Source organism: Streptomyces sp. NPDC059003 (assembly GCF_042740445.1).
Taxonomy (GTDB): Bacteria; Actinomycetota; Actinomycetes; order Streptomycetales; family Streptomycetaceae; genus Streptomyces.
Genome location: NZ_JBHYJH010000084.1, coordinates 1 through 42,266, shown reverse-complemented (window position 1 = coordinate 42,266; position 42,266 = coordinate 1). Strand labels below are relative to the sequence as shown.

Below are 42,266 nucleotides of genomic sequence, written 5' to 3'. Positions count from 1 at the left end.
GGGGGTCTGGGGGCGGAGCCCCCAGTTCGGGAAGGGGCGGGTCTGGGGCGCCACCGCGACGGACCGGCGCCCTAGAACGGATACCAGCGAACCCCCGCATCCCCCTCCCGCAACGACCCCACCCTCCGGCGGAATTCGGCCAACGCCTGGGGATTCCCGGGAGCATGCTGCGCAACCCACGCGCAGCTCGCCGTCTCCCGAGCCCCCCGCAACACCTCACACCCCTCCCACTCCCGCACATCCCACCCGTACCCCCGCACGAACTCGTCATAGGCCTCGCCCCCGAGCCCGTACCGATCGTGGGAGAGCGCCATGACGACCAGATCGTGCTCGCGCAGATCGGAGGAGAAGGTCTCCAGGTCCACCAGCACGGGCCCGTCAGGGCCGACGAGGACGTTCCGGGGCAGCGCGTCCCCGTGGATGGGCCCCGGCGCGAGCCGGGGAACGAGCGCGGCCGCGGCGGCGGCGAAGCCGTCACGCCGCTCCCGGAGATAGTCCGCGTCAGCGGGATCGATCGCGTCGCCGGCCAGCCGCAGCCACCGCTCGACACCCCCGAGCAGCTCACGCCGCGGCAGCGGGAAGGAAGGGGCGGGAAGGGCGTGCACGAGCCGCAGCAGTTCGGCCAAGTCGCCGGGCCGCGTGGGCCGCGCGGCCTGGGGGAGCCGGTGCCAGAGGGTCACCGGATGACCGGCGACGAACCACGGCTTGGGCTCGGCGGCCCGCACGGCCGGCACCCCGGACGTCCGCAGCCACTCGGCGACGGCGAGCTCACGGCGGGCCCGGTCGAGGAGTTCCGGCGCCGCCCGCCCCACCTTCACGACGAGCTCGCCCACGGCGAACACCGCGTTCTCGCCCAGGGCGAGCAGCTCCGCGCCGTCCCCCGCGAGCCCCGCCGCGTCCAGGACCTCGCGCGCCCGTGCCTCGTCCATCGATTGCCTCCCGCACCCTGTGCCGCATCCGGCGGCCGGTCCTCCCGCCGCGCGGCAAGTGTCGCATTCGCACAGGCCAGCCGGACTTTCGGCGTGCGCGGCCGCTTGACGTACCGCTGCCGCGTCAGCACGATGACGGAGGCCGCCTGGGCGGCCAAACCCCAATCAGCCGCCCAAAGGAGCCGATTTCGTGACATTGGCGACCGCGTCGAAGCGGTCCGGCGAACCCGGCAGACCCGGCGGGCGCCGGGGCCGGGCGCCCGGCCGGGTGAGGGACCAAGGCGCCTGGTTCCTGGTCCTGCCCGCGCTCCTGCCGATCCTGGTCCTCAGCGTCGGCCCGCTGCTCTACGGCATCGCGCTCGCCTTCACCGACTCCCAGTCGGGCCGCACCGAGCCCACCGAGTGGATCGGGCTCCTCAACTTCCAGGACCTGCGCCACGACACGCTCTTCTGGGACTCGTTCCGCATCGGTCTGCTCTGGGCGGTCGGGGTGACGGTGCCGCAGTTCCTGCTGGCGCTCGGGCTCGCGCTCCTGCTGAATCAGAATCTGCGCTTCCGGTGGCTGGCGCGGTCGCTCGCGATCATCCCGTGGGCGATGCCGGAGGTCGTCGTCGGCATCATGTGGCGGCTCGTGTACAACCCAGATGCGGGGATTCTGAACGAGACCCTGCGCGATCTGGGCCTGGGCGACGGCCGCGACTGGTTGACGGGCATCGGCACGGCGCTGCCCGCCGTCATCGTCGTCGGCGTCTGGGCGGGCATGCCGCAGACCACGGTGGCGCTGCTCGCCGGGCTCCAGAACGTGCCGCGGGAGCTGCACGAGGCCGCCGAGATGGACGGCGCGGGCGCCTGGCGCCGCTTCTGGACCGTGACCTGGCCCGCCTTGCGCCCGATCGCCCTCGCGATCACGGCGCTCAACTTCATCTGGAACTTCAACTCCTTCGCCCTGGTCTACGTCCTGACCAACGGCGGTCCGGGCGGCCGGACCAGGCTCCCCATGCTGTTCGCGTACGAAGAGGCGTTCCGCTACGGCCAGTTCGGCTACGCGGCGGCGATGGGCTGCGTCATGGTCGCCGTGATCTCGGTGCTGCTCGCCGTGTATCTCGCCGGCCGACTGAGGGGAGCCGACGAGCGATGACCTCACGGACCAGCAGGGTGGCGCGCGGGGGGCAGTACCTGGCGCTGCTCGCGTACCTCGTCTTCCTCGCGTTCCCGTTCCTGTGGCTGATCTCCACGTCCTTCAAACCGGCGCGCGAGCTCGGCAGCCTGCACCCCACCTGGATCCCCGAGGATCCGACGCTCGCCAACTACCGCCAGGCGTTCGACGAGCAGCCGCTTCTGGAGGCCGCGGGCAACTCCCTGGTCGCGGCGCTGAGCGCGGCCCTGATCGCCGTCGTCATCGCGACCCCCATGGCGTACGTCATGGCGCGCCACCGCACCCTGCTCGCGCGGGCGGCGACCGGCTGGGTCGTGGTCAGCCAGGCCTTCCCGTTCGTCCTGGTGATCATCCCGCTGTTCCTCGTCCTGAAGAACCTGCGCCTGATCGACTCGCTGCCGGGCCTGATCATGGTGTACGTGGTGTGGGCGCTGCCGTTCGCGCTGTGGATGCTCGTCGGATACGTGCGTGCGGTGCCGGCCGAGCTGGAGGAGGCCGCGGCCGTGGACGGAGCGGGCAGGCTGCGCACCCTGGTCTCGGTGACCGCGCCGCTGCTCGCGCCGGGCATCGTGGCGACGGCCCTGTTCGCGTTCATCACCGCGTGGAACGAGTTCTTCTTCGCGCTCGTGCTGCTCAAGACCCCGGAGAAACAGACGTTGCCGGTCGTCCTCACGCACTTCCTCGGCGCGGAGGGCGTGGCCGACCTCGGCCCGCTCGCCGCCGCGGCGTTCCTCGCGACGCTCCCCTCACTCGTGATCTTCGCGCTCATCCAGAAGCGGATCACGGGCGGCATGCTGGCCGGGGCGGTGAAGTGATGTCCCGCGTACGGGTACTGGGAGCCGTGGCCGCCGCGCTCACCCTGCTGCTCGCGGGCTGCTCCGACGGCGGCGACGACTCCGGCGGCCGGGTCACCCTGCGCTTCCAGTCCCTGGCCTGGCAGCAGGAGTCGGTCGCGGCCAACAAGGAGCTGGTGCAGGAGTGGAACGCCACGCACCCGGACGTCAAGGTCGAGTACGTACAAGGGAGTTGGACCAGCGTCCACGACCAGCTCCTGACCTCGTTCGAGGGCGGCGAGGCGCCGGACATCATCCATGACGCGTCCGACGACCTCGCGGACTTCGCGTACGGCGGCTATCTCGCGGACCTCGGCGAGCTGCTGCCGCGGCGCCTGCGGGCGGACATCCCGCGGTCCAGCTGGGACACCGCGACCTTCGGCGGCAAGGTCTACGGCGTGCCGTTCCTCCAGGAGCCGCGGGTGCTGATCGCCAACGCCTCGTGGCTGAAGAAGTCCGGGGTGCGGATCCCGACCCCGGACAAGCCGTGGAGCTGGGCGGAGTTCCGCTCGGTCACGAGGGAACTGGGCGACGGCAAGGGCAGGTTCGGCGTCGCCTGGCCGCTGAAGGAGCCGGTGTCGGCGACGCTCAACCTGTCGCTCTCGGCGGGCGGCAAGCTGTTCCACCGGCGCGCCGACGGCAAGGCCGAGATCCGCTTCGAGGACGCCGACGCGGTGGTGCCGCGCACCGTCCACGACCAGGTCAACGTGGACGACAGCGCGTCAGGGGCGACGCTCGGCATGGGCGGCTCGGACACGCTGCCCGGCTTCTTCGGCGGCAAGTACGCGATGGTGCCGCTCGGGTTCTCGTACCGGCAGCAGATCGTGCAGCAGGCGCCGAAGGGCTTCGACTGGCAGGTCCTGCCCGCGCCCGCGGGCGCGGACGGGCTCGCCCAGGGGGTGAGCCCGCAGACCCTGTCCGTCGCCGAGGACAGCCCGCACAAGAAGGAGGCGGCCGCGTTCATCGACTTCTTCCTGCGGCCCGCCAACATGGTGCGGCTCGCGCGCGGTGACTGGATGCTGCCCACCGGCACCCAGGCGCTCAAGGACCCGGCGCTGCGCACGAAGAAGGACGACTGGGATACGGGCACGGCCCTCGCCCGGCACCTCCGCCCGGCGCCCGCCCAGTCTGTGCGCGGCTACCCGGAGTGGATGGACAAGATCGCCACCCCGGCGCTCCAGGAGTACTACAGCGGCGCGATCGGCCTGGACGAGCTGAGGAAACGCCTCGTCAAGGACGGGAACCTGGTGCTCAAGCGCTACCAGCGCTGACCGCCCTCACACGCCGACCGACTCCTCCATCTCCTCCTCCTCCTCGGCGGCCGCCGTCACCGCAGGGGCGGCGGCCACCGCGGCCCGCCGCCGCTCCACAAGACCGGCCACCGCCGTGAGCAGCACGCCCACCGCCAGCCACGCCACCAGGGTCACGACGGCCCGCCCGACGTCGTGCCCGTCGAAGTACAGGTGCGCCCGGACGCCCTCGACGAAGCCCGCGCCGTTCCAGAAGGAGTGCAGCGAGCCGTAGAAGCCGTTCTGGAGCTCGGGCCGGAAGAGGCCGCCGGAGCTGGTGAAGTTGAGCATCACGAAGAGGACCATCATCGCGAGCGTCGTCCACCGCTTCAGGAACGTGTGCAGACCGACGCCGATGAGCAGGATCCCCGCCGAGTACAGCCAGGACATCGCCCACACGCCCCACAGGCCGTGGTGCGCGAGGTGGAAGACGGGCCCGGCGAGCGCCGCGCCGATCAGGCTCACGGCGAACGAGACGCCGACGGCGAGCCCCGCCCGCGCCCGCATCCGCAGGGCGGCCCCTGCGGCGCCGAGCGCCGCGACGGAGGCGTACGAGCCGATGCTCACCGCGACGAGCAGGAAGAACAGGCCCTGCCCCGTGGGGTCGTCGGAGACCGGCGGCGCCACGTTGGTGACCTTCAGGGGCGTGCCCTGCTGGGCCGCGACCGGCGTGAAGACCTTCTCGGCGGCGAGCGCGCTCATGTCGGAGCCCGCGGAGGCCACGAGGAGTTCGGGGGTCTTGGGGTCCGGGAGGTAGGCGCCGGATATGTCGAGGGACTTCAGCTCGTGCACGGCCGCGGCGCGCGAGGGCAGGGTCCGTACGTCGAGGGCGTCGCCCGCCTTGTCCTGCACGGCCTCGGCGACGTCATGGGCGCGGGCGTCGGTGCCGACGACGGCGACCGGCATGTCGTGCGGCTCGGGGGTGACGAACGCGCTCATGTAGGCCAGGCCCATGCCCAGGCACATCAGCAGCGGGGTCACCAGATGGACGAGTACGTGGCCCAGGGGACCGCGGACGTGACCGCGGAGTCCGCGTGCTGGTGCCGGGGTGGCGGTGGCCGTCATCGAAGCCTCTCCAGATGGTTGGCATATACAACTCTCACTCAATGTTGTACTGTACAACCATTGGTCGGGGAGGGGAAACGAGGAGGAGTCGCCGTGGCCGAGCGGGTGCCGGACCGGGACGAGTCGATCGAGATCATCCAGCGCGAGATGACCGCCTTCGCGCGGCGGGCGCGCGCCACCGCCGCACGCATGCACCCCGAGCTCTCGCTGGTGTCCTTCACGCTCCTGAGTCACCTGGAGTATCAGCAGGGCTGCCGGGCCACGGACCTCGCCGCGCACTACACGCTCGACAAGTCGACCATCAGCAGACAGGTCGTGACCCTCGAGAAGGCGGGCCTCGTCGAGCGCCGCCTGGACCCGGACGACCACCGGGTGCACGTGCTGCACCTGACCGAGCGGGGCGCCGGGGTCCTCGCGCAGGTCACGGACAGCCGCCGGGTGGCCTTCCGGGAGCGGCTTGCCGACTGGGACGGGCCGGATCTGGAGCGGTTCGCGGACTACCTGCTGCGGTACAACGCGGGGGCGGCCGAGGGTCCGGCGGAGACGCCCGGGCAGGGGTGAACCGGGAGGCGTAAAAGAACTTGCACGAGACGTTTCGTCTCGCCTAGGGTCGGGGCATGACCACACGCGAGCGTGCCCACATCGCCATGTTCTCCATCGCCGCCCACGGGCACGTGAACCCGAGCCTCGAAGTGATCCGGGAGCTCGTCGCCCGCGGCCACCGCGTCACGTACGCGATCCCGGGCGCCTTCGCGGACAAGGTCGCCGAGACCGGCGCGGAGCCGGTGCTCTACCGCACCACGCTCCCCGGCCCGGACGCCGACCCCGAGGCCTGGGGCACGACCCTCCTCGACAACGTCGAGCCGTTCCTGAACGACGCGATCCAGGCCCTGCCGCAGCTGGCCGCGGCGTACGAGGGTGACGAGCCCGACATCGTCCTGCACGACATCACCTCGTACCCGGCCCGGGTCCTCGCCCGCCGCTGGGGCGTCCCCGAGGTCTCCCTCTCGCCGAACCTGGTGGCCTGGGAGGGGTACGAGGAAGAGGTCGCCGAGCCGATGTGGGCGGAGCCGAAGCGCACCGAGCGCGGGCAGGCGTACTACGCCCTCTTCGCGTCCTGGCTGAAGGAGAACGGGATCGACCAGCACCCCGACCCCTTCGTCGGCCGCCCGCCGCGCTCCCTCGTCCTGATCCCCAAGGCGCTCCAGCCGAACGCCGACCGGGTCGACGAGAGCGTGCACACCTTCGTCGGCGCCTGCCAGGGCGACCGGGCCGCGCAGGGCGACTGGGAGCGCCCGGCGGACGCGGACAAGGTGCTCCTGGTGTCGCTCGGCTCGTCGTTCACCAAGCAGCCCGGCTTCTACCGCGAGTGCGTCAAGGCCTTCGGTGACCTGCCGGGCTGGCACGTGGTGCTCCAGGTCGGCAAGCACGTCGACGCGGGTGAGCTCGGTGACGTACCCGCGAACATCGAGGTGTGCAACTGGGTGCCGCAGCTGGCGATCCTGAAGCAGGCCGACGCCTTCATCACGCACGCGGGCGCGGGCGGCAGCCAGGAGGGCCTCGCCACCGGGACGCCGATGGTCGCCGTGCCGCAGGCCGTCGACCAGTTCGGCAACGCCGACGTGCTCCAGGCGCTCGGTGTCGCCCGCCACGTGCCGATGGAGGAGGCGGACGCCCGGACGCTGCGCGCGGCGGTGCTCGCGCTCGTCGACGACCCCGAAGTGGCGCGCAGGCTCGCGGAGGTGCGGGACGGCATGGCGGGGGAGGGCGGTACGCGGCGGGCGGCCGACCTCATCGAGGAGGAGATTGCGCGGGCGCGGCGTGCCCGAGGCGTGAAGGTGGGGTGTGCGGACACATGACCGTTTGGTGGTACTTCAAGGTGAGTTGGGGGTTTCTGGGCAGGATCCCGGGGTCCGCCGACGCGGCCTGACGTAACACTCTGTGAGGCCATTCGGTAACGGCCGGGTCATTGGGTAACGCTCGGATAACGCGCGGGCGTCCTGGGTGCCCTATCGACTCGGCCCACTGGTGGGACCCTTACCCCCGGCCAAAGGTTGCCCCCGGAGCTTCTTGTACCTGCCCTTAAGCGCTTTCTAGCGTGAGGTGAACTCCAGCCGAACGCCAGGAAGTTGTGTCATGTCCCAAGAGACCTTGCGAGAGCAGCCCACACCGCCGCGGAAGCCCGCAGGGCCCGCGGCCCCGCGGGAGATACCGCCCCTCGCCGAGGTGCGCCGCATCACCCAGAAGAAGCGCGACGCGTGGTGGACGGTGCTGCTCGTGGACCCCGTCGCCACGCCGCTCGTCCGCCAGACCGCGCTGCGCACGCGCATCACGCCCAACCAGATCACCTGGGGCGCCTTCCTGCTCGGGCTCGGCTCCTCGGTGTGCTTCGCGTTCGGCGACTGGGGCTGGCTGGTGCTCGGCGCGGTGATCTACCACCTGAGCTTCATCCTTGACTGCATGGACGGCAAGGTCGCGCGCCTGACCGGCACCGGCTCGGTGTTCGGCGCGTGGCTCGACTTCGTCTTCGACCGCATCCGCGTGATGGTGTGCGGGGTCGCGCTGATGGGCGGTCAGTACGCCCGCACGGACGACGTGACCTACATCTGGCTCGCCCTCGCCGTCGTCGGCCTCGACACGCTGCGCTACATCAACTCGCTGGAGATCTTCAAGATCCGGCACGCTATGCGCAAGCAGATCAAGGCCCGCATGAAGGCCGCCCGGCGCGCCGAGAACCAGGCCGAGCTCGCCTTCATGGAGGACCTGCTGCGGGACAACCCGGAAGCGGACGTGGAGCGGGACCTGGCCAAGGCCGCGGAGGGCGCGGAGCGGGCGACGGACGGCACGGTGTACGCGCAGGGCGGTGCTGAGTACGCGGCGGACGGCACTGGCGCGGGCGGCGACGCCTCGTACGCAGCCCCGGGCAGCGCCGAGAACGCCCCGGGCGGCACCGAGCACGCCCCGGGCGGTACGCGCCGCGCTCCCCAAGTCGTCGACCTGCACCAGGAGTTCCGCAGCCGCTTCCCCGCGTACCTGCGGGCGCGCTCCTTCCTGCTGCGGCACCGCATCCGTACGCACCTCGTGAGCGGCGTCGAGTTCCAGATGGGCGTCTTCATCATCGGCCCGCTCATCGACGCGGTCATCCCGGCGACCATCGTCTCCGGCGCGCTGCTTCTCGTCTTCGAGCTGGCCATCGTCTACAAGCTGCTGCTGTCCACGCGGGACTTCACACGGACGATCGACTCCTTCGAGGAGCGGAAGGCCGCGGCGGTGGCGTAGGCACTCCGTCGCCGCCCGAGGCCCCCGGCCCGCTCCCTCGGTCCGCGGTGTCGAGCGTCACCCCGACGGAAGCGGTGACGATGACGGCCGTCGCGACCCACTGGGCCGGTGTGAGGCGCTCACCGAGGACGAGCAGGCCGAGCAGCGCGGCCATGGCCGGCTCGAGGCTCACCAGGACGCCGAAGGCGCGGGGCGGGATGCGCCGCAGCGCCTGGAGCTCCAGGGAGTTGGCCACGACCGTGCTGAGCACCGCCACGGCGAGCCCCGCCGCGAGCACCCGCACATCGAGGAAGGCCCCGGGCTGCACGACGAGGGCGTACGGGATCGTGAGCAGCGCCGCCCACGCGCTCGCCAGGGCAAGGGCGCCGCCACCCGTGGTGCGGGCGCCCACCCGGGCGCTGAGCAGGATGTACGCCGCCCAGCAGGCCGCCGAGCCGAGGGCGAGGGCGATGCCCGCGCCGGACAGGGCGCCGCCCGGACGGTAGTTGATGAGGACGACACCGCCCGCGGCGAGCAGCGCCCACAGCACGTGCCGGGCACGGCGCGCGCCCAGCAGGGAGACCAGCAGCGCGCCGAGCGACTGCAAGGTGACCGCGAGGCCCAGGGGGAGCCGGTCGAAGGCCTCGTAGATGGTGACGCTCGCCCCGGCGAGCGCGGTGCCCAGGCCGAGCACCAGGAACACCGACGACCGGCCGGACGGCGGCCGCGGCCGCCACAGCGCCCACAGCACACCCGCGCCGAAGGCGAACCTCAACGCCGTGACGACCACGGGCGCGGCCATGACGAACGCGAGTTTGGCCACGGCCTGACTGCCCTGCATCGCGAGGGCGCTGCAGACGACCATGCAGCTCCCCGCGGCGCCGGGCGTCAGGCGCCCCGGACCGCGCCGGACGTTCCCCCGCAGCACCGCTCCGTTCCCCCCGTCGGCCTCATCGGCTCAGCTGTCGTGCGGACCGGAGCCGGTGGGCGGGCCGCGCAGCGTGATCACCACCGAACCCACCGTCAGCTGCCTGGCCTGCAACGAGCCGCAGGCGCAGCGGGTCCAGACGGTGACGCCCTCGCCGACGCGGTGCCGGGAGAGCGTCTGCACCGGCTTCTCGTCCGGCCAGCCGCAATACGGGCACGTAGACAAGGCAGACATGGCACGAGTCTCGGTGCCCCGAACCGTACGAGTCCAGGTTCGATTTCTGCACGGCACCGTGCACACGGCCTTCATGGTGCGCGCCGCCTTCATGATGGAGCGGTGATTGATTTACGCCGACTCGCCGTGCTGCGCGCGATCGCCCACTACGGCACCGTCACCGCCGCCGCCGAGGCGCTCCACCTGTCGCCGTCCGCGGCCTCGCAGCAAGTGCGCAGGCTCAGCCGGGATCTGGGCCTGCCGCTCCTGGAGCCGCACGGGCGCCGCGTGCGCCTCGCCCCGGCGGCCCGGGTCCTGCTGCGCCACGCCGACCGCATGGAGCACTACTGGCAGCGGGCCGAGGCGGGACTGCACGCCACGGCGAGCGCGGCGCCGCGGGGAGTGCTTCGCCTCGCGGGCTTCCCCACCGCCGTCTCCGTGCTGCTCGCCCCCCTCGCGGCGCGGCTGATGGGGGAGTGGCCCGACCTGACGGTCCAGGTGCGCGAGTCGGAGCCACGGGACTGCTTCGACCTGCTCTTCTCCGGCGACGCCGACCTCGCGATCGTCGAGGCGACCGCGGACAACCCGCCGTTCGGCGACGGCCGTTTCGAGCAGCAGCCCCTGCTCGACGACCCCTTCGACCTGCTCACGCCCGGCGGCCACCCGCTGGCGGACCGCACCGCGGTGACGCTCCAGGACCTGGTGCACGAGCCCTGGATCGTGGGGACACCCGGCAGCTCGGCGCGCCACGTGGTCCTCGCCGCCTGCAACAGCGCGGGCTTCACCCCCGACATCGTCCACCAGGCCATCGAGTGGACCGTGGTCGCCGCGCTCGTGGCCCACGGTCTGGGCATCGCGCTCGTGCCGCACGCGGCCCAGCTGCCCCCGCGCCTCGACCTGGTGCGCACGCCGCTGACCGGCACGGCCCAGCCGTCCCGCCGGTTCCTCAGCGTCATACGGAGCGGCAGTCGGCACCACCCCGCGATCGCCGCGGCGCTGGCCCGGCTCGACACCCTGGTCGCCGGACAGGGGCGGCCCGTCGCTGGCCGAAACCCGACCGCCCCTGAGCCCCTTCCTTGACAGCGATCTGCAGACAAGTGTTCCCATGAAATGCGTTGGCGTCGGTGACTGTTCGGTCTTCAACTCTCGTGTGAGGCAAGGGAGTTGCCAGAGACGCCAAGGCAACCAATGGGGCTTGCATGGGGAACTCGGCAACGGCCGGCGAGGCGGACTTACGCGCATCCATACGTGAACTCTTCGCCACGCCCTTCGTCCATGAAGAACTGACGCGGGTATGGGCGGCGGACGCCGGTGAGTGCCCGCACCCATCATCGATCTACCGGGCGCTCGGCGAGCGCGGCTGGCTCGCCCCGCACTGGCCGCACCGCTACGGCGGCCTCGACTTCAGCGCGTACGCCTCGGCGACGATCGCCGAGGAGCTCGCCCTGCACGGGATTCCCGACAGCGTGCGGGTGAACACGATCGACAACGCCGGGGCCACCCTGCTCATGGCGGGCACGGCCGAGCAGTGCGGCCGGTACCTGCCGGGGATGGCCCGGGGCGCCACGGTCTTCTCCGTGCTCTATACGGAGCCCGACGTCGGCAGCGACCTCGGCGGGATGGCGTCGCGGGCCGCCGCGGTGCCCGGCGGGTGGCGCCTGAACGGCACCAAGGCCTGGAACGCGCGGACGTCGCTCGCCGAATACGGCATCCTGGCCGCGCGCGTCGAAGGCGGCAGCGGAAACGGCAGCGGGAACGGGAACGGCAGCGGGAACGGCAGCGGGATCGGCAGGGTCAGCGGAAACAGCTACGGCAGCGGTGGCGGTGGCGACGGCGCCAGGTTCGCCGACATCGGCCTGTTCATCGTGCCGCTCGACGACCCCGGTGTGCGCGTCGAGCCGATCGACACCATCAATCACGAGCGGCTCTTCCGGGTGCGGCTGCGCGACGTGCGGTTGCCGGGCGACGCCCTGGTGGGGCGCCCCGGGCAGGGCTGGTCGCTGCTCACCACCGCGCTCGGCCTCGAACGCACCGGCATCAACTTCGCGGGCCGCGCCAGGCGCTGGTTCGACCAGCTGTCGGCGGGGCTCCGGGCGCGCGGCCGCCTCGACGAGGCCTGCCGCCAGCACGGCCTGCGCCGCCTGGACGCCGAGATCCAGGCCGCCCGCCTGCTGTCCTGGCGGGCCGTGCGGGACGTCGACCAGGGGCGCCCGAACGCCGCCGCGGCCGCGGGAGCCAAGTGGTGGGCCAGTGAACTCGCCCAGAAGGTGGCGCGGTTGGCCTGGGAGCTCCTCGGCCCCGCACCGGATCCACCGGACAGCGACGCGCACTTCCCCGATCTGGCCCTCGCCGTGCGCGAGGCGCCGGGCCTCACCCTCGCGGCCGGTACGTCCGAGGTGCTGCTGACCACGGTCGCCACGGAGCTGCTGGACGGCGGCGACCCCTGGGAGGAGTTCTGACATGCCCGTTCCCACCGTATGGAGGCAGCAGCTCGCGCGGGACTTCGCCGACACCTGGTCCTCGGGCGCCGAGGGCACGGACGGCGCGGCCGGTGCCGACGGGGAGACCGGTGCCGACGGCGAGCCGGCGGTGGTCCGGGCGCGGCGCGTCATGGCCCGCGACGGCTGGAACGGCCTCTGCGTGCCCGTCGGCCAGGGCGGCATGGGCCTGGGGTGGTACGAGGCCGGGCTGCTCGCCGCGGAGCTGGGGCGGGCGCTGCAACCCGGCGACGTACTCGACACCGTGCTTGCCGCGCCCTGGTTCGCCACCACGCTCCCCGAATCCCTGAAGCCGCTTCTCGAAGGCGAGTTGACGGCCGGAATCCCCGTATCGCCCCGGTCCACAGGGCGTGGCGTCGCGTGCTTCACCGAACGGCTCCCCGACGTCGTACTCCTGGCAGGACCACCGGACGGACCGGCCGACGGTCCAGCTCACGGACCGGCCGACGGACCGGCCGACGGACCGCCTGACGGACCGCCGACCGGAGTCCGCGCCCTCCCCACCGAAGAGCTGTGGGCGAAGGCGCGCACCACCCCGGGCGGAAGGATGGTCGAGGTGCGGCTGCGCGCGGACCCGCCCCAAGGGCCCTGGCTGCCCGCGGGACCGCTGTGGGCCGCGGCGGCGCTGCTGCGGAGCGCCTACCTCCTCGGCCTCGGCCGCACCGCGGTCCGGTCCGCCGTGGACCGGGCCGGACAGCGGCGGCAGTTCGGGAAGCTCATCGGCACGTACCAGGCCGTCGGCTTCCCCCTCGCCGCGCAGCGCGCACGCCTGGAGGGGCTGCGCCTGGAGGTCCACGCCCAACTGCTGCGCCTCGACAGCGTGGCGACGGGCGCCACCGGGACCACGGCGGCACGGACCGCGGACGTCCAGGCCGCCGCCGACGCCCTCCAGGAAGCCGTCCGGCCACTGGTGCGGGAGTGCGTCGACCATGCCCTGCACGTGTCCGGCGCGTCCGGGCTCGCGGGCCGGGCCCTCTCGGCGAGGTGCTACCAGCGCCTCTTGGTGGAGGAGGCGCGCGGCGGGCCCGTGAGCGCGGCGGGGCACGGCCCTGTGGAGTGGTCCGCCGCCACGAGCGCCGAGCCCCGCTCCCTGTGGGAGCCCGGCCCCGCCACGGACGGAGCCGTCGCGCTCCAGCAGCACCGGGAGCTCCTGGACAAGAGGGTGCCCGCGGCGGTGAACGACACGGCGGCCTCGTACCCCCAAGGCGACGGCCTGCACCACCTCTTCGAGCGGGCCGCCGCGCGCCACCCGGACCGCACGGCGCTGCGGTCCGCGTCGACCGTCCTGACGTACCGGGAACTGGAGGCTCGGGCCAACCGGCTCGCGCACGTGCTGCGCGCGCACGGAACCGGCGCGAACGGAACCGGCGCGAACTCCCCGGTCGCGATCTGCATGGAGCGCGGCCCCGACGCGATCGTCGCCACGCTGGCCGTGCTCAAGGCCTCCGGCGCCTGCCTGTTCCTCGACCCGGAGCATCCGCCCGAGCGCTCGGCGTTCGTGCTGCGCGACAGCGGCGCGGTCGCGGTGCTCACCCAGGAAGGGCTGCGCGCGCGGCTCGGCGAGGTCTCCGTGCCGGTGCTGCCCGTCGACGGCCTGCGCCCGCTGGTCGACCGGCAGCCTTCCGACCGGCTGCCGCCGCGGGCCGGGCCCCGCGACCTCGCGTACCTCGTCTACACCTCCGGATCCACCGGCACGCCCAAGGGCGTCGAGGTCGAGCACAGGAACCTCGTCAACCGGATGCACTGGGACGCGGGCACGTTCCCGCTGGGCCCGCGGGACGCGGTGCTCCAGCAGACCGCGCTCGGCTTCGACGCCTCCATCTGGGAGATCTTCGCGCCCCTGATGTCGGGCGCGAGCCTGGTGCTCGCACCCCCGCGGGCGGCGGCCGATCCGCGCGCCCTCCTGGAGACGATGGTGGAGACGGGAGTGACCGCCTTCACCTGCGTGCCCTCCGTCCTCGACCTGCTCCTGGACGAGAAGGAGCCGGGCCTCGCCGACGTGCGCGGCCTGCGGCACATCTTCTGCGGCGGCGAGACGCTCCCGCCGAGCCTCGTCGGGCGCCTGCACCGCTCGGGAACCCACGCCGTCCTGCACAACCTCTACGGACCCACCGAGTGCGCCATCGACGTCACCCACTGGCGCTGCGGCCCGCGGGACGCCCGGGCGGCGGTGCCCATCGGCAGGCCGCTCGGGAACGTCCGCATCCACGTGCTCGACGAGGCGGGGGCGCCCGTCCCGGTCGGCTTCCAGGGGGAGCTGTACGTCGCGGGTGCCGGGGTCGCCCGCGGCTACCGGCACCGGCCCGCCCTGACCGCCGAGCGCTTCCTGCCCGACCCGTTCACGGCCGAGCCCGGGGCGCGGATGTACCGGACGGGTGACATGGTGCGGCTGCGCCCGGACGGCGCCCTCGACTTCCTGGGCCGCCACGACGACCAGGTCAAGGTACGCGGCCACCGGATCGAGCTGGGCGAGATCCGCGACGCGCTGGAACGGCGGCCCGAGGTGCGCAGGGCGGTGGTCCGGGCGGCCGCGGGGCGCATCGACGCGTATGTGGTCCCGGCCGGGGCCGACGCTCCCGACGCGGGCCTGCTCCGGGACCAGCTGCGTCGGACGCTGCCGCACTACATGGTGCCCACGGGTATCGCCTTCCTCACCGCCGTGCCGCTGACCCCCAACGGCAAGGTCGACCACGAGGCGCTGCCCACCCCGCCCCGCTACCCGGGCGACGGCAGCCACGGCCATGAGGACGGAGATCGGACCGGTCAACTCTTTGCCCTGGAGGGGGAGTTGGCGCTACTGGCCGCCCGGGTCCTCGGGGTGGAGCACGTCGGCCCCGCCGAGGATTTCTTCGCCGCCGGGGGGAGCTCGCTGCACGCGGCGCGCTACGTCACCCGGGTGCGGGACGAGCTCGGGGTGCGCGTCGACCTGGAGACCTTCCTCGCCGCGCCCACGGTCGAAGGGCTCGCCCAAGCGCTGGGCGACGGTGGCGGCGGCCATGCTGACGGCGGGGATGGCCCGGAGCGGGGCCGTCGTGCGTGAGGCCGCCGCCGCCCGCCGGGCCCGCCTCGTCTGCCTGCCGCACGCGGGCGGCGCCGCCGGAATCTACCGCTCGTGGTCGGCGGCCCTGGCACCGGACATCGAGGTCGTCCCCGTCGAACTCGCGGGCCGCGACGGCAGGGTGCGGGAGCCGCCGCTGTGGGACATGGACGCCCTGGTGGCCGACGTGGCGCAGCGGCTCGCCGGCCTCGACGACGGCCAGGACCCGGTCCCGTACGCCCTGTTCGGGCACAGCCTCGGCGCGATCGTCGCGTACGAGACGGCGCGGGAGATGCAGCGCCGGGGCCGGGCGCCCGCGATCGTCATCGCGTCCGGCAGCGAACCGCCCCACCGCGTGGCCGAGAACTCACGGGACCGCCATCTGCTCCCGGACGACGCGTTCCTGCGCGAGGTCCTCCGCCTCGGCGGCACGTCCGCGGACGTCCTGCGCGAGCCCGAACTGCTGCGCGTCGTGCTGCCGCGGCTGCGCGCGGACTACAGCGTCGCCGAGACCTACGTGCACCGGCGGGGCGCGCTCCTCACCTGCCCCCTCGCCGTGTACGTGGGCGACGCCGACCCCACCGTCCGGCACGACCTCCTGACGGACTGGGCGCAGGTGTCGTCCGGGCACGGGCAGCCGGTCGCCTCGCGGCGCTTCCCGGGCGGCCACTTCTATCTGGACGACGCGCGGGCCGACGTACTGCCGACGATCGGCAAGGACCTGGACACCGCACTCCGAGTGCGAAGGGAGGCACCGTGAGCCCGTCGCGAAGCGCCCATCCCCTGGCACCGCTCACCGCCGACGAGATGCGCCGCGCCGTGTCGATCCTCAAGGAACGGCCGGGCGTCACCGCGGACTTCCGGTTCGCGATGATCGCGCTGCGCGAACCGGACAAGCGGCGGCTCCTCGACCGCAGCCGGGACGACCCGCCGCCCCGCGAGGTCTTCATGGTCCTGCGCGACAGGAAGGAGCGCCGCACCTACGAGGCCGTCGTCTCCCTCACCGCGGGCGAGGTGACGCGCTGGGAGCACATCGAGGGCGCGCGGACCGCCATCACGGACGAGGAGTTCACCCGGTGCGGCGAGGCCGTGCGCGCGGACCCCCGCTGGCAGCGGGCGATGCGCCGACGCGGCGTGGCGGACCTCTCCCTGGCGATGATCGACGCCTGGCCCTACGACACGACGGGAGAACCGGCCGACGCCGGAACGGAACCCGGCACCTCAGCGGAACCCAACACCCCCGCGGAACCGGCCAGGCGCCTCGCCTGCCCCCTGACCTTCGTCCGCGCGCACCCCCACGACAACGGCTACGCGCGCCCCGTGGAGAACCTCGTGGCGCTCGTCGACCTCGACTCCATGGAGGTGCTCGACGTCACCGACCGCGAGGCGGTGCCGCTGCCGCCGCTGTCGGGGAACTACGACCCGGACGTGCACCTTCCCGCCCCGGCGGGCAACTGGCCCGCCGACGTGCGCCCGCGCGAGGACCTGCGGCCCATCGCGATCACCCAGCCGGAAGGCCCGAGCTTCGAGGTGGACGGGTACGCCGTCCGCTGGCAGAAGTGGCGGTTCCGGATCGGCTTCACCGTCCGCGAGGGCCTGGTGTTGCACCAGGTCGGGTACGAGGACAAGGGGCGGGTCCGCCCCATCCTGCACCGGGCCGCGCTGGCCGAGATCTACACGCCGTACGGCGATCCGGGGTTCGGCCACCGGTACAAGAAGGCCTTCGACGAGGGCGAGTACGGGGCCGGTTTCATGGTGAACTCCCTGGAGCCGGGGTGCGACTGCCTGGGGGAGATCCACTACTTCGACGCGACGGCCCACGACCAGGACGGGAACCCCCTCGCCCTGAAGAACGCCATCTGCATGCACGAGGAGGACGTCGGCATCGCCTGGAAGCACACCGACTTCCGCACGGGACGGGTGGTGACGAGGCGTCAGCGCCGCCTGGTCGTCTCCTCCTTCGCCGTCCTCGGCAACTACCAGTACGGCTACTTCTGGTACCTCTACCTCGACGGCACCATCAGGTTCGAGGTGAAGCTCACCGGCATGATCTCCACCGGGGCCTTCACCGGCGACCGGCCCGTCTCGGGAGCCGTCGTCGCGCCCGGCCTCTACGGACCGCACCACCAGCACTTCTTCAGCATGCGGCTCGACATGGGCGTCGACGGCGAGCTCAACTCGGTGTACGAGGTCGACTCGGTCCCCCTCCCGGCGGGACGGGACAATCCGCTCGGCAACGGCTGGCGGACGGAGGCGAAGCTCCTCGCCTCGGAGAAGGAAGCGCAGCAGCGGACCGCGCACGCGGCGGCGGGCCGGTTCTGGAACGTGGTGAACCCCCGGGTGCGCAACGGACTCGGGGAGCCGGTCGGCTACAAGCTCGTGCCGGAGTCCGGCCTCCTGCCCCTGCAGCCGACGGAGACGGAGCAGTGGCACCGGGCGCGGTTCATCTACGGGCACCTGTGGGTGACCGCGTACGACCCGCGGCAGCTGTACGCGGCGGGCGACTACCCGTACCAGAGCCGCGGCGGCGCGGGCCTGCCCGCCTACGTCAGCGAGGACCGGCCGCTGAGCGAGGCGGACGTGGTGCTCTGGCACACCTTCGGCGAGCACCACGTCGTACGCCCCGAGGACTGGCCGGCGATGCCCGTGGTGAGCACCGGCTTCGCGCTGCGGCCCAACGGATTCTTCGACGCCAACCCCGCACTGGACCTGCCCGCCCCGGCGCCGCACTGTCACGCGAGGGCAGAGGAGACGACGTGATGACCACGGATCTGACCGACCGCTATCCCACCCGCCTTCCCCAGAGGGAGGCGAGCCGCCCGCGGACCGACCCCGTCGTCTGGGGGTCGGCGGGCGACGGCCCGCTGGCCGGGCGCGACCTCGCGGCGTACGACAGGGACGGCTTCCACGCGTGGCCGGGCCTGCTGACGCCCGCGGAGGTCACCGCGCTCACCCGGGAGATCGCCACCCTGGCCGCCGACCCGCGGTTGCGGGACGACAACAGGACCGTGTTCGAGGAGGGCTCCGGGCAGGTGCGCTCGGTCTTCGAGGTGCACCGCGTCAGCGAGACGTTCGACCGCCTGGTGCGCGATGCCCGGCTCCTCGGCCTGGCCCGCCAGATCCTCGGCTCGGACGTCTACGTCCACCAGAGCCGGGTCAACTACAAGCCGGGGTTCGGCGGCGGCCCGTTCCACTGGCACTCCGACTTCGAGACCTGGCACGCCGAGGACGGCATGCCCGCGCCCCGGGCCCTGAGCGTCTCCATCGCCCTGGCCGAGAACCTGCCCTTCAACGGCAGCCTCATGATCATCCCGGGCTCGCACCACACCTTCGTGCCCTGCGTCGGCGAGACCCCGCGCGACCACTACCTCAACTCCCTGCGTACGCACGGCTTCGCCGTGGGAATGCCGGACGAGGCGGCGGTGGCGGAACTGGCGCGGAACCCGGGCATCGAACAGTTCACCGGCGCCGCCGGCAGCGCCGTCGTCTTCGACTCCAACTGCATGCACGGCTCGAACGGCAACATCACGCCGTACCCCCGCTCCAACGTCTTCATCGTCTACAACAGCGTCCACAACACCCTGACCGAACCGTTCGCGGCCCCGACACCCCGCCCGACCTTCATCGCCGCCAGGGATTTCACACCGCTCCATCCCAGCCCGTCCGGCGTTTGAGGACGAGGCGCGAAGCGCCGGATAGAAGGGGGTCCTAGGGGGCGGAGCCCCCTAGTTTCGGGAAGGGGCGGGCTTGGGGAGAGCCCCCGGCAGGGCCACACCCCCACCCCCGGCCTCCTCATGCCCAAGATCAGGCAGCCGGCGCAGCCACCGCGGCACCACCCAGTTCCGCTCCCCGAGCAACGCCATGACCGCAGGCAGCAACACCCCCCGGATCACGGTCGCGTCGATGAGCACCGCGGCCGCGAGCCCGACCCCCATCTGCTTCATGGACTGCATGGACAACGTGCCGAAGATGGCGAACACGGCGACCATGATGACCGCGGCGCTGGTGACGACCCCCGCCGTCGTGACGACCCCGTGCGCGATCGCGTCGTTCGTCGTACGCCCCTGCATCCGCGCCTCCCGGATCCGGGACACCACGAACACGTGGTAGTCCATCGACAGGCCGAAGAGGATCACGAACAGGAACAGCGGCAGCCACGCCACGATCGCGCCCACGCCCTCCGCGCCGACGAGCGACGCGCCCCAGCCGTGCTGGAAGACCATGACGAGGATGCCGTAGGCGGCGCCGACGGACAGGAGGTTGAGCAGGATCGAGGTCACGGCGATGGCGAGGGAGCGGAAGGACAGCAGCATCAGGAGGAACGCGAAGGCGACGACGAAGCCGAAGACGGGCGGCGCAGACGAGCGCAGCTGCGCGTTGAAGTCCTTGGAGGCGGCGACCTGCCCGGTCACGGGCGCCTCGACGCCGTCGACCTCGCCGAACGTCGCGGGCCGCACCTCGTCGCGGATGAGCGCGAGGCTCTTCTCGGCCCGCCCCTGGTCGGAGCCGCCGACCAGCGGCACGGAGAGCACGGCCACGTTCTGCTTGCGGTGCAGGGTCAGCTCGACGGGACCCTTGGTGGCGCCCGAACCGACGGCCCGGGTGCGGAAGTCCGCGATGGCCCGGGTGGCGGCGGGCGCGTCGATGTCGTCGGCCTTGACGACGACCTGGGCCGGTTCGGCCCCGCCGGGGAACGCCTCGTTCACGCGCTCGTACGTCGCCACGATGGGCAGCGAGTCGCCGAACTCCTGGTCCAGGGTGAGGTTCTGGGTCTTCATGCCGAGCGACGGCAGGGCGATCGCGGCGAGCGCGCCCGTGGCGACGACCGTCGCGAGCAGCGGGCGCCGCAGGACCCCGCCGACCACCGCGCCCCACAGCCTGCTCCCGTCCGCGGCGGGCCGCCCGGCGCGGGCCCGGCGGCGCAGGAACGGAAGCCGGCCCTTCTCGACGCGCTCGCCGAGCAGCGAGAGCAGCGCGGGCAGGACCGTCACCGAACCGACCATGGCCACGGCGACGACCATCAGGGACGCGAGGCCCATCGCCTCGAACTCGGTGATGCCGGTGAAGAGCATTCCGGCCATCGCCACGCACACCGTGATGCCGGAGACGACGACGGCCCGGCCGCTGGTGGCCGCGGCGATGCGCAGTGCGGTCCGCGGGTCGCGGCCCTTGGCCCGCTCCTCGCGCTCCCTGCGCAGATAGAACAGGCAGTAGTCGACGCCGACGGCGAGGCCCACCAGGAGCATGACGGAGTTCGCGGCGTCGGTCATCGGCTGCACATGGCTGACGACCGCCATCAGGCCCATCGTCGCGACGATCGCGGACATGGCGAGCAACACGGGAAGCAGCGCCGCGACGAGCGCGCCGAACGCGATGAGCAGGATGCCGAACGCGACGGGCAGCGCGGAGTACTCCGCCTGCTGGAAGTCCTTGCCGAAGGCGTCTTCGAAGGTCTTCTCCATGCTGGCGCCGCCGATCTCCTCGATCCGCAGGCCCGTGTCCTCGTGCCGGTCCGCCACCTTCCCGACGGCCTTCAGGACTGGCTCGATCCGGTCGCTCGCGGTGTCCCCGTCGCCCCGCACATCGAACTGGACGAGCGCGCTCCGTCCGTCCTTGGAGATGGTCTTCGAGGTGTACGGCGACGTCACGGCCGTGGCCTCACCGGTGCCTTGGACCGCCGCCATGACGTCGTCGACGGCGGCCCGGAAGCGGGCGTCGGCGGCGCGCGGCCCGCCGTCGCCCTTGGCCTGCACGAGCACCGTCTCGCCTGCGGGCTCCTCGATGCCCGCGTCGTCGAGGATGCGCTGCGCCTGGTTGATCTCGCCCTTCAGGTCGGTGTCGGGCGCGTCCGTGCGGCCCACCGCCGAGCCGACGCCCATGGCGAGGACGACGAACAGGACCCAGATGCCCACCGCCGCCCACCGGTGCCGTGCGCTCCAGCCGCCGGCCCGTGCGGCGAACCCCCGCACCCGTGTGTCCGCTGTATCCGCGTTCCCCATGACGGGACAGCCCCCTTGTGTGCCGCGGCGGCCCCGCGCCGCCGCCCTCCGCTTCGAAGCTAGGGGCGTGGGCGGCGGACATCGTCGTGCTGGCCGGTGAGCCGTCCGGCGGCCTCCTCCTCCCTCTGGCTGAAACAAGCCCCTTACATCTATGGGGACTTGAGGGCCCACGTCTCAGGGTCGATCCGAACGGGTTTGTGACGGGGTGCGCCCGAAGTGTCGAGGGGGTCCTGTTTTGTTATTACAGAACCTTGTTGAACAAGTCACAGCTGGATGAAGGGGTTGATCTGCGCGCGTCATTCAGACAAGGTTTCGTCCCAACGCCCGGAGATCTTCAGTTCTTACGGAGCGACCGGGCCCAAGCAGCGCAGCTTGAAAATCCCCACATCCCCCCACAACACACCACGAGGAGACCCCTCTTCATGGCAGCTCACAAGCGTGCTCGCACGATGAAGCTCACCGCGGCGATAGCCACCGCCGCCACCGCGGTGGGAGTGACCGTCTTCGCCGGCACCACGTTCGCCGGCGCCTCGACCCCCGCCGAGGGCAAGGTCTACGGCACAGGCGCCAAGGGCGCCGTCGACGGCAGCTACATCGTCCTGCTCGACGAGAAGGCCAGCAAGGACGCCAAGTCCGACCTCGCCGAGGAGTACGGCGGCTCGCTCGCCCGCAACTACTCCTCGGCCGTCAACGGCTTCTCCGCCGAGAACCTGAGCGAGACCGAGGCCAAGCGCCTCGCCGCCGACCCGGCCGTCGGCAAGGTCGTCCAGAACAAGAAGTTCTCCATCAAGGCCACCCAGGACAACCCGCCGTCGTGGGGCCTGGACCGCGTCGACCAGGCCGACACGGCGGGCGACAAGAAGTACACGTACCCGGACAAGGCCGGTGAGGGCGCGACCGCGTACGTCATCGACACCGGTGTGCGCGTCAGCCACAAGGACTTCGGCGGCCGCGCGGTCTCCGGCTTCGACGCAGTCGACAACGACGACAACGCCGACGACGGCAACGGCCACGGCACGCACGTCGCGGGCACCATCGCCGGCGAGGCGCACGGCATCGCCAAGAAGGCGAAGATCGTCGCCGTCCGCGTCCTGGACGACCAGGGCTCCGGCACCACCGAGCAGGTCGTCGCGGGCATCGACTGGGTCACCAAGAACCACCAGGGCCCCTCCGTCGCCAACATGAGCCTGGGCGGCGGCGCCGACGAGGCCCTGGACGAGGCCGTCCGCAAGTCCATCGCCTCCGGCGTCACCTTCGCGGTGGCCGCGGGCAACGAGTCGAGCGACGCGAGCCAGAGCTCCCCGGCCCGCGTCAAGGAGGCCATCACCGTCGCCTCCTCCACGAAGGACGACAAGCAGTCGGACTTCTCCAACTTCGGCTCCGTCGTGGACATCTACGCCCCGGGCTCGGACATCACGTCCGACTGGAACACCGGTGACGACGCCACCAAGACGATCTCCGGCACGTCCATGGCGACCCCGCACGTCGTCGGCGCCGCGGCCCTGTACGTCGCCGCGCACCCGGACGCCAAGCCCGCGGACGTCGCCAAGGCCCTGACCGACGGCGCCACCGCGGACAAGATCTCCAACCCGAGCGAGGGCACGCCCAACAAGCTCCTCAAGGTCGTCGAGTAGGTCCACCACCGATGACCGGTGCCGGGCTCGCCGCACACCCGTGCGGCGGGCCCGGCGATGACCGGCGGCCGTCGTGCCCACCCCCACGGGGCACGGCGGCCGCCTTATCGTGTCCGCATGGCGACGAAGATCTACGCCGCGCTGCTGCGCGGCGTGAACGTGGGCGGCAGCAGAAAAGTGCCGATGGCCCGGCTGCGGGCACTCCTCGAAGAACGCGGGTTCAGCGGCGTACAAACGTATCTGCAGAGCGGGAACGTCGTGTTCGGCGCCGACCACGGGGACGAAGAGAGCCTCGCGGGCGAGCTGGGGAAGGACCTGGAGCAGGAGTTCGGGTTCACCGTGGACCTGCTGGTGCGCGACGGCGGCTATCTCCGGGCCGTGGCCGACGCCTGCCCGTTCCCCGCGGCCGACCTCGAGGCCAAGCAGCTGCACGTCACGTACTTCTCGGCGCACGTCGACGCCGCCCGCTTCGCCGCCCTCGACCAAGCGGCGTTCCTGCCGGAGGAGTTCCGCCTCGGCGACCGCTGCCTGTATCTGTACGCCCCCGACGGCCTCGGGCGCTCCAAGCTCGGCGAGGCCCTCGGCCGTCCCGCGCTCACCAAGGGCCTCGTCGCCACCAGCCGCAACTGGAACACCGTCACCAAGCTCGTGGAGCTGACCGGGGGAGCCGACCGATGACCGACCGCTCGCCCGCCGTCGAGGCCGCCATCGAGCACGAGCTGCGCCTGCTCGACCCGGAGGTACGGGCCTCGCCCGAGCTCTTCGGGTCACTGCTGCACCCCGAGTTCACCGAGTTCGGCGCGTCCGGCGCCCGCTGGGACCGCGCGTCGATCGTCCAGGTCCTCACCGCCCGCCCCGAGCCCGGCGGCCGCCCCGTCACGACGTCCCGCATGCGCGGCGTCCAGCTCGCCGACGACCTGGTGCACCTGACGTTCGACACCGAGAGCAACGGCCGCCTGGTGCACCGCAGTTCACTGTGGCGGCGCACCGGCGACGGCTGGCTGCTCTGGTTCCACCAGGGCACGCCCTTCACGCGGCCCGAGGAAGGGTGACGGCGCGGTCCCCGCCGTACGTGGTGTGCGAGACGATCTCGGCCGGGACCGTCAGACGCGGGTCGGCGAAGAGCCGCCGCAGCGCCTCCGGGCGCCCGGCGCCGGGCGCGTGCCCGGCCGCCGAGGTGGCCGCGGCCACGGCGTCGAGCAGCTGGAGCTCGTCGTCCGTGACCTCCGCATCGTCCTTCTCCATCACGCCCCAGCCGTCCCACGGCAGCGGCTCCACGCCGTTCAGGGCCGCGAGATCGGCCACCACGTCGGCCCGTACGAGCGACATCCCCCTGATCTCGGGAACGGTGCACACGAGGAACGTGTCCGGGTCCGCCCGCCCGTCCCGGCACGCGCGCCACGCGTCACCCGCGACCAGGAACTGATCGCGCGGCACGTCCATCGGGTCGAAGGCGATCTTGTCGTAGAGCCCGCCGCCGACGAGCTGCGGGTCCACCAGGACCCAGCCGCGCCCGGCCGTCCAGTACTCGGTCACCCAGTGGTTGTCGTTCTGCCCCGGCACGAAGTACGCGGCATAGCCGCCCCGGATCCGCGCCGGGGTGCCGGTGGCCCGGAGCAGCGTGCACAGCAGCAGCGCGAAGTCCCGGCAGGTGGCGACGAGCCGGGCGGCGGGCTCGCGGGCCTCGGTGAGCGGCGTGCCGCCGCGCTCGCGCAGGATGCGCAGGATCTCGCCCGCGTACCGCGACTCGGCGTCCTCGCGCAGCCGCTCGTCGGGCAGCGCGTAGCCGAACCGGCCGCCCTCCTCGCGGTGCAGGAGCACGCCGCGTACGACGGCGGCGAGCGCGGCGGGGTCGCGGGGGAGCGGGTCGGGGCCGAGCAGCGCGTCGAGGTGGGGGCCCGGGGCGGTGTACGGGGTCTGCGTCACGTAGGAGTCGGTGTCGGGGTCGGTGTCGTGGGCGGTGCCGTAGTCGGTGTTCATGCGCGGGAGCCTGGGGTCTGCCCCTGGGGCAAGGTCCAGATCAAGGCCCGGATCAAGGCCCGGATCAACGTCCGGATCAACGTCCGGATCCCGGAAGGGATCTTGACGCTCCGCCGCACCGGTGTGCGAGGCTCACCCGCATGCGCTACCTCATCATCGGAGCGGGGGCCGTCGGCGGCAGCATCGGCGGGCGCCTCGCGGAAGCCGGTCACGACGTCGTGCTCGTCGCGCGCGGCGCGCACCACGCGGCGCTGCGGGAGCGCGGCCTGACGCTCACGACGCCCGACGGAACCCGCACCCACCGCGTGCCCGTCGTCCAGGGACCGGACGAGCTCGGCGAGTTGCACCGCGACGACGTGCTGTTCCTCGCCGTGAAGACGCAGGACGCGGAGGCGGCGCTCGACGCGTGGGGCGCGCGGCCCGTCGCGGGCGGCACCACGGCCGCCGAGTCGCTTCCGCTGGTGTGCGCGCAGAACGGCGTCGAGAGCGAGCGCCTCGCCCTGCGCCGCTTCGCCCGCGTGTACGGCATGTGCGTGTGGCTGCCCTCGACGTACGTCGAGCCGGGCGCCGTCTCCGCCGCCGGTGCCCCCTACACGGGCATGCTGCACCTGGGCCGGTACCCGGCGGGCGCCGACGACACGGCCCGGCGGATCGCCGCCGACCTGGAGTCGGGCGCGCTGCTCGCGCCGGTCGTCGAGGACGTGATGCGGTGGAAGTACGGCAAGCTGCTCGGCAACCTCGCCAACTCGATCGAGGCGCTGACCGGGCCCGTGCGCGACGACGCGGCCGTCGCCCTGTACCGGCGGGCGCGGGCCGAGGGCGAGGCCGTGCTCGCCGCCGCCGGGATCGAGGCGGTGACCGAGCGGGAGCAGCAGGAGATTCGCGGCGACCGGGTCACCCTGAAGCCGCTCGACGGGTCCGTGCGCGGCGGCGGCTCCTCCTGGCAGAGCCTCACCCGCGGCACCGGCAGCATCGAGGCCGACTACCTCAACGGCGAGATCGCGCTCCTGGGCCGCCTGCACGGCGTCCCGACACCGGTGAACACCCTGCTGCAACGGCTCGCGAACGCCTTCGCCCAGGAGCACAGGGCGGCGGGCTCGATGCCGGTGGCCGACCTGGTCGCGCTCGTGGAGAAGGCGGTGGCCGCGGAGCATCACTGAGCGGCATCGGGCGGCGAAGTGGCCCAAGGATGCGGCGGAGAATTGCACCAAAGCCCCAGGCCACCGCTGGCTAGGGTTTCGGCCATGACCACCACAGAGACCAGCGCGGCGGCCCCCGCCCCCTCCACCACCGCCCCCACCCGCGTCGACTTCTACTTCGACCCTGCCTGCCCCTTCGCGTGGATCACGTCCCGCTGGCTCCTGGAGGTCGAGCACCACCGCGACCTCGACCTGCGCTTCCACGTCATGAGCCTGTATCTGCACAACATCGGCAACGAACTGCCCACGTGGTACCGGGAGCTCGTCGACAAGTCGCTCGGCGTCGTCCGGGTCGTGGCCGCCGCGGCCGAACGGCACGGCGACGAGGTCCTGCGCGACCTGTACACGGCCCTCGGCACCCGCATCCACCAGGACAAGAACGACGACTTCCGCGAGGTCGTCCGCGCGGCCCTCGCGGAGACGGGACTGCCCGCGGACCTCGCGGACGCCTCGTACTACACCGCGTACGACGAGGCGCTGCGCCGCAGCCACGAGGCGGGCGCGGAGCCGGAGTCCGGTGCCTACGTCGGCACGCCCACGATCCACGTCGACGGCACCGTCTGGTTCGGTCCCGTCCTGCGGGCGATCCCGCGCGGTGCGGAGGCGGCACGCCTTTTCGACAGCTTCCGGGTGCTCGCGGGCCACCCCGACCTGTTCGAGCTGAAGCGGACCCGCACCGGCGGGCTCGACCTCAGCTGAGCTCCAGGGCCGGGGCACGCGACGTGAACTGGAGCGTCGTCCCGCCGTCGTCCTCGCGGACCTCGCGCGTCCGGGTGTACCCGAGCCGCTTCAGGACCGTGACCGACGGCGTGTTCTGGGAGTCGACGGTGGCGTGCACCTCGGTCAGGCCGAGGGTGTGGTGGCCGTAGTCGGTCAGGAGCAGCGCGAGCTCCGTGCCGAGGCCGAGGCCCCAGCTGTCCCGCGACAGGCCGTACACGATCTCGTGGCCGTCCAGCCACGGCTCGGGCGACGGCTTGATCTCGGCGTGCCCCGCGTACCGGCCGCCGTGCCGCACCGCCCACACGGGGAAGCGCCGCTCCGCGTACACGATGCTGAAGAGGCGGCGGAACAGGGCCCGGTCGTCCTCGGCGCCGCGCATGCCGTCGCCGAACCAGCGGCCCACGGCCTCGTCCTGGAACAGCGCCACGAAGTGGGCCTCGTCGGCGGCGACGTACGGGGTGAGCAGCAGACGCTCCGACCGCAGCTCGGGGGCGGGCGGCGGGGCCTCGGGGGCGGGGCGGCTCGGCTCGGAGGTCACCCGCGTGACGCTAGACGCGGCCCGCGAAGGCCCGCAAGCGGATTCCGGCCGAAGATCGCCCGGTCGGGGCAGGTCCCCCGGAGGGCTCCGCGGCGAGGCGACGGCAGGAGTCGAACCGCTCGAGCAGCACCCGCGCGACGTACACGGAGTCCCCCAGCACACCCCCCACCACATCGGCCCCCGCCGCACCCCGGACCACCCGGTCGGGCAGCAGCCCCGGAGCCAGGAAATAGGGAGCGACGGCCACCCGCCGTACCCCGGGCACCGCCCGCAAGGAGTGGACCGCCCCCTCCGTAGGGGGCAGTCCCGCGGAGGCGAACGCAGGCCGCACGGCGCACCAACCGGTACGCCGCCACTCCCGCGCGATGTCAGCGATCACTGCGATCGCCTCCGGGTCGGTGGAGCCCGCCGACGCGAGGACGACCCCGGTCGTGGCTCGGTCGGCGGGGTCGAGCCCCGCTTCGTACAGGCGCTGTTCGAGCGCGGCGAGCAGCAGCGGCGAGGGGCCGAGCACCCCCGCCTGGCGGACCCTGAGGCCCGGCGGCGCCGTGCGCAGCACCGCCGGGATGTCCGCCTTGGCGTGGAAGGCGCGGGTGAGCAGCAGCGGAAGCGCCACCACGTCCCGTACGCCCTCGTCGGCGAGCGACTCCAACACCTCGGGGACGGAAGGGGAGTTGAAGTCCAGGAATCCCGTCTCCACCCGCGTGCGCGGACGGAGCCCGCGCACGCGGCGCACCAGGGACCGCACGGTCGCCGCGTGCCGTGGGTCGCGGCTGCCGTGGGCGATGACGAGGAGGACCGGTTCGCGCATCGGGATCACTTCACCAGGAGGCCGCGGCTGCGCAGCACCCAGCGTTCGAGCGGGCTGAAGATCAGCAGGTCGATGGCGATGCCGACGATCAGGATGAGCAGGATGGCGAGGAAGACCTGCGACATGCTGCTGTTCGTGCGGCCCGCCTCGAGGAGCTGGCCGAGGCCCATGCCGAGGTCGGGGGACTGGGCGATGATCTCGGCCGCCATCAGGGACCGCCAGGAGAACGCCCAGCCCTGCTTCAGGCCCGCGAGATAGCCCGGCAGGGCCGCCGGCATCACGATGTGCCAGGTGCCGCGCAACCCGGTCGCGCCGAGCGTGCGGCCCGCCCGCAGGAACAGCGGCGGCACCTGGTCCACGCCCGAGACCAGCCCGTTGGCGATGGACGGCACGGCGCCGAGCAGGATCACCGCGTACATCATCTTGTCGTTGAGGCCGAGCCAGATCACGGCGGGCGGCACCCACGCCACGGACGGCAGCGACTGGAGGCCCGACAGGATCGGGCCGATCGCCGCCCGCACGAAGCGGATCCGCGCCACGACCAGGCCGAGCGGCGTGCCGATGGCGAGGGCCATCAGGAAGCCGAACATGCCGCGCGACACGGACGTCCAGATGTACTCCAGGAGGGTGCCCTGCCGCCAGGAGTTCTCGACCTCCTGCCACACGGCGTCCGGCGACGGCAGCTTGTAGCTGTCGGTCACCTTCGCCCAGACGAGGATCTGCCAGACCACCAGGACGAGCACGATCGCCGTCAGCGGCGGCAGGACCTTCTGGACCAGGGTCTCGCGCAGCGGGATGCGGCGCGCCTGCACGGTGTCCAGGGCGTCGAGCCCCGCTTCGAGGCCCGCGAGGTCCTGGGTGTCGTCCTCGCGGCCCTCCTGCTTGCGGCCCTCCTGAGGCTTCCGGTCCTCCAGGGCGTCGCGGGTCTCCGCGGGGCCGCGGGGCCCCGGAGGCGTGCCGCCCTCCGGTGGGTCTCCCTCGCCCAGGGCGGGTGTCGACGTCTCAGTGCTGCCCATGTCGGCGGATCTCCCCACGCAGTTCTTCAGTGATCTCGACGGACAGCTCCGCCACGGCCGTGTCCTCGATGCGGCGCGGCTGCTCGATGTCCACGACCCACTCGCGCGCCACCCGCCCCGGCCGGGACGAGAGCAGCACCACGCGCTGCGCGAGGCGCACCGCCTCGCGCACGTTGTGCGTCACGAAGAGGACCGAGACCCGCGTCTCGCGCCAGATGCGGGTCAGCTCGTCGTGCAGGACGTCCCGGGTGATCGCGTCGAGCGCCGCGAACGGCTCGTCCATCAGGAGCAGCTTGCTGTCCTGGGCGAGCGCCCGGGCGAGCGCGACGCGCTGGCGCATGCCGCCGGACAGCTCGTGCACCCGCTTGCCGTACGCGCCCGAGAGCCGGACGAGGGTCAGCAACTCCTCGGCCCGCTCGCGGCGTTCGGCCTTCGGTACGCCGCGCAGCTTGAGGGCGAGCTCGATGTTCTTGCCCGCGGTCAGCCACGGGAAGAGCGCGTGCTCCTGGAACATCAGGGCCGGACGCCCGTCCGTGCTGATGTCGCCCGCGGTGGGCCGGTCGAGGCCGGCCACGAGGTTGAGCAGCGTCGACTTGCCGCAGCCCGACGCTCCCAGGAGGGTGACGAACTCCCCCTGCGCGACATCGAGCGTGATGTCGTCGAGGACGAGCTGCCGCCCCGCCGGAGTGGCGAAGGACTTCGATACGTGCTCGATGCGTGCGGCACGGCCGAGCGTGCCCACACCGCCGTCGGCGGCCTTGGCGAGCGTCGTGGCCATGGTCGTCACCTCCTGGGATCGATCCGTGAACTGGCTTGTCGTCTCGCCTACTTGACGCCGAGTCCGGCGTCGGCGGCCGCGGGCTCGCCCGCCGCCTTCAGGACCTTGTTGAGCGGCCCCAGGTCGTAGATGCCGTTCAGGTCCGGCTTCTCCAGGAGGCCCGCCTTGACCGCGTGCTCGGCCTCGGTGTTGAGCGTGGCGGCCAGCGGGTCGTTGGTGAACTGGATGGACTTCCACGCCGGGTCGATGACCTTCGGGGGCAGCGCCTTGCCGGACAGCTGCTTCAGCTTGGCGTTGGCGGCGGCCTTGGCCTTCTCCGGGTTGTCCTTGATGAACTGGTTCGTCTTGACCGCGCCGCGCAGGACGGCCTCGACGACCTTCGGGTGCTCGGTGAGGAACTGCTGCGACACGATGATGTTCGTGATCACGAACTTCTTGTCGGGCCACAGGTCGGCCTCGTCGAGGACGACCTTGCCGCCCTCGGCGACCAGCTTCGACGCGGTCGGCTCCGGCACCCAGGCGCCGTCGACGGAGCCGGACTTGTAGGCGTCCGGGGTGATCTTGTTGTCGGTACGGACGACCGACACATCGCCCTTGCCGCTCTCCGCGTCGACCTTCCAGCCCTTCTCGGCGATCCAGTTGAGCAGGGCCACGTCCTGGGTGTTGCCGAGCTGGGGCGTCGCGATCTTCTTGCCCTTGACGTCGTCGAGGGACTTGATCTTCTTCGGGTTCACCACGAGCTTCACGCCGCCGGACGCGGAGCCGCCGATGATGCGCAGGTTCTTGCCCTGGGACTTGGTGTAGCCGTTGATGGCCGGGGACGGGCCGATCCAGCTGATGTCCACGGACTTCGAGTTCAGCGCCTCGATCGCCGAGGGGCCCGCGTTGAACTGCGCGTACTCCGCCTTGGTGGCCCCCAGCTCCTTCTGGAACAGGCCCTCCTGGTCGCCGACGAGCGCCGTGCCGTGGGTCAGGTTCGGGAAGTACCCGATCTTGACCGTGTCCAGGCCCTCGATCTTCTTGGCGTCCGCCGCGATCTTCGCCTTGCCGTTGTCGTCCTTGTCGGAGTCCGAGCCGTATCCGCAGGCGGACAGCGTGAGCGCGAGCAGGGGGAGCGCGGCGAGGGCGGCGAGACGGCCGCGGCGCGCGGGGCCGTGGGGAGCGGTGGTGCGGGGGATGCGGATGTCAGGCACGGGAGGTGTTCCTCTCGTTGGCCCGGCACGCGCGCTGTTCAGGGCGCGGCGGGGAGAGTGTCGGCGGGTCTTCGTTTACGTCGGAAGGGACGGCGGGGGGTGTGGGCGCGCGAGCGGTGCGCGTACGTCATCGCACACATCGGTCGACACCGCCCGAGCCCGCGCCACGGGCGCCGCTGCCCACGCGGCCGCCCTCCTTCGCGAAGGTGGAGAAGACATCCAGGGGACGCATGGCTAGAAGTCCCACCCTTCGTCGTCGGCGGCCGACGCGGGCGCCTCGGCCTTGGCGAAGGCCTCGCCCGCCATTCCGGCGGTGAGGGTGGTGCCGTCGGCGGGGTCGATGAGGAGGAAGGAGCCGGTGCGGCGGGAGTCGGCGTAGGCGTCGAGGGCGAGTGGTTCGGCGGTGCGGATGAGGACGCGGCCGATGTCGTTGGCGGCCAGGTGTCCGGGGTTGGGGTGCTGGGAGAGGTCGTCCAGGGTGAGGCGGGAGGGGATCTGCTTCACGATCGCCTTGACCGTGCGGGTGGTGTGCTTGAGCAGCACCCGCTGGCCCACGGTCAGCGGCCGGTCGGCGACGTGGCAGACGGTGGCGGCGATGTCCTGGCTGGTCGGCGGCGTATCGGTGCTCGGGACGAGCAGGTCGCCCCGCGAGATGTCGAGGTCGTCGGCCAGGCGCACGGTGACGGACTGCGGGGTCCAGGCGATGTCGACGGGCTCGCCGAGCAGGTCGATGCCCGCGATGGTGGAGGTGCGCCCGGAGGGCAGGACGGTGACCTGCTCGCCGACGCGGAAGGTCCCGGCGGCGATCTGTCCGGCGTAACCGCGGTAGTCGGGGTGCTCCGGCGTCTGCGGGCGGATGACGACCTGGACGGGCAGGCGGGCGTGGCAGGCGGTCAGGTCGTGGCTGACCGGGACGGTCTCCAGGTGTTCCAGGACGGTGGGTCCGGCGTACCAGTCCATGTGGGCGGAGGGTTCGACCACGTTGTCGCCGGCCAGGGCGGAGATGGGGATGGCGGTGACTTCGGGGATGCCGAGCTCGGTGGCGTAGGCGGTGAACTCCTCGGCGATCCGCGCGAAGACGGGCTCGGCGTATGCGACGAGGTCCATCTTGTTGACGGCCAGGACCACGTGCGGGACACGCAGCAGGGCCGCGAGGGCGGCGTGGCGGCGGGTCTGTTCGACCACGCCGTTGCGGGCGTCGATGAGGATGACGGTGAGTTCGGCGGTGGAGGCGCCGGTGACCATGTTGCGGGTGTACTGCACATGGCCGGGGGTGTCGGCCAGGATGAACCGGCGCCGCGCGGTGGCGAAGTAGCGGTAGGCGACATCGATGGTGATGCCCTGCTCGCGCTCGGCGCGCAGCCCGTCGGTCAGCAGCGCCAGGTCCGGCCCCTCGGCCCCGCGTGAGCGCGAGGCGTGCTCGACGGCCTCCAGCTGGTCGGCCAGGACCGACTTGGAGTCGTGCAGGAGCCGCCCGACGAGGGTGGACTTGCCGTCGTCGACGGAGCCCGCGGTGGCGAACCGCAGCAGGGTGGTGGCCGAGAGCTCCTCGGTCGTGATCGTGCTCATGGCTAGAAGTACCCTTCGCGCTTGCGGTCTTCCATCGCGGCCTCGGACAGCTTGTCGTCCGCGCGGGTGGCGCCGCGCTCGGTGAGGCGGGAGGCGGCGATCTCGGCGATCACGGCCTCCAGGGTCACCGCGTCGGAATCCACCGCACCGGTGCAGGACATGTCGCCGACCGTGCGGTAGCGCACCAGCCGCCTCTCCACCCGCTCACCGTCTTTGGGCCCGCCCCACTCGCCGGCGGTCAGCCACATCCCGGCGCGCTGGAAGACCCGGCGCTCGTGGGCGAAGTAGATCCCCGGCAGCTCGATCTTCTCCCGGGCGATGTACTGCCACACATCCAGCTCGGTCCAGTTCGACAGCGGGAACACCCGCACGTGCTCGCCCGGGGCGTGGCGGCCGTTGTAGAGGTTCCACAGCTCGGGGCGCTGGCGGCGCGGATCCCACTGCGAGAACTCATCACGCAGCGAGAACACCCGCTCCTTGGCCCGCGCCTTCTCCTCATCGCGGCGCCCGCCGCCGAAGACCGCATCGAAGCGCTCACTCTGGATCTTCTCCGTGAGCGGCACCGTCTGCAGCGGGTTGCGGGTGCCGTCGGGGCGCTCGCGCAGCACACCCCGGTCGATGTAGTCCTGCACCGAGGCGACATGCAGCCGCAGCCCGTGCTCGGCCACCACACGGTCACGGTAGGCGAGCACCTCGGGGAAGTTGTGGCCGGTGTCCACGTGCAGCAGCGCGAAGGGCACCGGGGCCGGAGTGAAGGCCTTCAGCGCCAGGTGCAGCATCACGATGGAGTCCTTGCCGCCGGAGAACAGGATCACCGGCCGCTCGAACTCCCCCGCCACCTCACGGAAGATGTGCACCGCCTCCGACTCCAACGCATCCAGGTGCGACAGCGCGTACGGCTTCTCGGTGCCCTCGTCGGCGACCCCGGTCGAGCCCGTCATGCCAGACCCCTCTCACTGAGCAGCGCGTACACCGCCGCTGCGGACTCCCGCACGGTCTGGTCCTGGGACTCGATGCGCAGGTCGGGCGACTCCGGCTCCTCGTACGGGTCGTCGACGCCGGTGAGCCCGGAGATCTCGCCCGCGGCCTGGCGCGCGTACAGGCCCTTCACATCGCGTACGGAGCACACCTCGACCGGCGTGGCCACGTGCACCTCCAGATAGGGCGTGCCGCCCGTCTGATGGCGCTTGCGGACGGCCTCGCGGCTGTCGGCGAACGGGGCGATGACGGGGACGAGCGCCAACACGCCGTTGCGGGCGAGCAGTTCGGCGACGAAGCCGATGCGCTGCACATTGGTGTCGCGGTCCGCGCGGCTGAAGCCGAGGCCCGCCGAGAGGAACTCGCGGATCTCGTCGCCGTCGAGCACCTCGACGCGGCGGCCCTCGCCGCGCAGCGTCCGTGCCAGCTCGTTCGCGATGGTGGTCTTGCCCGCGCTGGGCAGGCCCGTGAGCCAGACGGTGGCTCCGGTCGTCACGTGCTTCTCCTGGGGGTCGTCGGTCGCGGCGGCCATCAGCCGTGGATCCCGCACTCGGTCTTGGCGCGCCCGGCCCAGCGGCCGGCGCGGGCGTCCTCGCCTTCGAGGAGGCGACGGGTGCAGGGGGCGCAGCCCACCGAGCCGTAGCCGTCCATGAGCAGCGGGTTGGTGAGCACGCCGTGCTCGGCGACGTACGCGTCCACGTCGTCCTGCGTCCAGCGGGCGATGGGGGAGACCTTCACCTTGCGGCGCTTCTCGTCCCAGCTGACGACCGGGGTGCCCGCGCGGGTCTCCGACTCGTCGCGGCGCAGCCCCGTCGCCCACGCCACGTACGGGGCCAGGCCCTCTTCGAGCGGCTTGACCTTGCGCAGGGCGCAGCACAGGTCGGGGTCGCGGTCGTGCAGCCTCGGGCCGTGCTCGGCGTCCTGTTCGGCGACGGTCCGGCGGGGCGTGAGCGTGATGACGTTGACGTCCATCACGGCGGCCACGGCGTCGCGGGTGCCGATGGTCTCGGGGAAGTGGTAGCCGGTGTCGAGGAACACGACGTCCACGCCGGGCAGGGCGCGCGAGGCGAGGTGGGCGACGACCGCGTCCTCCATGGAGGAGGTCACGCAGAAGCGCTTGCCGAAGGTGGCCGCGGCCCAGGTGACGATCTCCAGGGCGGAGGCGTCCTCCAGGTCGCGCCCGGCCCGCTCCGCGAGCTCCTTCAACTCCTCGTCCGTACGCGGCTGTTGAGCAGTCGTCATATCTGATCCCCTCCACCGTCGGTGCGCTGAAGCCCCCGGGTGAGAAGCCCGAGGAACTTCAACTGGAAGGCACGGTTGCACGCCGCGCATTCCCATGCGCCGTGGCCCTGCTCACTTGGACGCAGGTCCTCGTCGCCGCAGTAGGGGCAGTAGAAGGGGGCGGCGCGCTCGCTCACGAGAGGGCCTCCTCGGAGGCGCGGGCCGCCCAGGTGGCGAACCGCTCGCCGTCCGCACGCTCCGCCTGGAAGCGCTTGAGGACCCGCTCCACGTAGTCCGGCAGCTCGGCGGACGTGACCTTCAGGCCGCGCACCTTGCGGCCGAACCCGGCTTCGAGGCCGAGCGCGCCGCCGAGGTGCACCTGGAAGCCCTCGACCTGGTTGCCGTGCTCGTCGAGGACGAGCTGGCCCTTGAGGCCGATGTCGGCGACCTGGATGCGGGCGCAGGCGTTGGGGCAGCCGTTGATGTTGATGGTGATGGGCTCGTCGAAGTCCGGGATGCGGCGCTCCAGTTCGTCGATGAGCGAGGCGCCGCGCGCCTTCGTCTCGACGATCGCGAGCTTGCAGAACTCGATGCCGGTGCAGGCCATCGTGCCGCGCCGGAACGACGAGGGGCGCACCGTCAGATCCAGCGCCTCCAGGCCCTCCACCAGGGACTCGACCTGGTCCTCCGCGACGTCGAGCACGATCATCTTCTGCTCGACGGTGGTGCGCAGGCGGCCCGAGCCGTGCGCGGCGGCCAGGTCGGCGATCTTCGTGAGGACGGTGCCGTCGACCCGGCCGACGCGCGGGGCGAAGCCGACGTAGAACCGGCCGTCCCGCTGCCGGTGCACGCCGACGTGGTCGCGCCAGCGCTGGACCGGCTGGTCGGGGGCGGGCCCGTCGATCAGCTTGCGCAGCAGGTACTCGTCCTCCAGGACCTGGCGGAACTTCGCCACGCCCCAGTCGGCGACGAGGAACTTGAGCCGGGCCCGGGTGCGCAGGCGGCGGTAGCCGTAGTCGCGGAAGATCGAGATGACGCCCTCGTAGACGTCCGGCACGTCCTCCAGGGGCACCCAGGCGCCGAGCCGCTGGCCGATCTTGGGGTTGGTGGAGAGGCCGCCGCCGACCCACAGGTCGAAGCCGGGGCCGCGCTCGGGGTGGTGCACGCCGACGAACGCGATGTCGTTGATCTCGTGCGCCACGTCGAGCAGCGGCGAGCCGGAGATCGCGGACTTGAACTTGCGGGGCAGGTTCGAGAACGCCGGGTTGCCGACGATGCGGCGGTGGATCTCGTCGACGGCGGGCGTGCCGTCGATGATCTCGTCCTCGGCGATCCCGGCGACGGGCGAGCCGAGGATGACGCGCGGGGTGTCCCCGCACGCCTCGGTCGTGGACAGGCCCACGCCTTCGAGGCGGCGCCAGATCTCCGGCATGTCCTCGATGCGGATCCAGTGGTACTGGATGTTCTGCCGGTCGGTGATGTCGGCGGTGCCGCGCGCGAACTCCTGCGAGATCTCGCCGATGACGCGCAGCTGCTCGGTGGTCAGGCGCCCGCCGTCGATCCGGACCCGCAGCATGAAGTACTCGTCGTCGAGCTCCTCCGGCTCCAGGATCGCGGTCTTGCCGCCGTCGATCCCGGGCTTGCGCTGGGTGTAGAGCCCCCACCAGCGCATCCGGCCGCGGAGGTCGTTCGGGTCGATCGAGTCGAAGCCGCGCTTGGCGTAGATCGTCTCAATACGTGTCCGCACATTGAGACCGTCATCGTCCTTCTTGAACTGTTCGTTGCCGTTCAGTGGCGTGAAGTGGCCCACGGCCCACTGGCCCTCGCCGCGGTGGCGGCTCACCTTGCGCCGGGGCGCGCGGGGCGCGGCGGGCGCGGGACTATCGGGGTTGGCAGCCATGGAATACGTCCTTCACAGCAGGCTGAGAGCGGCTCTGACCTGCGCACTCGCGCAGAAGGCGCGGCGGTGCGCGGGGAGGGGTCAGTCAAGGAGAAAAGCGGCGGTGCTGGGTCTCTCAGCTCGCCGGACAGATGGCGCTGGACACGCGGACGAGGTCGACGTGACGTCGACTCACCAAGGCGATTCCGGCGCGAGACATGGGGGAAGCGTGGCACGGGCCTTTCGGCCTAGTCCACCGTCGTCCGTACTGTGGACATAACTGTCCCGGATGATGAGATCCGGGGGCTCCGCCCCCGGACCCCCTTCTTTCCGGCCTCCGGCCTCGTCCTCAAACGCCGGACGGGCTGGATATCCCGCCGGTCCGGCCACTCAGGTGCCGGGCAGGTGGTGAAGGGTGGGCGGGTGGGAGAAAAAAGCCCGTCCGGCGTTTGAGGACGAGCGCGCAGCGCGATTAACGGTGCGCCCCCGGCCACGGGCCGGGCGTGGGCTGCTCGGGCTCCTGCGTGACCTTCGTGTCGAAGAGCTTGAAGCCGCGGCGCGTGTAGTTGTCCATCGCGTGTTCGCCGTCGAGGCTGCAGGTGTGCAGCCAGACCCGCTTCGTGGGGGTGCGGTCCGGCCACCGTTCCGCGAGGTCCCACGCCCGCGCGGCCCCGTACGACAGGAGGTGGCCGCCGATGCGGCGGCCGCGGAAGGCCGGGATGAGGCCGAAGTAGACGATCTCGACGACGCCGTCGTCCTGCGGGTCCAGCTCCACGTATCCCGCGGGCGTCCCCTTCTCGTAGGCGACCCAGGTCTCCACGCCCGGCCGGGACAGGTGCTCCTGCCACTGCTCGTAGGTGAGGGCGAGCCGGTCGATCCAGTGGATGTCGCCGCCGACCGCGGCGTAGAGGAAGCGGCTGAACTCGGGCGAGGGCACTTCGGCCCGCACGATCCGGACGTCGCCGTCGGGCGCGGCGGCCGGGAGCAGGTCGGTGGGAGCGGTCTGCTCCAGGGACCAGGTGGTGACAGTGATGCTCATGGTGGACAGAGAATCACGGGCGGACAGGGGCAGTCACCGTCGGCCGGATGACTCGTGTCACTCCGCGGGGCGACGTCAAGGCACCGCGCCTGCCCTGGCGCGCGTCACCGCCGGGGCCGAGGAGTGCGGGAGCAGCCGGGCCGGGTCGTCCGGCAGGACCAGGTCGACCTCCGCGTCCTCGTGGAAGCGGTAGGGCCGGTGGGCGAGCAGGCCGCCGAGGTAGCGGCGTACGCGGGACAGCTCCGCGCGGACCGTCACCGTGCGCGCGGGGTCGCCGAACAGGTCGTCGGCGAGGCCCGCCGCGGTGCGCCCCGCGCGGTGCACGCCGAGGAGATAGAGGAGCTCGGCGTGGCGCGGGGACAGCTCGTGGCTCCAGCAGCCCGTGGTGCCGGTGACCGCGACCGACCACCGGTGCGAGGCGCTGACGTCCACCACGACCCGCGTCGTGACGCCACGGCCCGCCCCCTCCTCGCCCTCCACGCGCAGCAGCCAGCCGCCGGACAGCGGCGCCACCGCGCACATGCCGAGCGCGGGCAGCCAGGTCCTGCCCTCCGCGAGGGACTTGGGCAGCGGTATCCGGTCCACGGGCGGCATGCCCGTGACCGCCGCCGTCCAGCCGTGCGCGTCCACCGCCACCGCCCGCCCGCCGAGCCGCGCCAGGAGCGGCGCCGCCACCGAGCGCAGCCGGTCGAGCGAGGTCAGATGCCGCTCGCGCAGGCGGGCCTCGGCGAGCTTGGCGACCGAGCAGACAAGCGCGAACGTCGCCGGGTGCATCGTCTCCAGCGGGCCGCTGATGTCCACGACGCCGAGCAGCTGCCCGTCGCGCGGGTCGGTGATCGGCGCCCCGGTGCAGGTCCAGTGGTGGTGCGAGCGCACGAAGTGCTCGGCGGAGAAGACCTGCACGGGCCGCCGGGCGACCAGGCCGGTGCCGATGCCGTTCGTGCCGACCACGTTCTCCCGCCAGTCGGCGCCGACCTCGAAGCCGTGCCCGTCGGCCATCTTCAGGACCGACTTGTTGCCCTCGCGCCACAGCAGCCGGCCGTCGGCGTCCGCGACGACCATGATGTGCTGCGCCGCGTCCGCGACGGAGAGCAGCCCCTCGCGCAGCACCGGCATGAGGTCCCGCAACGGCGACACCTGCCGTCGCCGCTCGACCTCGTCCGTGCTCAACACGCCCGTGCGGACGTCGTGTTCGGGGTCGACGCCGTGCGCCAGCATCCGCTCCCACGACGCGGCGATCACCGGTCTCGGCCCGACGCGGGGGCGCTGTCCGGCGATCCTGGCGTCCCGCGCCTCCCGCAGCAGGCGCAGGGCCTGCGCGGCGTTGACGGCGGTGAGCCGCTCCAGGTCGAGCGTCGCGTGCGTGTCCATCACCGGTTCCTCCCGCTCCCCGGGCAGGCCGACTCGGGGGATGTATTCATCGTGCCTCTCCGGGCGCGCCGAAGGACACGCTTCGGCCAGGTCGTTGAAGGCCGAAGTTGCAACCCCCTGCAACTCTGGCGAACAGTCGTGCGGTGTCTGAAGCTTGGCGTGCGCCGCCGCGTGCGGCGCCCGTCCCGACGGGGCCTGAACATCGGGGGTGGTGCCGTGTCGGCGCAGCACCACCCCCGTGACAGCACCCGTCGGGTCAGTCTTTTCCCGGTCTCTTCCGGCGGTCCGGCCGGACGGCCCATCTACAGGTGCACGGCGGCCCGGTCCACCACGGCCCCCAGGTCCAGGCTGTGCGGCAGCGTGCCGAACGCCGCGCCCCAGTCCCCGCCGAGCCGCGAGGCGCAGAACGCGTCGGCGACCTCGGCGGGCGCGTACCGCACGAGCAGCGAACCCTGAAGCACCAGGGCCATGCGCTCCACGAGCCGCCGCGCCCGCGCCTCGATGCCCTCCAGGTCGGCGAGCTCGGTGAGCAGGCCCTTGATCGCGCCGTCGAGGCGGTGGTCGGCGCCGCGGGCCGAGCCCACCTCCTCCAGGAAGGCGTTCAGCGCCTGCGGCTCCCGTTGCAGCGCGCGCAGCACATCGAGCGCCTGGACGTTGCCCGAGCCCTCCCAGATCGAGTTCAGCGGCGACTCGCGGAGCAGGCGCGGCATCCCGGACTCCTCGACGTACCCGTTGCCGCCCAGGCACTCCAGGGCCTCCGCCGCGACGGGCGTGGCCCGCTTGGTCACCCAGTACTTCGCCGCGGGCACCGCGAGCCGCAGGAACGCCTGCTCGCGCTCGCCCCCGTCGTCGTACGCCGCGGCGAGCCGCAGCGCGAGCGTCGTGGCGGCCTCGGACTCCAGGGCCAGATCGGCGAGGACGTTGCGCATCAGCGGCTTGTCGACGAGCTTGCCGCCGAACGCCTCGCGGTACGTGGCGTGGTGCACGGCCTGCGCGACGGACTGCCGCATCAGCGCCGCCGAGCCGATGACGCAGTCGAGCCGCGTCGCCGCCACCATCTCGATGATGGTGCGCACCCCCCGGCCCTCGTCCCCGACCCGCCGCGCCCAGGTCCCGTCGAACTCGACCTCGCTCGACGCGTTGGACTTGTTCCCCAATTTGTCCTTGAGCCGCTGAATGGCGAATGCGTTCCGCGACCCGTCCTCAAGAACACGCGGTACGAGAAAACACGTGAGCCCGGCGTCGGCCTGAGCGAGCACGAGAAATCCGTCGGACATCGGCGCGGAACAGAACCATTTGTGCCCGACGAGTTCGTACGTGCCGTCCTCGGCGAGCGCACGGGCCCGCGTCGTATTCGCCCGGACGTCACTTCCGCCCTGCTTCTCGGTCATTCCCATGCCGAAAAGCACCCCGGCCTTCTCGGCGGCGGGCCGCAGGCCCTCGTCGTACACGGTCGACGTGAGCCGCGGCTCCCACTCGGCGGCGAGCGCCGGGTCCGTGCGCAGCGCTGGCACCGCCGCGTGCGTCATCGACACCGGGCAGCCGTGCCCGGCCTCGGCCTGCGTCCACACCAGGAACCCGGCCGCGCGCCGCACGTGCCCGCCGGGCCGGCTCCAGGCGGTGGTCAGACCGGCCGCGACGGCCTTCCCCAGCAGCCGGTGCCACGCCGGGTGGAAGTCCACCTCGTCGATCCGGTTCCCGTACCGGTCGTGCGTGCGCAGAACGGGTGGATTCTCGTTCGCGAGGACACCCCACTCCTGTGCCTGGGCGGACCCCGCGGTGCGCCCGAGCAAGGAGAGCTGCGCGCGGGCGTCCTCCGTGAGCGCCGGGTCGAGATGGCGTTCGACGCCTTCGACGAGGGCACGGTCGCACGTGAAGACGTCGTATCCCACCAGGGGCGGAGCCTGGTTGGTCACTGTGTGGGTGGTGGCTGCCATGCCGCTACGGTAAGGAGGTGCACCAGGCAAAAGAAACACCCGGGCGCCCACCGGGCCGCTGGAACCGGGCCCGCGCTCTCTACCGCAACGTCTCCAAGCGCAGGACTGCCTGGCTGCTGCTGAAGGACACCGTCAACTCCTGCATCGAGTACCGGGTCCTCGGCCTCGCGGCGGAAGCGGCGTTCTTCACGCTCCTGTCCGTGCCGCCGCTGCTCCTCAGCCTCATCGGGCTGCTCGCCTACGTGGACCAGTGGACCGGCGCGCACACCATCAAGAGCGTCAACGACAACATCCTGGAGGCGTCCCGCACGATCCTGTCCGACAAGGGCGTCCACGACATCGCCCAGCCGATCCTCGACGACGTCATGCGCGTCCAGCGGCCGGACATCATCTCCATAGGGTTCCTGTTCGCCCTGTGGTCGGGATCACGCGCCGTGAACGTCTTCATCGACACCATCACCGTCATGTACGGCCTCGACGGCACCCGCGGCATCGTCAAGACCCGCCTGCTCGCCTTCGGCCTGTTCCTCGTGGCCCTCGTCATCGGCTCCGTCGCGCTGCCGCTGATGGTGGCCGGGCCCGACGCCGTCGTGAACCTCGTCCCCGGCTCCACGACCGTCGTGCAGATCCTGTACTGGCCCGTGGTGATCCTGCTGTCCGTCGTCTTCCTGACCACGCTCTACCACGTGTCGGTGCCCGTGCGGTCGCCGTGGGTGGAGGACATGCCGGGCGCGCTCATCGCCCTCGGCATGTGGGTCCTCGGCAGCTTCCTGCTGCGCATCTATCTGACGTCGACCGTCGAGGGCCCCACCATCTACGGCTCCCTCGCCGCGCCCGTCGCCGTCCTCCTGTGGATCGGCGTCTCCGCCTTCGCCGTCCTCGTCGGGGCCGCCGTCAACGCCGCGATAGACCGGGTGTGGCCGTCCGTCGCCACGGCTGCGGCGCGGGCCGCGCAGGACCGGGTGCGGGAGGCCCGGGCCGCGGAGGTCGTCGCGCGCGCGGCCGCGGCGCGGGCCGCGGAGGATCCCGACGACCCGGACATGCCCTCCGAGTTCCCCGAGCGGTGGTCGCGGTTCCTGCCGCCGGACGATGTGTCGGCGCGGTTGCGTACGCCGCACGTCAAGCGCCGGGAGGAGGGGGAGGGCTGAGCCCTCGCGGGTGCGCCCCAGACCCGCCCCTTCCCGAACCAGGGGGGCTC

Annotated in this window: 39 protein-coding genes; 18 read left to right on the top strand and 21 right to left on the bottom strand. The window is 72.2% G+C overall.

Annotation, left to right across the window (positions count from 1 at the left end; genetic code table 11):
• Positions 1–71: 71 nt before the first annotated feature.
• The gene (locus tag ACFWZ5_RS26770; RefSeq protein ID WP_384798376.1) at positions 72–929 is read right to left on the bottom strand and encodes a phosphotransferase enzyme family protein; all 858 of its coding nucleotides are present in this window, start codon (positions 927–929) and stop codon (positions 72–74) included.
• 190 nt (positions 930–1,119) lie between these two features.
• Here ACFWZ5_RS26770 and ACFWZ5_RS26765 point away from each other — a divergent pair, with 190 nt between their 5' ends.
• From ACFWZ5_RS26765 to ACFWZ5_RS26755, 3 genes are read left to right on the top strand one after another with little or no spacing between them, the layout of a single operon-like run.
• Entirely contained in the window at positions 1,120–2,067 is a 948-nt protein-coding gene (locus ACFWZ5_RS26765; protein WP_384798379.1) for a carbohydrate ABC transporter permease, read from the top strand.
• On the top strand, positions 2,064–2,900 hold the full coding sequence (locus tag ACFWZ5_RS26760; protein WP_384798382.1) for a carbohydrate ABC transporter permease: 837 nt from the start codon (positions 2,064–2,066) through the stop codon (positions 2,898–2,900). Before ACFWZ5_RS26765 ends, ACFWZ5_RS26760 begins: the two co-directional genes overlap by 4 nt.
• On the top strand, positions 2,900–4,189 hold the full coding sequence (locus ACFWZ5_RS26755; protein WP_384798385.1) for an ABC transporter substrate-binding protein: 1,290 nt from the start codon (positions 2,900–2,902) through the stop codon (positions 4,187–4,189). The genes ACFWZ5_RS26760 and ACFWZ5_RS26755 overlap by 1 nt, the downstream gene beginning before the upstream one ends.
• Positions 4,190–4,195: 6 nt before the next feature.
• Here ACFWZ5_RS26755 and ACFWZ5_RS26750 read toward each other — a convergent pair whose 3' ends face one another.
• Positions 4,196–5,272 (bottom strand): hypothetical protein, encoded by a 1,077-nt coding sequence (locus tag ACFWZ5_RS26750; protein ID WP_384798388.1) that lies wholly within the window; start codon positions 5,270–5,272, stop codon positions 4,196–4,198.
• Between the two features lie 105 nt (positions 5,273–5,377).
• On the opposite strand from ACFWZ5_RS26750, the gene ACFWZ5_RS26745 reads away from it, so the two are divergent.
• From ACFWZ5_RS26745 to ACFWZ5_RS26735, 3 genes are all read left to right on the top strand, one after another.
• Positions 5,378–5,833: a MarR family winged helix-turn-helix transcriptional regulator gene (locus ACFWZ5_RS26745; RefSeq protein ID WP_384798425.1), complete on the top strand. Its 456-nt coding sequence runs from the start codon at positions 5,378–5,380 to the stop codon at positions 5,831–5,833.
• Between the two features lie 56 nt (positions 5,834–5,889).
• Positions 5,890–7,131 (top strand): macrolide-inactivating glycosyltransferase, encoded by a 1,242-nt coding sequence (gene mgt, locus ACFWZ5_RS26740; protein WP_384798390.1) that lies wholly within the window; start codon positions 5,890–5,892, stop codon positions 7,129–7,131.
• A 277-nt stretch (positions 7,132–7,408) separates the two neighbouring features.
• Entirely contained in the window at positions 7,409–8,551 is a 1,143-nt protein-coding gene (locus ACFWZ5_RS26735; protein ID WP_384798393.1) for a CDP-alcohol phosphatidyltransferase family protein, read from the top strand.
• On the opposite strand, the gene ACFWZ5_RS26730 is transcribed toward ACFWZ5_RS26735, so the two are convergent.
• A complete protein-coding gene (locus tag ACFWZ5_RS26730; RefSeq protein ID WP_384798396.1) occupies positions 8,499–9,395 on the bottom strand; it encodes a DMT family transporter in 897 nt (298 codons plus the stop codon). The genes ACFWZ5_RS26735 and ACFWZ5_RS26730 overlap by 53 nt on opposite strands.
• Before the next feature lie 93 nt (positions 9,396–9,488).
• On the bottom strand, positions 9,489–9,692 hold the full coding sequence (locus ACFWZ5_RS26725) for a hypothetical protein (protein ID WP_384798398.1): 204 nt from the start codon (positions 9,690–9,692) through the stop codon (positions 9,489–9,491).
• A 102-nt stretch (positions 9,693–9,794) separates the two neighbouring features.
• Between ACFWZ5_RS26725 and ACFWZ5_RS26720 the strand changes: the two genes are divergently transcribed.
• The 6 genes from ACFWZ5_RS26720 to thpD all read left to right on the top strand — a co-directional run bounded on the left by ACFWZ5_RS26720 (position 9,795) and on the right by thpD (position 18,880).
• Complete coding sequence (locus ACFWZ5_RS26720) at positions 9,795–10,751, top strand: LysR family transcriptional regulator (RefSeq protein ID WP_384798401.1); 957 nt, start codon at positions 9,795–9,797, stop codon at positions 10,749–10,751.
• Between the two features lie 119 nt (positions 10,752–10,870).
• The gene (locus ACFWZ5_RS26715) at positions 10,871–12,130 is read left to right on the top strand and encodes an acyl-CoA dehydrogenase family protein (protein WP_384798404.1); all 1,260 of its coding nucleotides are present in this window, start codon (positions 10,871–10,873) and stop codon (positions 12,128–12,130) included.
• A gap of 1 nt (position 12,131) precedes the next feature.
• A complete protein-coding gene (locus tag ACFWZ5_RS26710; protein WP_384798407.1) occupies positions 12,132–15,209 on the top strand; it encodes an amino acid adenylation domain-containing protein in 3,078 nt (1,025 codons plus the stop codon).
• Complete coding sequence (locus tag ACFWZ5_RS26705) at positions 15,202–15,966, top strand: thioesterase II family protein (RefSeq protein WP_384798410.1); 765 nt, start codon at positions 15,202–15,204, stop codon at positions 15,964–15,966. Before ACFWZ5_RS26710 ends, ACFWZ5_RS26705 begins: the two co-directional genes overlap by 8 nt.
• Positions 15,963–17,966, top strand: coding sequence for a primary-amine oxidase (locus ACFWZ5_RS26700; RefSeq protein ID WP_384798413.1), 2,004 nt, complete (start codon positions 15,963–15,965; stop codon positions 17,964–17,966). The genes ACFWZ5_RS26705 and ACFWZ5_RS26700 overlap by 4 nt, the downstream gene beginning before the upstream one ends.
• A complete protein-coding gene (gene thpD, locus ACFWZ5_RS26695) occupies positions 17,966–18,880 on the top strand; it encodes an ectoine hydroxylase (protein WP_384798416.1) in 915 nt (304 codons plus the stop codon). Before ACFWZ5_RS26700 ends, thpD begins: the two co-directional genes overlap by 1 nt.
• A gap of 51 nt (positions 18,881–18,931) precedes the next feature.
• Here the strand turns inward: thpD and ACFWZ5_RS26690 are convergent, their stop codons facing one another.
• Entirely contained in the window at positions 18,932–21,205 is a 2,274-nt protein-coding gene (locus tag ACFWZ5_RS26690; protein WP_384798419.1) for an MMPL family transporter, read from the bottom strand.
• A 422-nt stretch (positions 21,206–21,627) separates the two neighbouring features.
• Between ACFWZ5_RS26690 and ACFWZ5_RS26685 the strand changes: the two genes are divergently transcribed.
• From ACFWZ5_RS26685 to ACFWZ5_RS26675, 3 genes are all read left to right on the top strand, one after another.
• Positions 21,628–22,839, top strand: a complete 1,212-nt coding sequence (locus tag ACFWZ5_RS26685) for a S8 family serine peptidase (protein WP_384798422.1) — start codon at positions 21,628–21,630, stop codon at positions 22,837–22,839.
• A gap of 117 nt (positions 22,840–22,956) precedes the next feature.
• Complete coding sequence (locus ACFWZ5_RS26680) at positions 22,957–23,517, top strand: DUF1697 domain-containing protein (RefSeq protein WP_384806064.1); 561 nt, start codon at positions 22,957–22,959, stop codon at positions 23,515–23,517.
• Positions 23,514–23,891 carry a DUF4440 domain-containing protein gene (locus ACFWZ5_RS26675; protein ID WP_384806066.1) on the top strand — a complete coding sequence of 126 codons (378 nt, stop codon included), beginning with the start codon at positions 23,514–23,516 and terminating at the stop codon, positions 23,889–23,891. The genes ACFWZ5_RS26680 and ACFWZ5_RS26675 overlap by 4 nt, the downstream gene beginning before the upstream one ends.
• On the opposite strand, the gene ACFWZ5_RS26670 is transcribed toward ACFWZ5_RS26675, so the two are convergent.
• The gene (locus tag ACFWZ5_RS26670) at positions 23,869–24,819 is read right to left on the bottom strand and encodes a transglutaminase-like domain-containing protein (RefSeq protein ID WP_384806068.1); all 951 of its coding nucleotides are present in this window, start codon (positions 24,817–24,819) and stop codon (positions 23,869–23,871) included. The genes ACFWZ5_RS26675 and ACFWZ5_RS26670 overlap by 23 nt on opposite strands.
• A gap of 140 nt (positions 24,820–24,959) precedes the next feature.
• Between ACFWZ5_RS26670 and ACFWZ5_RS26665 the strand changes: the two genes are divergently transcribed.
• A complete protein-coding gene (locus ACFWZ5_RS26665; RefSeq protein ID WP_384806070.1) occupies positions 24,960–25,979 on the top strand; it encodes a ketopantoate reductase family protein in 1,020 nt (339 codons plus the stop codon).
• Between the two features lie 84 nt (positions 25,980–26,063).
• The gene (locus ACFWZ5_RS26660; protein WP_384891336.1) at positions 26,064–26,717 is read left to right on the top strand and encodes a DsbA family protein; all 654 of its coding nucleotides are present in this window, start codon (positions 26,064–26,066) and stop codon (positions 26,715–26,717) included.
• On the opposite strand, the gene ACFWZ5_RS26655 is transcribed toward ACFWZ5_RS26660, so the two are convergent.
• The 15 genes from ACFWZ5_RS26655 to ACFWZ5_RS26585 form a co-directional block, all read right to left on the bottom strand.
• Positions 26,710–27,276, bottom strand: a complete 567-nt coding sequence (locus ACFWZ5_RS26655; RefSeq protein WP_384806074.1) for a GNAT family N-acetyltransferase — start codon at positions 27,274–27,276, stop codon at positions 26,710–26,712. The two genes, ACFWZ5_RS26660 and ACFWZ5_RS26655, sit on opposite strands and share 8 nt — an antisense overlap.
• Positions 27,277–27,286: 10 nt before the next feature.
• Positions 27,287–28,087, bottom strand: coding sequence for a sirohydrochlorin chelatase (locus tag ACFWZ5_RS26650; RefSeq protein WP_384891333.1), 801 nt, complete (start codon positions 28,085–28,087; stop codon positions 27,287–27,289).
• A 5-nt stretch (positions 28,088–28,092) separates the two neighbouring features.
• Positions 28,093–29,103, bottom strand: a complete 1,011-nt coding sequence (locus ACFWZ5_RS26645) for an ABC transporter permease (RefSeq protein ID WP_384804628.1) — start codon at positions 29,101–29,103, stop codon at positions 28,093–28,095.
• Positions 29,090–29,881 (bottom strand): ABC transporter ATP-binding protein, encoded by a 792-nt coding sequence (locus ACFWZ5_RS26640; protein WP_384804626.1) that lies wholly within the window; start codon positions 29,879–29,881, stop codon positions 29,090–29,092. The genes ACFWZ5_RS26645 and ACFWZ5_RS26640 overlap by 14 nt, the downstream gene beginning before the upstream one ends.
• 47 nt (positions 29,882–29,928) lie before the next feature.
• The gene (locus ACFWZ5_RS26635) at positions 29,929–31,074 is read right to left on the bottom strand and encodes an ABC transporter substrate-binding protein (RefSeq protein ID WP_384804624.1); all 1,146 of its coding nucleotides are present in this window, start codon (positions 31,072–31,074) and stop codon (positions 29,929–29,931) included.
• A gap of 234 nt (positions 31,075–31,308) precedes the next feature.
• The gene (locus ACFWZ5_RS26630) at positions 31,309–32,643 is read right to left on the bottom strand and encodes a sulfate adenylyltransferase subunit 1 (RefSeq protein WP_384804622.1); all 1,335 of its coding nucleotides are present in this window, start codon (positions 32,641–32,643) and stop codon (positions 31,309–31,311) included.
• Between the two features lie 2 nt (positions 32,644–32,645).
• On the bottom strand, positions 32,646–33,584 hold the full coding sequence (gene cysD, locus ACFWZ5_RS26625; RefSeq protein WP_384804620.1) for a sulfate adenylyltransferase subunit CysD: 939 nt from the start codon (positions 33,582–33,584) through the stop codon (positions 32,646–32,648).
• On the bottom strand, positions 33,581–34,153 hold the full coding sequence (cysC, locus tag ACFWZ5_RS26620) for an adenylyl-sulfate kinase (RefSeq protein WP_384804618.1): 573 nt from the start codon (positions 34,151–34,153) through the stop codon (positions 33,581–33,583). The genes cysD and cysC overlap by 4 nt, the downstream gene beginning before the upstream one ends.
• On the bottom strand, positions 34,153–34,863 hold the full coding sequence (locus tag ACFWZ5_RS26615; protein ID WP_384804616.1) for a phosphoadenylyl-sulfate reductase: 711 nt from the start codon (positions 34,861–34,863) through the stop codon (positions 34,153–34,155). Before ACFWZ5_RS26615 ends, cysC begins: the two co-directional genes overlap by 1 nt.
• The gene (locus tag ACFWZ5_RS26610; RefSeq protein ID WP_384804614.1) at positions 34,860–35,039 is read right to left on the bottom strand and encodes a hypothetical protein; all 180 of its coding nucleotides are present in this window, start codon (positions 35,037–35,039) and stop codon (positions 34,860–34,862) included. The genes ACFWZ5_RS26615 and ACFWZ5_RS26610 overlap by 4 nt, the downstream gene beginning before the upstream one ends.
• Positions 35,036–36,742 (bottom strand): nitrite/sulfite reductase, encoded by a 1,707-nt coding sequence (locus tag ACFWZ5_RS26605; RefSeq protein ID WP_384804612.1) that lies wholly within the window; start codon positions 36,740–36,742, stop codon positions 35,036–35,038. Before ACFWZ5_RS26605 ends, ACFWZ5_RS26610 begins: the two co-directional genes overlap by 4 nt.
• Positions 36,743–36,857: 115 nt before the next feature.
• A complete protein-coding gene (locus ACFWZ5_RS26600) occupies positions 36,858–36,941 on the bottom strand; it encodes a putative leader peptide (RefSeq protein WP_344569275.1) in 84 nt (27 codons plus the stop codon).
• 252 nt (positions 36,942–37,193) lie between these two features.
• Positions 37,194–37,760 (bottom strand): GNAT family N-acetyltransferase, encoded by a 567-nt coding sequence (locus ACFWZ5_RS26595; protein WP_384806026.1) that lies wholly within the window; start codon positions 37,758–37,760, stop codon positions 37,194–37,196.
• Positions 37,761–37,835: 75 nt separating this feature from the next.
• A complete protein-coding gene (locus ACFWZ5_RS26590) occupies positions 37,836–39,131 on the bottom strand; it encodes a GAF domain-containing protein (RefSeq protein WP_384806024.1) in 1,296 nt (431 codons plus the stop codon).
• A gap of 302 nt (positions 39,132–39,433) precedes the next feature.
• The gene (locus ACFWZ5_RS26585; RefSeq protein WP_384806022.1) at positions 39,434–41,068 is read right to left on the bottom strand and encodes an acyl-CoA dehydrogenase family protein; all 1,635 of its coding nucleotides are present in this window, start codon (positions 41,066–41,068) and stop codon (positions 39,434–39,436) included.
• Between the two features lie 17 nt (positions 41,069–41,085).
• On the opposite strand from ACFWZ5_RS26585, the gene ACFWZ5_RS26580 reads away from it, so the two are divergent.
• Positions 41,086–42,216 (top strand): YihY/virulence factor BrkB family protein, encoded by a 1,131-nt coding sequence (locus ACFWZ5_RS26580; protein ID WP_384806020.1) that lies wholly within the window; start codon positions 41,086–41,088, stop codon positions 42,214–42,216.
• The last annotated feature ends 50 nt before the right edge of the window (positions 42,217–42,266 follow it).

Excerpts from the sequence above, each read along its gene's own strand:
- ACFWZ5_RS26770 (WP_384798376.1), bottom strand. The coding sequence starts at position 929 with ATGGACGAGGCACGGGCGCGCGAGGTCCTGGACGCGGCGGGGCTCGCG.
- ACFWZ5_RS26760 (WP_384798382.1), top strand. The coding sequence starts at position 2,064 with ATGACCTCACGGACCAGCAGGGTGGCGCGCGGGGGGCAGTACCTGGCG.
- ACFWZ5_RS26755 (WP_384798385.1), top strand. The coding sequence starts at position 2,900 with ATGTCCCGCGTACGGGTACTGGGAGCCGTGGCCGCCGCGCTCACCCTG.
- ACFWZ5_RS26750 (WP_384798388.1), bottom strand. The coding sequence starts at position 5,272 with ATGACGGCCACCGCCACCCCGGCACCAGCACGCGGACTCCGCGGTCAC.
- mgt (WP_384798390.1), top strand. The coding sequence starts at position 5,890 with ATGACCACACGCGAGCGTGCCCACATCGCCATGTTCTCCATCGCCGCC.
- ACFWZ5_RS26735 (WP_384798393.1), top strand. The coding sequence starts at position 7,409 with ATGTCCCAAGAGACCTTGCGAGAGCAGCCCACACCGCCGCGGAAGCCC.
- ACFWZ5_RS26730 (WP_384798396.1), bottom strand. The coding sequence starts at position 9,395 with ATGGTCGTCTGCAGCGCCCTCGCGATGCAGGGCAGTCAGGCCGTGGCC.
- ACFWZ5_RS26725 (WP_384798398.1), bottom strand. The coding sequence starts at position 9,692 with ATGTCTGCCTTGTCTACGTGCCCGTATTGCGGCTGGCCGGACGAGAAG.
- ACFWZ5_RS26715 (WP_384798404.1), top strand. The coding sequence starts at position 10,871 with ATGGGGAACTCGGCAACGGCCGGCGAGGCGGACTTACGCGCATCCATA.
- ACFWZ5_RS26710 (WP_384798407.1), top strand. The coding sequence starts at position 12,132 with ATGCCCGTTCCCACCGTATGGAGGCAGCAGCTCGCGCGGGACTTCGCC.
- thpD (WP_384798416.1), top strand. The coding sequence starts at position 17,966 with ATGACCACGGATCTGACCGACCGCTATCCCACCCGCCTTCCCCAGAGG.
- ACFWZ5_RS26690 (WP_384798419.1), bottom strand. The coding sequence starts at position 21,205 with ATGGGGAACGCGGATACAGCGGACACACGGGTGCGGGGGTTCGCCGCA.
- ACFWZ5_RS26685 (WP_384798422.1), top strand. The coding sequence starts at position 21,628 with ATGGCAGCTCACAAGCGTGCTCGCACGATGAAGCTCACCGCGGCGATA.
- ACFWZ5_RS26680 (WP_384806064.1), top strand. The coding sequence starts at position 22,957 with ATGGCGACGAAGATCTACGCCGCGCTGCTGCGCGGCGTGAACGTGGGC.
- ACFWZ5_RS26675 (WP_384806066.1), top strand. The coding sequence starts at position 23,514 with ATGACCGACCGCTCGCCCGCCGTCGAGGCCGCCATCGAGCACGAGCTG.
- ACFWZ5_RS26670 (WP_384806068.1), bottom strand. The coding sequence starts at position 24,819 with ATGAACACCGACTACGGCACCGCCCACGACACCGACCCCGACACCGAC.
- ACFWZ5_RS26665 (WP_384806070.1), top strand. The coding sequence starts at position 24,960 with ATGCGCTACCTCATCATCGGAGCGGGGGCCGTCGGCGGCAGCATCGGC.
- ACFWZ5_RS26660 (WP_384891336.1), top strand. The coding sequence starts at position 26,064 with ATGACCACCACAGAGACCAGCGCGGCGGCCCCCGCCCCCTCCACCACC.
- ACFWZ5_RS26650 (WP_384891333.1), bottom strand. The coding sequence starts at position 28,087 with ATGCGCGAACCGGTCCTCCTCGTCATCGCCCACGGCAGCCGCGACCCA.
- ACFWZ5_RS26645 (WP_384804628.1), bottom strand. The coding sequence starts at position 29,103 with ATGGGCAGCACTGAGACGTCGACACCCGCCCTGGGCGAGGGAGACCCA.
- ACFWZ5_RS26640 (WP_384804626.1), bottom strand. The coding sequence starts at position 29,881 with ATGGCCACGACGCTCGCCAAGGCCGCCGACGGCGGTGTGGGCACGCTC.
- ACFWZ5_RS26630 (WP_384804622.1), bottom strand. The coding sequence starts at position 32,643 with ATGAGCACGATCACGACCGAGGAGCTCTCGGCCACCACCCTGCTGCGG.
- cysD (WP_384804620.1), bottom strand. The coding sequence starts at position 33,584 with ATGACGGGCTCGACCGGGGTCGCCGACGAGGGCACCGAGAAGCCGTAC.
- cysC (WP_384804618.1), bottom strand. The coding sequence starts at position 34,153 with ATGGCCGCCGCGACCGACGACCCCCAGGAGAAGCACGTGACGACCGGA.
- ACFWZ5_RS26615 (WP_384804616.1), bottom strand. The coding sequence starts at position 34,863 with ATGACGACTGCTCAACAGCCGCGTACGGACGAGGAGTTGAAGGAGCTC.
- ACFWZ5_RS26605 (WP_384804612.1), bottom strand. The coding sequence starts at position 36,742 with ATGGCTGCCAACCCCGATAGTCCCGCGCCCGCCGCGCCCCGCGCGCCC.
- ACFWZ5_RS26600 (WP_344569275.1), bottom strand. The coding sequence starts at position 36,941 with ATGTCTCGCGCCGGAATCGCCTTGGTGAGTCGACGTCACGTCGACCTC.
- ACFWZ5_RS26595 (WP_384806026.1), bottom strand. The coding sequence starts at position 37,760 with ATGAGCATCACTGTCACCACCTGGTCCCTGGAGCAGACCGCTCCCACC.
- ACFWZ5_RS26590 (WP_384806024.1), bottom strand. The coding sequence starts at position 39,131 with ATGGACACGCACGCGACGCTCGACCTGGAGCGGCTCACCGCCGTCAAC.
- ACFWZ5_RS26585 (WP_384806022.1), bottom strand. The coding sequence starts at position 41,068 with ATGGCAGCCACCACCCACACAGTGACCAACCAGGCTCCGCCCCTGGTG.